The 57,084-nt window shown below is 74.0% G+C and carries 46 protein-coding genes and 1 pseudogene (1 of these 47 only partly in view); 25 read left to right on the forward strand and 22 right to left on the reverse strand.

What is annotated here, in order from left to right; genetic code table 11:
* Positions 1-73 precede the first annotated feature (73 nt).
* Entirely contained in the window at positions 74-766 is a 693-nt protein-coding gene (locus AC3EQ1_RS25540) for a maleylpyruvate isomerase family mycothiol-dependent enzyme (RefSeq protein WP_432096679.1), read from the reverse strand.
* Positions 757-1,410: a pyridoxine/pyridoxamine 5'-phosphate oxidase gene (locus tag AC3EQ1_RS25545; RefSeq protein WP_432096680.1), complete on the reverse strand. Its 654-nt coding sequence runs from the start codon at positions 1,408-1,410 to the stop codon at positions 757-759. Before AC3EQ1_RS25545 ends, AC3EQ1_RS25540 begins: the two co-directional genes overlap by 10 nt.
* A 53-nt stretch (positions 1,411-1,463) precedes the next feature.
* Between AC3EQ1_RS25545 and AC3EQ1_RS25550 the strand changes: the two genes are divergently transcribed.
* From AC3EQ1_RS25550 to AC3EQ1_RS25565, 4 genes are all read left to right on the forward strand, one after another.
* Positions 1,464-2,108, forward strand: coding sequence for a CGNR zinc finger domain-containing protein (locus tag AC3EQ1_RS25550; RefSeq protein ID WP_432096720.1), 645 nt, complete (start codon positions 1,464-1,466; stop codon positions 2,106-2,108).
* Between the two features lie 299 nt (positions 2,109-2,407).
* Positions 2,408-3,640 (forward strand): sensor histidine kinase, encoded by a 1,233-nt coding sequence (locus AC3EQ1_RS25555; RefSeq protein ID WP_432096721.1) that lies wholly within the window; start codon positions 2,408-2,410, stop codon positions 3,638-3,640.
* Entirely contained in the window at positions 3,637-4,374 is a 738-nt protein-coding gene (locus AC3EQ1_RS25560) for a response regulator (protein WP_432096681.1), read from the forward strand. Before AC3EQ1_RS25555 ends, AC3EQ1_RS25560 begins: the two co-directional genes overlap by 4 nt.
* Before the next feature lie 185 nt (positions 4,375-4,559).
* Positions 4,560-5,060 (forward strand): hypothetical protein, encoded by a 501-nt coding sequence (locus AC3EQ1_RS25565; protein WP_432096682.1) that lies wholly within the window; start codon positions 4,560-4,562, stop codon positions 5,058-5,060.
* A gap of 178 nt (positions 5,061-5,238) precedes the next feature.
* On the opposite strand, the gene AC3EQ1_RS25570 is transcribed toward AC3EQ1_RS25565, so the two are convergent.
* Together AC3EQ1_RS25570 and AC3EQ1_RS25575 are read right to left on the reverse strand one after the other, a co-directional pair.
* Entirely contained in the window at positions 5,239-7,242 is a 2,004-nt protein-coding gene (locus AC3EQ1_RS25570; protein WP_432096683.1) for an N-acetylmuramoyl-L-alanine amidase, read from the reverse strand.
* Between the two features lie 346 nt (positions 7,243-7,588).
* Positions 7,589-8,707, reverse strand: a complete 1,119-nt coding sequence (locus tag AC3EQ1_RS25575; RefSeq protein ID WP_432096684.1) for an aminoglycoside phosphotransferase family protein — start codon at positions 8,705-8,707, stop codon at positions 7,589-7,591.
* Positions 8,708-8,939: 232 nt separating this feature from the next.
* Between AC3EQ1_RS25575 and AC3EQ1_RS25580 the strand changes: the two genes are divergently transcribed.
* Positions 8,940-10,409: a DNA-binding protein NsdB gene (locus tag AC3EQ1_RS25580; protein WP_432096685.1), complete on the forward strand. Its 1,470-nt coding sequence runs from the start codon at positions 8,940-8,942 to the stop codon at positions 10,407-10,409.
* Between the two features lie 227 nt (positions 10,410-10,636).
* On the opposite strand, the gene AC3EQ1_RS25585 is transcribed toward AC3EQ1_RS25580, so the two are convergent.
* On the reverse strand, positions 10,637-12,103 hold the full coding sequence (locus tag AC3EQ1_RS25585) for a PP2C family protein-serine/threonine phosphatase (protein ID WP_432096686.1): 1,467 nt from the start codon (positions 12,101-12,103) through the stop codon (positions 10,637-10,639).
* A gap of 314 nt (positions 12,104-12,417) precedes the next feature.
* Here AC3EQ1_RS25585 and AC3EQ1_RS25590 point away from each other — a divergent pair, with 314 nt between their 5' ends.
* From AC3EQ1_RS25590 to AC3EQ1_RS25615, 6 genes are all read left to right on the forward strand, one after another.
* On the forward strand, positions 12,418-13,845 hold the full coding sequence (locus AC3EQ1_RS25590; RefSeq protein ID WP_432096687.1) for a HEAT repeat domain-containing protein: 1,428 nt from the start codon (positions 12,418-12,420) through the stop codon (positions 13,843-13,845).
* A 100-nt stretch (positions 13,846-13,945) separates the two neighbouring features.
* Entirely contained in the window at positions 13,946-15,082 is a 1,137-nt protein-coding gene (locus AC3EQ1_RS25595; protein ID WP_432096688.1) for a glycosyltransferase family 4 protein, read from the forward strand.
* Positions 15,083-15,090: 8 nt separating this feature from the next.
* The gene (locus AC3EQ1_RS25600) at positions 15,091-16,266 is read left to right on the forward strand and encodes a glycosyltransferase (RefSeq protein ID WP_432096689.1); all 1,176 of its coding nucleotides are present in this window, start codon (positions 15,091-15,093) and stop codon (positions 16,264-16,266) included.
* Positions 16,267-16,479: 213 nt separating this feature from the next.
* Complete coding sequence (locus AC3EQ1_RS25605) at positions 16,480-18,003, forward strand: hypothetical protein (RefSeq protein WP_432096690.1); 1,524 nt, start codon at positions 16,480-16,482, stop codon at positions 18,001-18,003.
* 46 nt (positions 18,004-18,049) lie between these two features.
* Positions 18,050-19,015, forward strand: a complete 966-nt coding sequence (locus tag AC3EQ1_RS25610) for a hypothetical protein (RefSeq protein ID WP_432096691.1) — start codon at positions 18,050-18,052, stop codon at positions 19,013-19,015.
* 49 nt (positions 19,016-19,064) lie between these two features.
* Complete coding sequence (locus AC3EQ1_RS25615) at positions 19,065-23,861, forward strand: coiled-coil domain-containing protein (RefSeq protein ID WP_432096692.1); 4,797 nt, start codon at positions 19,065-19,067, stop codon at positions 23,859-23,861.
* A 65-nt stretch (positions 23,862-23,926) separates the two neighbouring features.
* On the opposite strand, the gene AC3EQ1_RS25620 is transcribed toward AC3EQ1_RS25615, so the two are convergent.
* The 3 genes from AC3EQ1_RS25620 to AC3EQ1_RS25630 all read right to left on the reverse strand — a co-directional run bounded on the left by AC3EQ1_RS25620 (position 23,927) and on the right by AC3EQ1_RS25630 (position 26,346).
* On the reverse strand, positions 23,927-24,562 hold the full coding sequence (locus AC3EQ1_RS25620; protein WP_432096693.1) for a hypothetical protein: 636 nt from the start codon (positions 24,560-24,562) through the stop codon (positions 23,927-23,929).
* Positions 24,563-24,578: 16 nt separating this feature from the next.
* Positions 24,579-25,664, reverse strand: a complete 1,086-nt coding sequence (locus AC3EQ1_RS25625; protein ID WP_432096694.1) for an L-histidine N(alpha)-methyltransferase — start codon at positions 25,662-25,664, stop codon at positions 24,579-24,581.
* A 199-nt stretch (positions 25,665-25,863) separates the two neighbouring features.
* On the reverse strand, positions 25,864-26,346 hold the full coding sequence (locus AC3EQ1_RS25630) for a hypothetical protein (RefSeq protein ID WP_432096695.1): 483 nt from the start codon (positions 26,344-26,346) through the stop codon (positions 25,864-25,866).
* A gap of 400 nt (positions 26,347-26,746) precedes the next feature.
* Here AC3EQ1_RS25630 and AC3EQ1_RS25635 point away from each other — a divergent pair, with 400 nt between their 5' ends.
* Genes AC3EQ1_RS25635 through AC3EQ1_RS25645 form a run of 3 tightly spaced genes read left to right on the forward strand, consistent with a single transcriptional unit; the run spans position 26,747 to position 30,199 of the window.
* Entirely contained in the window at positions 26,747-29,317 is a 2,571-nt protein-coding gene (locus tag AC3EQ1_RS25635) for a nitrate- and nitrite sensing domain-containing protein (protein ID WP_432096696.1), read from the forward strand.
* Positions 29,314-29,754: a roadblock/LC7 domain-containing protein gene (locus tag AC3EQ1_RS25640; RefSeq protein WP_351506873.1), complete on the forward strand. Its 441-nt coding sequence runs from the start codon at positions 29,314-29,316 to the stop codon at positions 29,752-29,754. Before AC3EQ1_RS25635 ends, AC3EQ1_RS25640 begins: the two co-directional genes overlap by 4 nt.
* Before the next feature lie 31 nt (positions 29,755-29,785).
* Positions 29,786-30,199 carry a DUF742 domain-containing protein gene (locus AC3EQ1_RS25645; protein WP_432096697.1) on the forward strand — a complete coding sequence of 138 codons (414 nt, stop codon included), beginning with the start codon at positions 29,786-29,788 and terminating at the stop codon, positions 30,197-30,199.
* Between the two features lie 200 nt (positions 30,200-30,399).
* Here AC3EQ1_RS25645 and AC3EQ1_RS25650 read toward each other — a convergent pair whose 3' ends face one another.
* From AC3EQ1_RS25650 to AC3EQ1_RS25665, 4 genes are all read right to left on the reverse strand, one after another.
* Positions 30,400-32,343: a glycoside hydrolase family 5 protein gene (locus tag AC3EQ1_RS25650; RefSeq protein ID WP_432096698.1), complete on the reverse strand. Its 1,944-nt coding sequence runs from the start codon at positions 32,341-32,343 to the stop codon at positions 30,400-30,402.
* 104 nt (positions 32,344-32,447) lie between these two features.
* Positions 32,448-32,990 (reverse strand): GerMN domain-containing protein, encoded by a 543-nt coding sequence (locus AC3EQ1_RS25655; protein WP_432096699.1) that lies wholly within the window; start codon positions 32,988-32,990, stop codon positions 32,448-32,450.
* Positions 32,987-34,432 (reverse strand): ATP-binding protein, encoded by a 1,446-nt coding sequence (locus AC3EQ1_RS25660; RefSeq protein ID WP_432096700.1) that lies wholly within the window; start codon positions 34,430-34,432, stop codon positions 32,987-32,989. Before AC3EQ1_RS25660 ends, AC3EQ1_RS25655 begins: the two co-directional genes overlap by 4 nt.
* The gene (locus AC3EQ1_RS25665) at positions 34,429-35,118 is read right to left on the reverse strand and encodes a response regulator (RefSeq protein WP_432096701.1); all 690 of its coding nucleotides are present in this window, start codon (positions 35,116-35,118) and stop codon (positions 34,429-34,431) included. Before AC3EQ1_RS25665 ends, AC3EQ1_RS25660 begins: the two co-directional genes overlap by 4 nt.
* 134 nt (positions 35,119-35,252) lie before the next feature.
* Here AC3EQ1_RS25665 and AC3EQ1_RS25670 point away from each other — a divergent pair, with 134 nt between their 5' ends.
* The 4 genes and pseudogenes from AC3EQ1_RS25670 to AC3EQ1_RS25685 all read left to right on the forward strand — a co-directional run bounded on the left by AC3EQ1_RS25670 (position 35,253) and on the right by AC3EQ1_RS25685 (position 39,101).
* On the forward strand, positions 35,253-35,906 hold the full coding sequence (locus tag AC3EQ1_RS25670) for a hypothetical protein (RefSeq protein WP_432096702.1): 654 nt from the start codon (positions 35,253-35,255) through the stop codon (positions 35,904-35,906).
* Positions 35,903-36,979, forward strand: a complete 1,077-nt coding sequence (locus AC3EQ1_RS25675; protein ID WP_432096703.1) for a peptidoglycan-binding protein — start codon at positions 35,903-35,905, stop codon at positions 36,977-36,979. Before AC3EQ1_RS25670 ends, AC3EQ1_RS25675 begins: the two co-directional genes overlap by 4 nt.
* Positions 36,976-37,674 (forward strand): annotated as a pseudogene (locus AC3EQ1_RS25680) (ABC transporter ATP-binding protein); the annotation flags it as partial. The gene AC3EQ1_RS25675 and the pseudogene AC3EQ1_RS25680, both read left to right, overlap by 4 nt.
* 230 nt (positions 37,675-37,904) lie before the next feature.
* Positions 37,905-39,101: an ABC transporter permease gene (locus tag AC3EQ1_RS25685; RefSeq protein ID WP_432096704.1), complete on the forward strand. Its 1,197-nt coding sequence runs from the start codon at positions 37,905-37,907 to the stop codon at positions 39,099-39,101.
* A 186-nt stretch (positions 39,102-39,287) separates the two neighbouring features.
* Here the strand turns inward: AC3EQ1_RS25685 and AC3EQ1_RS25690 are convergent, their stop codons facing one another.
* The 3 genes from AC3EQ1_RS25690 to AC3EQ1_RS25700 form a co-directional block, all read right to left on the reverse strand.
* The gene (locus AC3EQ1_RS25690; RefSeq protein ID WP_432096705.1) at positions 39,288-40,256 is read right to left on the reverse strand and encodes a zinc-binding dehydrogenase; all 969 of its coding nucleotides are present in this window, start codon (positions 40,254-40,256) and stop codon (positions 39,288-39,290) included.
* Positions 40,257-40,612: 356 nt separating this feature from the next.
* Positions 40,613-41,146 carry a GNAT family N-acetyltransferase gene (locus AC3EQ1_RS25695; protein WP_432096706.1) on the reverse strand — a complete coding sequence of 178 codons (534 nt, stop codon included), beginning with the start codon at positions 41,144-41,146 and terminating at the stop codon, positions 40,613-40,615.
* Entirely contained in the window at positions 41,143-41,565 is a 423-nt protein-coding gene (locus AC3EQ1_RS25700; protein ID WP_488187175.1) for an NsdA family TPR-like regulatory protein, read from the reverse strand. The genes AC3EQ1_RS25695 and AC3EQ1_RS25700 overlap by 4 nt, the downstream gene beginning before the upstream one ends.
* 129 nt (positions 41,566-41,694) lie before the next feature.
* Here AC3EQ1_RS25700 and AC3EQ1_RS25705 point away from each other — a divergent pair, with 129 nt between their 5' ends.
* Both AC3EQ1_RS25705 and AC3EQ1_RS25710 read left to right on the forward strand, forming a co-directional pair.
* A complete protein-coding gene (locus AC3EQ1_RS25705) occupies positions 41,695-42,000 on the forward strand; it encodes a hypothetical protein (RefSeq protein WP_432096707.1) in 306 nt (101 codons plus the stop codon).
* 652 nt (positions 42,001-42,652) lie between these two features.
* Positions 42,653-43,261: a GTP-binding protein gene (locus AC3EQ1_RS25710; protein ID WP_432096708.1), complete on the forward strand. Its 609-nt coding sequence runs from the start codon at positions 42,653-42,655 to the stop codon at positions 43,259-43,261.
* Positions 43,262-43,546: 285 nt separating this feature from the next.
* On the opposite strand, the gene AC3EQ1_RS25715 is transcribed toward AC3EQ1_RS25710, so the two are convergent.
* From AC3EQ1_RS25715 to AC3EQ1_RS25725, 3 genes are all read right to left on the reverse strand, one after another.
* Entirely contained in the window at positions 43,547-44,737 is a 1,191-nt protein-coding gene (locus AC3EQ1_RS25715; protein WP_432096709.1) for a lipid-transfer protein, read from the reverse strand.
* Positions 44,734-45,255, reverse strand: coding sequence for a Zn-ribbon domain-containing OB-fold protein (locus tag AC3EQ1_RS25720; RefSeq protein WP_432096710.1), 522 nt, complete (start codon positions 45,253-45,255; stop codon positions 44,734-44,736). The genes AC3EQ1_RS25715 and AC3EQ1_RS25720 overlap by 4 nt, the downstream gene beginning before the upstream one ends.
* A 68-nt stretch (positions 45,256-45,323) precedes the next feature.
* The gene (locus AC3EQ1_RS25725; protein WP_432096711.1) at positions 45,324-45,671 is read right to left on the reverse strand and encodes an Mpo1-like protein; all 348 of its coding nucleotides are present in this window, start codon (positions 45,669-45,671) and stop codon (positions 45,324-45,326) included.
* A gap of 356 nt (positions 45,672-46,027) precedes the next feature.
* On the opposite strand from AC3EQ1_RS25725, the gene AC3EQ1_RS25730 reads away from it, so the two are divergent.
* Both AC3EQ1_RS25730 and AC3EQ1_RS25735 read left to right on the forward strand, forming a co-directional pair.
* Positions 46,028-46,945 (forward strand): serine hydrolase, encoded by a 918-nt coding sequence (locus AC3EQ1_RS25730; RefSeq protein ID WP_432096712.1) that lies wholly within the window; start codon positions 46,028-46,030, stop codon positions 46,943-46,945.
* A gap of 168 nt (positions 46,946-47,113) precedes the next feature.
* Positions 47,114-47,623: a DinB family protein gene (locus AC3EQ1_RS25735; RefSeq protein ID WP_432096713.1), complete on the forward strand. Its 510-nt coding sequence runs from the start codon at positions 47,114-47,116 to the stop codon at positions 47,621-47,623.
* Between the two features lie 104 nt (positions 47,624-47,727).
* Here AC3EQ1_RS25735 and AC3EQ1_RS25740 read toward each other — a convergent pair whose 3' ends face one another.
* The gene (locus AC3EQ1_RS25740) at positions 47,728-48,537 is read right to left on the reverse strand and encodes a M15 family metallopeptidase (protein WP_432096714.1); all 810 of its coding nucleotides are present in this window, start codon (positions 48,535-48,537) and stop codon (positions 47,728-47,730) included.
* Positions 48,538-48,612: 75 nt separating this feature from the next.
* Between AC3EQ1_RS25740 and AC3EQ1_RS25745 the strand changes: the two genes are divergently transcribed.
* Positions 48,613-49,140: an NUDIX domain-containing protein gene (locus tag AC3EQ1_RS25745; protein WP_432096715.1), complete on the forward strand. Its 528-nt coding sequence runs from the start codon at positions 48,613-48,615 to the stop codon at positions 49,138-49,140.
* Between the two features lie 177 nt (positions 49,141-49,317).
* On the opposite strand, the gene AC3EQ1_RS25750 is transcribed toward AC3EQ1_RS25745, so the two are convergent.
* Positions 49,318-51,663 (reverse strand): glycoside hydrolase family 31 protein, encoded by a 2,346-nt coding sequence (locus AC3EQ1_RS25750; protein ID WP_432096716.1) that lies wholly within the window; start codon positions 51,661-51,663, stop codon positions 49,318-49,320.
* A 330-nt stretch (positions 51,664-51,993) separates the two neighbouring features.
* Between AC3EQ1_RS25750 and AC3EQ1_RS25755 the strand changes: the two genes are divergently transcribed.
* Positions 51,994-54,012 carry an acetoacetate--CoA ligase gene (locus tag AC3EQ1_RS25755; protein ID WP_432096717.1) on the forward strand — a complete coding sequence of 673 codons (2,019 nt, stop codon included), beginning with the start codon at positions 51,994-51,996 and terminating at the stop codon, positions 54,010-54,012.
* 70 nt (positions 54,013-54,082) lie between these two features.
* Complete coding sequence (locus AC3EQ1_RS25760; RefSeq protein WP_432096718.1) at positions 54,083-54,988, forward strand: hypothetical protein; 906 nt, start codon at positions 54,083-54,085, stop codon at positions 54,986-54,988.
* Between the two features lie 102 nt (positions 54,989-55,090).
* Here AC3EQ1_RS25760 and ptsP read toward each other — a convergent pair whose 3' ends face one another.
* Together ptsP and AC3EQ1_RS25770 are read right to left on the reverse strand one after the other, a co-directional pair.
* On the reverse strand, positions 55,091-56,761 hold the full coding sequence (ptsP, locus tag AC3EQ1_RS25765) for a phosphoenolpyruvate--protein phosphotransferase (RefSeq protein ID WP_432096719.1): 1,671 nt from the start codon (positions 56,759-56,761) through the stop codon (positions 55,091-55,093).
* A gap of 78 nt (positions 56,762-56,839) precedes the next feature.
* Positions 56,840-57,084, reverse strand: partial view of a PTS sugar transporter subunit IIA gene (locus tag AC3EQ1_RS25770; protein WP_351506813.1) — the 3' portion only. The gene runs 205 nt beyond the window's last position; the window shows 245 of its 450 coding nt (coding positions 206-450); its start codon lies beyond the right edge, outside the window; its stop codon occupies positions 56,840-56,842.

The raw sequence follows: 57,084 nt of genomic DNA on the forward strand, positions 1-57,084 counted from the left end.
GCAGGGGAGGCCCCGCGGCGCGGCACGGCGCCGGTCCACCCGCCGGGGCGGGCGGACCGGCACATTCCGACGGTCAGGGCCACGGCCGGAGTTCGGGGAGCGGACCCGGCTCCGCGTCGACCCGGTCCTCCGGAACCCGGCCCGCCAGCCACGCCGTCAGATCGGTCAGCGCCCCGCGCACGGTGACCGGCCGCTCGCCCGTCCCCAGAGTGCGCACCTCGGGCCCGTCGGCCGCCACCAGCGTCAGACCGCCCTCGGGCGCCCGCGGCGCGAGGAAGTCCAGGGCGTGCGCACAGAATGCGCGGGACCAGCCGTTCGGCCCGTGCCCCAGCAGCAGGTCGGCGGTGTGCATCTCCACCTCACGCCACCAGGCCAGCAGTGCGGTCGTCACCTCGCCGTCGCGGTAGCGCACCGGGAGCCGCCACTGCTCGGGGCCGAGCCCCGACCAGACCTCCTCGGCCGAGCCAAGCATGCTCCGCACAGCCCACCGCAGATCCTCGGCGGACCGCTCCGCACCCGCCTCGATGGCGGCGTCCCGGGCCGGCCGCCCGCCGTCGTACACCTCGACCGTCTCGCCCCGGGTGGCGTACCGGGCCTGCCGCGCGAGCGCGGCGCCGACCCCTTCGAGATGCGCCAGCACATGCGCACGCGACCAGCCGGGCAGCGCGCTCGGCGCCCGTACCACCGCGTCGGTGAGCCCGTCCAGCAGCCCGTCCAGCCGCCGCTGGGCGGCGAGCACGGCATCCAGCGGGGGTGTCACGGCCACAGCAGCTCCTTGCGCCAGTCGGACCCGGTGCGGCGGTAGACGAGCCGGGTGTGCCGGCGGTCCCGGTCGCCCTGCCAGAACTCCACCTCGTCGGCCCGGAGGGTGTACAGCGTCCAGCCCGGAGCCACGAGTTCCGGGTCCCGCTCCAGTCGCGCCAGGGACTCCCGCACCGCCCGGTCCCGGACGGTGAGGTCCTCGAGCGGGCTGCTCTGCCTGCCCAGCAGGGACTCCGCCCGGGCCGCGGTACTCCGGGCGAGGAAGTCGGCGGCGCTGCGCTCCGGGCTCTCCGCGGTCACCGGACCCCGGACGCGGACCTGCCGGGCGAGCGGCTGCCAGTGGAAGGTCAGCGCGGCGTACGGCCGGGCGGCGAGGTCGCGGCCCTTGGCGGAGGCCGCGTCGGTGGCGAACTGCCAGCCGTCCGCGGTCACGTTCTTCAGGATCAGGACGCGGGCGGACGGCGCGCCGTCGGCGCCGGCCGTGGACAACGTCATGGCGTGGGGTGCCGGGACGCCGGCCTTCACCGCCCCCAGCAGCCACTCACCGAACAGCCCGTCCGGGCCGGCGGGCGCGCTCCCGGGATCGAACCGGGGCGGATCGCCCGCGAACACCTCCAGCCCCCGCAGCAGTTCCCGCAGATCGGACATGAAATCCCCCTCCGTGGCTAATGGTTGATCGTGAGGCTAGCATTAGCCCGATGATGATCAGCCCGATGACGGAACAGCTGGCACTCGAACTCGCGGTCACCATCCGGCACGACGGTGCGGGCGGCGTCACCGACGACCTGGAAACAGTCGACGGCCTGGCCCAGTGGCTGCGTGGCCGGGAGGAACGGCTGCGCTCCGCCCTGGACGCCGGCCCGGTCACCGCGGACGAGACCGTGCTGAGCGCCGTGCGGGAGGTGCGCACCGCGGTGCGCGCGCTGTTCGCGCGGGCCGTGGCGCCGCGCCCCGCGAGCCGGGCCGACGCAGGGCGGCTGCCCACCGCCGAGGACGCCCTGCAGACCCTGGCCCGGGCCGCCGGGCGGGTGCCCACCGCGCCGCGCCTGGACTGGCCGGAGGGCGGCGAACCGGTGGCCGTACCCACCGCCGCCGCGCCCGCGTCCCCCGCCGACCGGGTGGCCGCGGCTCTCGCCCTCGCCGCGGTCGCCCTGCTGACGGGGCCCGGCCGGGCGCGGCTGCGGGCCTGCCCGGCGCCGCGCTGCGTGCGCTACTTTCTCCAGGACCACCCCCGCCAGGAGTGGTGCAAGCCGTCCTGCGGCAACCGCGCCCGGGTGGCCCGCCACCACGCGCGGCACCGGGACCGCACCGGCGGCCCCGCGCCGGGGGCCGGGCGGGAGGGGTGAGCCACCCCGGGCGCCCGAACGGAAGACGCAGCGGAGAACCCCGGCGCGAAGGTCCGGAGCCACCGGACGAAGCGGCGTGGGAGGGAAGGCGCCGGGCGAAGCGGCGACGGTTGAAAGCGGTGCCGGATGAAGCCAGTGCCGGGTGAAGCAGTGCCCGACGAAGCCACGCCGTAAGAATGCTTGCCGGACGAAGGGCGTCGGGCGGAAGTGCCAGCTCCGCTCACCGGGGGGCCCCGGTCTGGCTCTTCAGGGGGAGGTGCCGCCTCCCGGCGCGGACATACTGTTCCGGCGTGCAGACGATGATGCGACCGCTGTTCGGCGGTGCCGTGTACCGCAGTTGGCTCCATGCGTGCCTCGGGGCGGCACTGAGCCTGCCGCCCCTGACCGCCGTCCTGGCGGCGTTCGGCCGCCCCACTCCGGCAGGAGTGGCGGCCGGCTGCCTCGCCACGGCCGCGGTGATCGTGGCCATGGGCGCGCCCGCCGCCGCCCGGCGGGGAAGCGTGCGGCTGGCCAACGGACTGCTGGGGACCGGACTCCCCGCCCCGGCCGCGGCACCGCGGTCCCGCTGGGCCGACCGGCTGCGGACCTCGGCCTGGCTGGTGCCGCACATGGCGCTCGGCGCCATGGTGACCGCGGTGACCGGGCTGCTGGTCTTCGCGGCGGTCGCCTTCGTCACGGTCTGGCTCGACGGCGGAGGTGTCATCGACATACACCGCACCGAAGTCCGGGTGCCGGCGGGCCCGCAGGGAGTGTGGACCCTGGGCGCCGCGGCCGGGTGCCTGGTGGCGGCCTGTGGTGTCACCGCCGGAGGAGCGGCGGTGCTGCGGCTGCTCGCCCCGGCCCTGTTGGATCTCCGGCCCGCCGAGCGGCTGGCCGCCGCCGAGGAGCGGATGCGTCAGGAGGCCCAACGCAACCGGCTGGCACAGGAGTTGCACGACTCGATCGGACACACCCTCACCGCGGCCACCATCCAGGCCGCCGTCGCCAGGGAACTCCTGGGCAGCGATCCACAGGCCGCCCTCAGCGCCCTGAGCAGCATCGAGGAGACCTCGCGCGCCGCGCTGGACGACCTCGACCACGTCCTCGGCGTCCTCCGCGCGGAACCGTCCCCCACGGCACCCCGGCGCACACTGACCGACCTCGGAGCACTCACCGGCACCGTCCGCCGGGCGGGCGCCGAGCTGACCGTCGAGACCACCGGTGACCTCGACCGCCTCCCCGCCACCGTGTCGCGGGAGGCGTACCGGATCATCCAGGAGGGCCTGACCAACGCGTTACGGCATGGCGGACAGACCGGCCTCACCCTGCGGGTCGCCGTCCGCGGCGGCCTGCTGGAGGTGGAGCTCACCAACCCCGTCGCCACGGCGGCGGGCCGGCCGTCGGGACGCCACGGGCACGGCCTCACCGGCATCACCGAACGGGTCCGGCTGCTGCGCGGCGAGGTGACCGCAGGACCGGTGGACGACCCGGACCCGTCCGGCGGAGGCCGCTGGCGGCTCGTCGCACGGCTGCCGCTGCGGCCCGCGCCGTGACCGGCACCCCGGTCGCGCAGGCCGCCGCCGAGGAACGGCCGGTGACCGTCCTGATCGTCGACGACGAGGAACTCACCCGCACCGGACTGCGCACCCTGCTGTCGGCCAAGCCCGACCTGGACGTCGTGGGCGAGGCGGCCGACGGCGACGAGGTGCTCCCGCTCGTCACCGAGCTGCGCCCCGACGTGGTGCTGATGGACCTCCGGATGCCCCGGGTCGGCGGCATCGAGGCCATCCGCCGGCTGCACGCGGAACTGGCCCGTCCGCCGAAGGTCGTCGTGATCACCACCTTCGAGAACGACGAGCACGTCCACGACGCCCTGCGGGCCGGCGCCAGCGGGTTCATCCGCAAGCGCGCCCCGTCGCAGCAGATCGCGCACGCCGTCCGGCTGGTCGCCACCGGTGACTCCGTGCTGTTCCCCGGTGCCGTCCGGCCACCGGCCCCCGCACGGCTCGTCCGCCGGGACCCGGCCACCGGAGGTGCCGCGACGCTCACCGGCCGTGAGACCGAGATCGTCCGCCTGATGGCCCAGGGGCTGTCCAACCAGCAGATCTCCACCCGGCTGACCGTGGCCCTGGAGACGGTCAAGACCCACGTGGGGAACCTGCTGGCCAAGCTCAATGCGAACAACCGTACGCATGCGGTGATCCTCGCCTACGAAGCCGGACTCGTGGGGCCCGTGACGGAGGAACACCGGTCACCGGCCGCGCCACCGCCACGGCGGTCCGGCTGACGGGCCGCCGGGCTGTTCGGGCGGTCCGTTCGGACGGTCCCGGCCCCGGCGCCGCCGCTCTCCGGCGTGCGGCCCCGCACCGGGCCGGCCGACCGCCGGTGTGCGCTCCCCGGAGCACCGCGGCACGCTCCCGGCGGCGCCCCGGTGCGGATCGCGCGCGGTCGGCGGGCACGTACCATGTCGGCATGTCCTTCCTCCGCCGCCGCAGCGCAGCCACGCCCACCGGGCCGGACTTCGATGTCCTCGCGATGGATCCCAGTGACTGGCCGGGCAATCTCGGCGCGGGCCTGCTGCCTGCCCCGGACGGCAGCTGCCAGGGCGTCTTCCTCCGCTACGACCTGTTCGGCGGCCGCGGCCCGGCGATGATCATCGGCAATCTGCCCGCGGGCTCCCCGGCCCGTGAACTCGGTGAGGACCAGGCCCCCTTCGAGGTGGCCCAGCTCCTCGCCGCGCTGGGCAACGAGGAGCCGGTGCACGTCGTGGAGACCGAGGACACCCCGGTGATGCACGAGGACAACCTGCTGATCGTGCGGCGGATCAAGCTCTCGGAGAGCCGGATCTCCTGCGCCCAGTTCGACCGCAGCGACGGCGTGCTCGTCACCATCGCCAGCTGGGACCGCCCGATCACCGACGACCTGTACCAGCTGCTCAAGCCGCTGCCCGCGGAGATGTTCCAGCAGAGCTGACCGCTCGGCCGTCCGCGCGGAGCGGGCCACGGCTGTCCACGCGGAGCCGCCCACAGGCAGCCGCGCCGAGCCGAGCCCACAGTGGTGCCGCCGCCCCACACAGGTGGCGGAGCGGCGGCACAGACCGTACGGGCCGTCCCCCGGGGCGGGCGGCACCCGAGCCCGGCGGGAGCCGGGGCTACTGGTCCGACTGGCGCACGGTCACGTCCTCGGCCTTCACGAACGCCACCCGGTGGCCGGCCTGGATCTGGTAGTACTTCTGCTTCCCCCGGACCACCCGGTGGCCCTTGGTGTCGAAGGTCGGGGCGTAGTAGTACTCACCGCTGATCTTCGGGCCCACGGCGTACTTCTCGCCGGCCCCCAGCTTGTACGGCAGCGCGGACAGCGGCTGGACGGGAATGTCCTTCGGGTAGGCAGCCGCCTCCGGGTACGCGCGCCCGAACACCTCGACGGTCTTCCGGCCCGCCTTCGGGGTGGCGACCCGTCCCTTGGCGTTCACTGCCGTCGGCTGCTTGGCCGGGTTGTGGAACCAGGCCTTCTGGCCCAGGTACCAGACCGCCGTCCAGTCGCCCTTCCGCTCGGCGACCGCGAACTGCTGGCCGGTGGAGGCCCGCGCACCGAGATCGTTGACCCCGGTCGTCGAGTCGTCACCGTTCGGCGGATGCAGCCCGATGTCCTTGACCAGCGGCGCGTCCGCACGCGGCGCGGTGTGCAGCCGGACGGCGCCGGAGCCGTGCGACGGGCACTTCTCCTTGCTGTCCTTCTTGCAGCCGGTGTAGACGGGCTTGTTCCGGGCGTAGTCGGGCCGGATCGTCACCAGCCCGCCCTTCGCGTCCGCGGTCGACCGCAGCGGGGCGCCCAGCAGCTCGAAGTAGTGCGCCCAGTCCCAGTACGGACCGGGGTCGGTGTGCATCCCGGGAATCGTCATCGCCGTCGGGCCCGGGACGTTGTCGTGGCCCAGGATGTGCTGCCGGTCCAGCGGGATGTCGAATCGTTTCGCCAGATGCTGCACCAGCCGGGCCGAGGCGCGGTACATCGCCTCCGTGTACCAGGCGTCGGGCGCGGTGAGGAAGCCCTCGTGCTCCAGACCGATGGACTTGGCGTTCACGAACCAGTTCCCCGAGTGCCAGGCGACGTCCTTGAGCGGAACGTGCTGGGCGACATGGCCGTCCGAGGAACGCAGGCTGTACTGCCAGGAGACGTACGTCGGATCCTTGATCAGGTCGATCGTCACGTCCCACGGACCCTCGGTGTCGTGCACGATGATGTACTCGATCTTCTGGCTGCGGGGCCGGTCGGCCTTGTCGTGGTTGCCGTAGTCCCGCTCGCTCCCCTCGCCGAACTCCTTGTACGGGGCCGGAATCCACTCGCACGCCACCGCGGTCGGGCACTCCGCCTTGCCCGCGGCCGTGGCGCGCAGGCCCAGCCGCGGCGCCTGCTCGGTGGCCGGCTCCAGCCCGGGCGCACCGGGCAGTGCGACCTCCTGCCCGCTGTCGGTGGTGCGCCGCTCGCCGTGCCGGATCACCTGGAACACATCGTCGGCGTAGCCGGCCGCCGTGGCACGGTCGTCGGCACCGGAGTACCGGGCCACGGCCGCGTACCACTGCGCCGGATCCCCGCTGAGCGGCAGACCGAGCGACTCCTGGGCGGCGGCGAGCAGCGCCGCGCCACCGCTGATGTTGGCCGCGTCGTCCTCCCGGAGCCGGCGCGGGGCGAGATCCGTCAGCTCGGCGGCCCGCTGGAGCGTCCGCAGCCGGGCCGGCACCTCCGACGGCTCCGGAACCTCGGCCGGCTGCTCGGGAACGGCCCGGCGCGACCGGGAACCGTCGCCACGCGGATCCTCCTCGCCGGCGTGCGCCAGGGGCGGGGCCTCCGCCAGCGCGGTCCGGGCGTCCGTCAGATGCATGGGGCCGTAGCCGCCGGAGACGGACGGCTCCCCGTGGTGGCTGTCCCACCGGGACTGCAGGTAGGAGACCCCGAGCAGCACGCTCCGGGGCACCTGGTACCGCTGCGCCGCGTCGGTGAACGCCTGCTCGAGGGAGTAGGCGTCGGGCCGGGCGGCGGTGGCGGACGGCGCGGCGGCGACCAGGGGGATCAGCAGAGCGGCGCCGGCTGTCGCGACGACCGCCCGCCCCCCGAGCCGCCGGGTGCCTCTCGCGCCTTCGTGAGCGGATCCTCGCATGCAGCAGCCTCCTCGGGCTGGACCGTGCCAGGTGATGCGCAGACGGGATGGGGATGGCGTGGAACCCGACTACAGCTATCGCTAGTCAGACGATCCGTCAATCACGCTGCGGCGGAGGAGTTTGCATGTCCTGGAAGGAGCGCCAGAGGTACGGAATACAAGGCCGAGAGGCTGTTGCGGGGCTGCGGAGCGGACCGGAGCCGGGCCGCGGAGCACCAGGGAATTTCGACCGATCGGCCCAGAGGGTTCACCCCGCGCCGGTCCGTCGCGTCCCGGGAGCGTGCCGGCCCCGGAGTGGGGACGGTGGCCGACCCGGATACCCGGGTCGGCCACCGTCCCCACTCGGTCAGCGCGTGCCGACTGCCGCCCGTACGGCCCGGCGCGCCATGGCGCAGTCGTCGTGCAGCCGACGGAGCAGCAGCCGCTGCTCCTCACCCGTCGAGCCGGGAGCCTGCACGGCCGGCGCCGGGTCGTGCATGGTCCGCTGCACGGCGGTCTCGTAGGTGCGGATCTCCCGCGTCAGCACCAGCATCAGATTCACCAGGAAGGCGTCCCGAGCGGCCGGGCCGGCCGCCTGGGCCAGCTGGCTGATCTGCCGACGGGCGACCGGTGCGTCACCGAGCACCGACCAGAGCGTCGCCAGGTCGTAGCCCGGGAGATACCAGCCGGCGTGCTCCCAGTCGACGAGGACGGCGCCCGCGGGGGACAGCAGCACATTGGAGAGCTGCGCGTCGCCGTGGCAGAACTGTGTCGGGACGTGCTTCCCGGCGCCGTGCGCCAGCCCGTGCAGCAGCTTCTGCAGATCCCCCATGTCGCGGTCGGTGAGCAGCCCCAGCTCGTGGTAGCGCGTCATCCGGCTGGCGTAGTCGACCGGGGCGTCGAACAGGCCGGCCGGCGGCCGCCACTGGTTGACACGGCAGATCGCGCCCAGCGCCGCCCGTACGTCGGCGCGCGGCGGTGTCTCGGCCGGGTGCCGCTGCAGGGACGCCACGCGCCCCGGCATGCGCTCGATCACCAGCGTGCAGTTGTCCGGGTCCGCCGCGATCAGCCGGGGCACCCGCACGGGCGGGCGGTGCCGGACGAACGCGCGGTATGCCGCTATTTCCTGCCGGAACCGCTCCGCCCAGGCGGGGGAGTGGTCGAGTAAGCACTTGGCGACGGCGCTGCTGCGGCCCGTCGTCCCGACCAGTAGTACGGACCGCCCGCTGCGCCGGAGCACCTGTACCGGATTGAACTCCGGACAGATGCGGTGCACCGCAGCGATCACCGTGCGCAGCTGAGCGCCCTGGGGGCCGGACAAGTCGATTCTCCCGCTGAGCGGTTGGGCGCCCGGTCCAGGCGCCCGCCGTGGCCGACCGCCGCCGACCGTCGCGGCGTGGGCCGGGTCGAGATACGGCCCGCTGCCGGTCGGCTGCGGGCGGTACGGGCGGGGCGGGGCGGACACGGAGGACGATGCTGCGTACATGGGCGTGACAGATCCCTTCGCGTGCCGACGAGTTGTTGCGCTCCCGGCCCCGAGGGCGGCCGGCACCCTGGGGAATGCGGGCCGCCCGCCAGGCCGGGGAGGCGCGTTCCTACAGGACACCCGGCCGCGGGTGGCACACCATCTGGCGCACCCTGGCGAACCCTGGCGAATAGTCGCCCGGCCCATGACGGCCGGTTACTGTCAACTCAGCCGAGGAACCTGGGGGCTTGACGTGACCAAGGAACCCAACACCCGACTCGCGGACCTGTTCGGCCTGGCCGGCTGGTCCAAGGGCGAGCTCGCGAGGCTGGTGAACCGGCATGCGGCGGCCATGGGCCATCCGCAGCTGGCCACCGACACCTCGCGGGTGCGGCGTTGGATCGATACCGGCGAAGTGCCGCGCGATCCCGTGCCGCAGGTTTTGGCATCCCTGTTCACCGAGCGACTCGGTCGTGTCGTGACCATCGAGGATCTCGGGCTCGACCGACAGGGACGCGCAGGGAAACGGCAGTCCGCCGAGGGACTGCCGTGGGCGCCCGAACGGACCGCCGCGGTCCTCACCGAATTCACGGGAATGGACCTCATGCTCAACCGACGCGGCTTGGTGGGCGCGGGCGCCGCGCTCGCCGCAGGCTCAGCACTCACCGGCGCCATGCACGACTGGCTCCACACCGACCCGTCCCTCGCCGCCGACGGCGTCGGGGGCGGCACGTCCACCGTCGATCCGGCGGCCTTCGACCGGTACGAGGCGGCCCCCGTGGGGTCGCAGGAGATCGAGGCGCTGGAGCACTCGGTCGAAGTCTTCCGGGCCTGGGACGCCGCCCGCGGCGGCGGACTGCAGCGCAAGGCGGTGGTCGGCCAGCTCAACGAGGTGGGCGGCATGCTCGCCTACCGGCACCCCGACCATCTCCAGCGCCGGCTGTGGGGGGTGGCGGCCAACCTCGCCGTCCTCGCCGGCTGGATGTCCCACGACGTGGGTCTGGAGCCCACGGCGCAGAAGTACTTCGTGATCGCGGCCCACGCCGCCCGCGAGGGCGGCGACCGGCCGCGGGCGGGCGAGGCGCTCTCCCGCGCCGCCCGGCAGATGGTGCACCTGGGCCGCCCGGACGACGCCCTGGACCTGATGAAGCTGGCCAAGTCCGGCTCCGGGGAGGAGACCCTCCCGCGCACCCGCGCGATGCTGTACACCATCGAGGCGTGGGCCCAGGCGTCGATGGGGCGCGGCCAGGCGATGCGGCGCACGCTGGGCGAGGCCGAGGAGCTCTTCGTCTCGGACAAGGGCGATGTCCCGCCGCCGAGTTGGATGCAGATGTTCGACGAGGCGGATCTCCACGGCATGCAGGCCCTCGCCTTCCGCACCTTCGCCGAGCACGACCCCTCCGCCGCCGTCATTGCCCAGCGGCACGCCAAGGAGGCGCTGCGGCTGCGGGAGAACGGCCGTCAGCGGTCGAAGATCTTCGACTACATCTCCCTCGCCTCGGCCTGCTTCATCGCCGACGACCCGGAACAGGCCGACCGGTACGCCCGGCTCGCGCTGGTGTCGATGGGGGAGACCTCCTCGCACCGCACCTGGGACCGGCTCCGCGAGATGTACCGGCTGACCGGGCAGTACGCCGGATACGGCAGGATCGAGGACCTGCGCGAGGAGATCCAGCAGGCCATGCCGAAGAGCCCCGCCAAGGGCAGGAGCTCAACGGTGTGACGGGGCCCGTTCGGGACGGCGGGTGCTCCTGCCCCTGACGCGACGACAGTTCCGCAGCAGACCCTTGCGCTTCAGAGATCTGCGCTTCGGAGATCTGCGCTTCAGAGTCAGAGATCGAGGCTCCGCGCCCGGCTGCTCCGGGGCGTGGGTGCGGGAATCCGCGGTGCAGGTCAAATCTGCGGAGGCCGTCGGGAAGGACGCCGGCGCTGTGGTCGCCGGTGCCGGTGCTACGCGTCGATCCGCGCGATCATCACGCATGCGTCGTCCTCGCGATCCGTCTCACCGAATTCCTCGGCCACGATCCGCACGCACTCCTGCGCGCTGCGGGCGGCCGACAGTCGAGGGCCGAGGGCCAGCAGCCGCTGCACTGCCACGTCGCCGTCGGGGCTGGTGGGGTCGGTGAAGGAGGGGGCGAGGCCGCCGGTGTGCAGGACCAGCAGGTCACCGGGGGCAAGCTGCTCCTCGGCCTGCCCGTACGAGGCTCCGGAGGTGGCGCCGAGGAGGACTCCGCCCGGCTGCGGCAGGGTGCGCCCCACCCCGTCGCGGAACAGCAGCGGTGCGGAGTGTCCCGCCTGTGACCAGGACAGGGCGCCGTTGCGGGAGTCGTAGCGGCAGCAGAGGGCGCTGCCCAGAGCGGGCTGGGCCGAGGCGTCGAGCAGCTGGTTGAGCCAGCCCATCAGCGCCCCGGGCGCCACGCCCGCGACCGCCATACCGCGCAGCGCGCCGAGCAGCATGGCCATCCCGGAGGTGGCGGCCACGCCGTGCCCGGTGAGGTCGCCGACGCTGAGCAGGGTCTGCCCGTCGGGCAGGTGCAGGGCGTCGTACCAGTTGCCGCCGATGAGGGCGCCGGTGCCGGAGGGGAGGTAGTGGGCGGCCAGGTCGAGCGAGGCCTGACCGCCCTGCGGGAACCGCAGGGAGCCGCGCCAGGGAGGCAGCACGGCTTCCTGCAGCTCGACCGCAAGCCGGCGCTCTGTCTGCGCGATGTGCCGCTGGCGCTGCAGCGAGTCACGGGTCTCGCGCACCGCCCGCTGGCTGCGTCGCAGCTCGCTGACGTCACGCAGCACGGCCCACATGGAGGCCGTGCAGCCGTCGGCGTCGAGCACCGGCTCGCCCATCATGTGGAGCGTGCGGACGGAGCCGTCGGCACGCACGATGCGGAACTCGCCGTCGATGGGCTTCCCGTCCACCAGGCAGTCCGTGACCATGGCGGTCAACAGCCCCTGGTCCTCCGCGAACAGCCAGGACGGCAGCTCGTCGAGAGAGAGCGGACCGTCCTCGGGGGTGCGCCCGAAGATCCGGAACAGCTCGTCCGACCAGTCCACTTCGTCGGTGAGCAGATTCCACTCGGCGCTGCCCACCCGGCTGAGCAGAGAGCCCCGCCCGGCGGGGGACGGCGTCCCGGCGGGCGGCGCGGAAACGACGGTGTCCGGCGCGGCATCGGCGGGGACGAGGTCGGGCGGCAGCCCCTCGCGCAGCTGTCCGAGCTGCTGGCCCAGGTCGTCGAGGTGATGCACCGCGAGGTCGCAGAGCGCCCGCTGCCAGCGGAGCCGGGGATCGTCCTCGGCCGATGAGGCGTCCCGCCGTACGGCGTCGACGCCTCCGCGTAAGCGGCGGGTCTGGGAGATGAGGGCGTCCACCGCGCCGCGCTCCGGCGGCTGAGCGGCTGGACGGTCCGCGAACGAGTGGGGCGGCATCACGTACTCCGATATAAGCGCGGCCGAGTCTGAGGGAAGGGCCGGTAACGACTGTTGCACAGGGAGCGACGACCCGTAAGGGATTTGGCAACACCCGATTCGGTGGTGCTTCCGGCATATGCCAGGGGCCTTGAAGGGCGGTTTCTCCGGTTCGTCGCCCCGGCTCGGCGGAATCATACGGTCCGGGTAGGCTGCGGCGCTCGGGTACGGAAATCCGCGCTGCTCATCAGGCGTAGATCCCGTGGTCACCGGCAAGAATGCCGGTCGGCGGAAATCCCGTTGCCAGCGAACCCACCGCACCGGATGCTGACCTCATGTTCGATCCAGACATAGCGCCCAGTGGCACCCTCCTCGGCCTCCTGCAGCGAGGCCGCGGCGACGGGACCCTGCATGCTCTCGCGGCGCCGCGGGCCGAGGCGCTCGCCGCGCTGCACCACTGTGTGCTGCACGACCCCCGGCACGACTGGCAGATCGAGAACCGCTCCCTGTACTACGCGCGGCTCCACCTCGAGCTCGACGGCGGGCTCGACCCGATCGAACAGCACCTGTTCCACCCCGACGACCTGGTGGACAGCTCCGAACAGCGCACCGGGCTCGCCCTCGCCGTCCTCGGCCACCTCGCCAGCTACGGGCGCACCGATGCCCTGCTGCTCCTCCGCCGCTACGCCGTCGCCGGCAGCAACTGGGCCTGGGCGCTGGACGAGCTGGCCCTCCGTGACGAGGACGACGCGCTGAAGGCCCTCGGCCGCGCGGTGGTCGCCCGGTTCCCCCGCACCCCGCAGGGCGAGGCCGACCTCGCCGCGGCCGTCCGGGACGCCTTCGAACCCCGGCCGTGGCGGCTGTGGGCCGACGACCGGGACGACCCGGACACCGCGGCCCGGGTGCGCGCCGCCCGGGAACAGGGCAGCTTCGACCGCTGGCAGCGGCAGCTCAGGCCGAGCGGGCCGCGCCCCGGGTGGAGCGTCCGGGAGGTCCTCGACTGGGCGCAGCAGGGCCTCGACCAGCACCCCTCGCAGCCGCGCCACGCGGCTGCCGCCCGCTGCATGACCGCCGTGGCCGGCCCCGAGGACCGTCCGGAGATCGTCGAAGCCGCCCGCTCGGGCCCGGACGGCGCCCGCTGCACCGCCCTGCGCCACCTCGCGGAGCAGCAGGACCCCGAGGCCCTGGACCTGCTGGACGCCGCCGCGGCGAGCCCGTCGGCCGTCGTGGCGGAGGTCGCCATCGCCTCCTTCGAACGCATGCGCAGCGTGGCCGCGCTGGAACGGGCCCGCGGCTGGGCCCGCCGGCCGGACGCGGTGGGCCGGGCGGCGGCGGGCGTGCTCGCCTGCCGGGGCGGCCGTCAGGACTCCGAGCTGGTGCTCGCCGCCCTGCGTACGACCGTCCGCACCGAGGGCGCGGACGCCGCCGAGCTGTGGACGCTGGTCGACGGCGCGGGCCGGCTGTCGATCGCCTGCGCCGCCCCGGTGCTGCGCCACATCTACCGCGAGACCTCCTCCTCACAGCTGCGCGGGCGGGCCGCCCGCGCGCTGGCCGCCACCGACCCGTCGTTCGCCGCGGGCTTCGCCGTGGAGTGCCTGTGGGACTGCGAGGAGACCACCCGCGAGCTGGCGGCCCGGCACGCCGCGATCGGCGACATCCGCGTCGTCGACCAGCTCCGCCGGCTCGCCGCGGACCCGGCGGAGGAGGCGGAGGTCCAGACGGCCGTCCGCAGCCGGATCGGGCCCGACATGCCCGCCGTGTGACGCCTGCGCGCGGCATCGCCGCGCAAACGCTCATGGGACGTTCCCCCGGCGGACAGATCCCCGTGGCCGGGGGCACGTCCCGGCGGCCGACAACACCCGTATGCGTGTCGTCATCGTCACCGAGTCCTTTCCCCCCGACGTCAACGGCGTGGCCCACTGCGCCCTGCAGACCGCCCGGCACCTCGTCCGGCGCGGTCACGACCCCCTGGTGATCGCACCGGCCGGGCCGCACGACGGCCCGGCCGTCCCCGACATCTCCGCCGCCGATCCCTGCCCGGTGGTCCGGGTGCCCTCGCTGCCGCTCCCCGGCTACCCCCAGGTGCGGGTGGCGCTGCCCAGCCGGCGGGTCGCCGCCTCGCTGGCCGCGCACCGCGCCGATCTCGTGCACCTGGCCGGCCCCTTCGTCCTCGGGGTCCGCGGCATGACCGCCGCCGCACGTCTCGGCATCCCTGCCGTCGCCGTCTACCAGACGGACCTCGGCGGCTACGCCCGCACCTACGTCGGCGCCGGTGAGAACGCCGCATGGCGGCGGATACGCTCCGTGCACGCCGCCGCCGACCGTACCCTCGCCCCCTCCTCGGCCGCCGTCCGCGACCTCGTGGAACACGGCGTTCCGCGGGTGCGGCTCTGGCCCCGGGGCGTGGACGCCGAGCGGTTCCGCCCCGCGCTGCGCGACCCCGCACTGCGCCGTTCCCTCGCCCCGGGCGGCGAACTGCTCGTCGGCTACGTCGGCCGCCTCGCGCCCGAGAAGCAGGTGGACCTGCTGGCGGGGACGGCCATGCTCCCGGGGGCGCGGCTGGTCGTCGTCGGGGACGGCCCCAGCGCCCCGGGACTCCGTGCGGCGATGCCCGGGGCCCGCTTCCTCGGCCGTCGCACCGGCGGCGACCTCGCCCGCATCTTCGCCTCGCTGGACCTGTTCGTGCACACCGGGCCGTACGAGACGTTCTGCCAGACGGCGCAGGAGGCCATGGCCAGCGGGGTGCCGGTGGTGGCGCCGGCGGCCGGCGGGCCCCTCGACCTGGTCGATCACGGCCGCACGGGCCTGCTCGTACCGCCGCGGGACCCCGCCGCCCTGACCCGTGCCGTCCGCTCCCTGCTGGCCGATCCGGAGCGGCGGGCCCGGTTCGGGCGGGCCGGGCGCGCGGCCGTGGCGGAGCGCACCTGGGAATCGGTCGGCGACCGGCTCCTCGGCCACTACGCCGAGATCCTCACGGCCCGGACGGCGGTGGCGGCATGACCGGCGCCATGACGCGCGAGGGACCGCTGCGGATCGTCCGGCTGGCCAACTTCGTCACCCCCTCCTCCGGCGGACTGCGCACCGCGCTGGCCGCACTGGGCGCGGGCTACCGGGCGGCGGGCCATGAGCCCGTTCTGGTCGTCCCCGGCGAGTCGTACCGCGACGAACGGACCGCCCAGGGGCGGGTGATCACGCTTCCGGGCACTGGGCTCCCGGCCACCGGGGGCTACCGGGTGCTGGCCGACCGCCGCCGGACCGCCCGGCTGCTGGAGAGCCTCGCCCCCGACCGGCTGGAGGTGTCCGACCGCACCACCCTGCGCTGGACGGGGGAGTGGGCCCGGCGCGCCCGCGTCCCCGCCGTGATGGTCTCCCACGAGTCGGTGGACGGCGTTCTGGGCACCTGGGGCGTTCCGGACGGCGTGGCCCGGAAGGCGGCGGACCGGCTCAACCGGCGCACCGCGCTGTCCTATTCGCGGGTCGTCTGCACCACTGCGTGGGCGGAGCGCGAGTTCACCAGGATCGGCGCCCGCAATGTCGTACGCGCCCCCTTGGGTGTCGATCTCGACCGGCGCCGGCCCGGCCTCGGCGGCGCCGCGCTGCGTGCCCGCTGGGCAGCCCCCGGCGAGACGCTGCTCGCTCTCTGCTCCCGGCTGTCCGTCGAGAAGGGGGCGGGGACGGCGCTGGACGCGCTCGCCGCCCTCCGCCGCCGCGGGGAACCGGCCGTGCTGGTGGTCGCCGGGGACGGCCCGCTGCGCTCCCGGCTGGCCGAACGGGCGCGCGCGGAACGGCTCCCCGTCACCTTCCTCGGCCACCTTGCCGACCCCGACGAGGTGGCCGCGCTCCAGGCCACCGCCGACCTCTGCCTCGCTCCCGGCCCCGTGGAGACCTTCGGCCTCGCCGCGCTGGAAGCGCTGGCCTGCGGTACGCCGGTGGTGGCGCACGCCGGTTCCGCGCTCCCCGCGATCGTCGGTGCGGGCGGGGCGGTCGCGGCCGGTGACGGCGTGGCGTTCGCCGACGCGGCGCGGGCGCTGCTCGCCCGGCCGGAGGCGGCGCGGCGGGCGGCGGCCCGGGCCCGCGCCGAACGGTTCGGCTGGGCACCGGCCGTCGAGGCGTTCCTCGCCGCGCACGGTGCCGAGGTCCTGACGGCGGCCGCCCGGCCGCGGCCCCGGGGCGCCGCCGCGTGAGCGGTTCCGTGCGTCGTGTCACGGCCATGCCGCCTGCACCGGAAGGTGTCCCGCTTCGCCCGTGAACTGACCGACTCTGCGTGAGATGTGCTGTTTCATAGTGGCGTGGGGCGGGATGGGAGCAGACCGACGGGCCGCACCGGCAGCGCGAACAGGCCCGCCCCATCCGCGCCGTTTCGGTCGTTGTCGGTCCGAGGATCTACTCTGTCCGTCGTGACTTCGCACGCCTCGGAACTCGCTCCGCCCCAGCTCAGCGCGGGGACCCGTGCTGCCCCGGGGCCCGCCGCCGACGAGGGGCTGGCCCGGCGGCTGCGCGCGCTCGCCTGCACGGCGCCGCTGCACGACCTCGACGTGCGCAAGGCCAACCTCGCCGGGGAGTACACGGTCTACGCGATGGCCGAGGTCGCGCTCGCCGCCATCGATCTCGTCACGCTCAACATGGACTTCGACACCGGAGCCGACCACGAGCAGATAGTGGCCAGGCTGCTGCCGCGGGTCGCGGCCCAGGCCCCGGAGCGCCCCGCGGGCGAGCACGAGCGGGTCGCCCGCTGGGTGCTGGAGAACCTCATCAACGTCGGCAGCGTGGACCGCGGATTCCGCGCCGTCTACGGCACGTTCGGCCCGGACGGCGCCTACGTCCGGCGTGACTACGACTTCAAGCTGGTGGAGGAGGTGCCCGGGCCCGGCGGCAGCGTGTACCTGCGCACCACCGACGAAGCGGTCAACGTCCTGGTCGGCGCCCTCGACACCGATGTGACCAGCGCCCAGATCGCCGCCGAGGTGAAGCTGGAGGTGCTGATCAGCCGCGGCCGGCTCGCCGACGCGCAACTCGCCGCCGAACAGGCCCGCTACCGCACGGTCCAGTACGCCGAGACGCTCCGCCGGACCCTCGACGCCACCCGGCGCAACGTCCGCGCCGTCGACTGGCTGCGCACCGTCCCCGACATGATCGCCGAGGCGCTCGACCACGTCGCCGACCGCTACCGCCACGAGAACGCCATCCTCACCAACATCCGCCGCGCCCGCGACGAAGCGGAGGAGCCGGAGCACAAGCGCCGCGCCGCCGAGCTGGTGGACATCGTCAAGGACTGCATCCGCCGCCACACCCAGCTCCAGTCCCGGCTGCTGGAGGCCGGACCGCTGTTCCGCGCCGAGCAGGACCGGCAGGCGTTCGCCGCCCCCGCGGCCCGTGCCGGCCTCGACCTCTACGGGCAGCTGGTGGCCCCCGTGCTGCCCCTGGCGGTCGAGCGGGCGACCCGGGTCACCGACGCCTTCTTCGCCCGGGGCACCGGGCTGCGCACCCCCTCGGCCGTACGCCTCGGCGACCTGGTGGACCTGCTGTTCACCCCGCCGGTCGAACGCGACCACCTGGGCGCCGAGATGCCGGAGCCCGACCTGGTCGCGACGCCCGACGACAGCCGGTTCAGCGAGGAGCAGCTCGCCCGGGCCATGGAGCTCCTCGACCTCCCGCCGGACGCTCCGCGGCGCCTGTCCGGACTGCTCGCCGACGCCCGCCGCCGGGACCCCGAACTCCCGTACCTCGTGGCCCTGCTCGCGGTGCACGCCGCCAGCCCCCCGGTCGGCACCGCCTACCGGCAGGGCGAGCAGCGGCTGCTGTTCGCCGTCGACGACGGCACCGAACTCGACGACCCGGAGTTCGGCGGCGCCGACCTCATCGTCGGCACCGCCCTCCTCGACGCGGCCGGGATGGCCGCGGACCGCACGGAGGCGGCGTGACCGTCCCGTCCACCGACCCCGCCGCCCACCGCAAGGAGCAGCAGCCGTGACCACGTACCGCCCCGACGGCGGCCCGCCCGGCGAGCCCGCCGAGGCCGGAGCCGACTTCACCCGTGGCACGGAGACCGCGGCCGAGGGGTACCCGCACGCCGGGACGCAGGCCCCTACCGCGGCCCACGCACCCGCGTCCGGCGTCACCCCGGCCGACGCCGCCGACGCGGCGCGGCTCGTCGCCTTCGGGCTCCAGCCCAAGCTGCAGCCCGCCCGCGACGCCGACTACACCGAGCTGCTGCGCCGGCACCGCGACGACCCGGCCTTCGCACGGCTGGCCGACGCCGTCGCCACCGGGCTGGGCCTGGTGGTCCTGGAGGTGTCCACCCGCGCCGGCATGGCCGTGGCCGCCGCCGAGGACTCCGTCTTCGCGGTCCGCATGGGCGACTACGCCCGCCGCGCCTCCTCGGACTCCGCCGACCGGTTCCTGCACGGGCTCGCGCACCTCGCGGTCGCCGCCATGGCCTTCCCCCGTCCCGAGGACCTCGCCGACGACGGCTACATCGGCCGGATCACCGTCAACGGCGTCGAGGCCTTCGTCCGCCAGGCCTGCCGCCGCCTGGAGGAGCGCGCCGACGAGCAGGGCGAGAACACCGACCCCACCAGCGGCGCCCCCGGCCTGGAGGCCGCCTGGCGCGTCTACGCCCGGCGCAGTGCCACCGGGGCCACCAAGGACGCGCGCCGGCTCGCCGGTTCGACCACCGGCATCGTCGGCAAGGCCGTCGCCTTCCTCACCGACTCGGGCTTCCTGCAGCGCACCGGGGACGACGCCGGCGGCGCCTACCGCACCACCGCCCGCTACCAGTTGCAGGTCCGCGACCTCGCGGGCGGCGCCGCCATGGCCGAGCTCCTGGAGCTCGGCGTGGTCCCGCTGAGCGACGGCACCGCCACCCTGCTCCCGCCGGACGACACCGACGACCTCGACCTGGCGGCCGACGCGGGCCTGCCGTTCCACTCCTGACCGCTCCACGCCACCCCACCACCCACCAGCACACCAACGAGAGTCCGCCATGTACGAGCTGTCCCGGGTCCGCCTCTACTCCATCGGGCCTGCCGGTGCGCGCTACGCCGACACCGTGCTCGACCTGCGCGGTGTCGGCGAGCCGGTGAGCCGGCCGGCACCCACCCAGGCGGACTTCTTCGAGGACGAGCCCACCGGCCCGCCGCGCCGTCCGGCCCCCGCGGGCGTGCTCTTCCTGGAGAACGGCGGCGGCAAGTCCGTCCTCCTCAAGCTCATCTTCTCTGTCATGCTGCCCGGCCACCGCAACACCCTCGGCGGCGCCAGCTCCGGTGTGCTGCGGAAGTTCCTGCTGGCGGACGACTGCGGGCACGTGGCCCTGGAGTGGCAGCACACGGTCACCGGTGAGTCCGTGGTCGTCGGCAAGGTCAGCGAGTGGCGTGGCCGCCAGGTCTCGAACGACCCGCGGAAGTTCGCCGAGGCCTGGTACTCCTTCCGGCCCGGCCCCGGGATGAGCCTGGACTCGCTGCCGGTCGCCGAGTCCGCCACGGTGCGGGCCCCGGCCGAGGGCGCCTCCGGGGCCCGCGGCCGGCGGCGCACGATGAAGGGCTTCCGGGACGCCGTCACCGAGGCCGGCAAGGCGTACCCCAACCTGGACGTCGTCTGGGAGGAGATCCACGAACGCTGGAACGAGCACCTCGGTGACCTCGGCCTCGACCCCGAACTCTTCCGCTACCAGCGGGAGATGAACGCCGACGAGGGCGAGGCGGCGGGCCTCTTCGCCGTCAAGAACGACTCGGACTTCACCGATCTGCTGCTGCGGGCCGTCACCGACACCCGGGACACCGACGGGCTCGCCGACCTCGTCCACGGCTTCGCGCACAAGCTCGGCCGGCGCGCCGAGCTGATGGCCGAACGGGACTTCACCGCCGGTTCCGTCGACCTGCTCGGCCGCATCGTCGACGCCACCGCCGAACGCGAGCGGGCCCGCGAGGTGCACAGCGGAGCCGAGCGCCGCACCCGGACGCTCGCCCGCCGGCTGTCCGTCCGGGCCCGCCTGGAGCGGGGCCGCGCCGCGGACCTCACCCGGCAGGTCACCGCCGCGGCGCAGACCGTCGCGGACACCGAGGAGGCCCGCGCCCACAGTTCGCTCATCGGGGCCGAACTCGCCTACCGGCACGCCTCGCTGGCCCTGGCCGCCGCGGAGAAGGCCGCCGCGGCCCAGCGCCGCGAGCTCGGCGACGCCCGTACCCTGCTCTCCGCCTGGCAGGCCGCAGAGGCGGTGCTCCGCCACCGGGCCGCGGCTGACCGCTCCGCCCGGGTCGCCGTCGCGATCCGGGAGGCCGAGCGGGACGCCGCGCCCGCGCTCGCCGCCCGCGCGACGGCCGCCGCCGACCTGGTACGCGCCCTGCAGGCCGCCGCGGAGGACGGCGAACGGCTCGCCCAGGAGGAGGAAGAGCGCTCCGCCGCCCTCCAGGAGGCGGGGGAGGCGGCACACCGCGACGCCACGGCCGCCGCCACCGGGGCCCAGCGCGCCCGCAGTGAGACCGAGCACCTGCGCCAGCGGCTCGCCGAGGTCGAACAGGAGACCGCGGAGGCCGTCCGCGCGGGCTGGCTCGACGACACCACGCCGGACGCCGACCCGGCCCGGGCCGCGCTGGCCGCCAGTGACGCCGAGAAGACCGCGGTCGCCGCCTGGGAGACGGCCCGCGCGACCGCCGGGAGCACCGCCGAGCGGGCCAGGGACACCGCGGCCGCGGAGTCCCGCGCCGAACTCGCCGCCGCCCGCGCTGTGGACGCCGCCCAGGCAGCCGAGTCCCGCTACGACGCCGAGCGCCGCCAGGCGGAGTCCATCGGTGCCGACCCGCGGCTGGCCGAACTGCTCAGCCTGCCGCACGTCTCGGTCCCCGGCATCCCCCGGCCGCGCCGGGGCACGCCCGCCCCCGGAGCGGGGCAGCCGGGAGCCGCGCCGGACCCGTCGTCCGGCGCCGCGGAGCCCGGCGACGACGGAGCCCCGGCCGGTCCGCTCACCGCCGAGGACGTGGACCGCGGCGCCGACGGCCTCCGCGCGATGCTGGAGGAGAACATCGCCTCCGCCGAGCGGCAGCTCTTCGACCTGCGCACCGCCGCCGCGGACGACGCGCGGATCCTCGGGGCGCTCGGCGACGGCGGGCTGCTCCCGCCGGGACCCGACGTCCTGGCCGCGGTGGAGTTCCTCGGCGAACACGGCATTCCGGCGCTCCCCGGCTGGCGATACCTCGCCCAGGCCGTCGACCCCGCCGACCACGCCACCGTGCTCGCGGCCCGCCCCGAACTCGTCGACGGCGTCGTCATCACCGACCCCGCCACCCACGCCCGAGCCCGTGACGTGCTCGCCGGGGCCGCGCTGCTGCCCCGGTCCACCGTCGCCGTCGGCACCGCGGCGGCCCTGCTGGCGCCCGCTCCCGCGCCCGGCGCGGACAACGGCTCCGAGGTGTTCCTCGTCCCGCCCAACCCGGCCATGCACGACGAGCGGGCCGCCGACGACGAACGGCAGGCGCTGCGGGGCCGCGCGACGGCCCGCGAGGAGGAGATCCGCCAGCTCGCCGCCCGGCTCTCCGGCGACCGCGCCCTGGCCGCCCGGATCGCCTCCTGGCGCACCGGCTGCCCGGCCGGCCGGCTCGCCGAACTCGCCGACGACGCCCGCACCGCACAGGAGGCCGCGGACACCGCCCGCCACGGGCTGGCCACGGCCCGGGCGGCCCGTACCGAGGCGGACGAGGCCGCCGCAGAGGCGGCCCGGATCCGGGACGAACGGCAGGAGGCCGCCCAGCGCGCCCGCCGCGCCGCCGACATCCTCGCCGGGCTGGCGCACCGGCTCCGGGAGCGGGCCGGCTGGCAGAGCCGGGTCCGTGAACTCACCGAGGAGGCGGCCGAGTCCGAGGCCCGGGCCACCGCCTGTCTGGACCGGGCCCGCGCGGCGGACGAGGACCGCCGCGCCGCCCAGCGCGCCGCCGACGACGCCCGGCGCACCGCCCGGGCCCTGCGCGCCGAGCGGGCCGAGATCGCCGGTGCCCCCGACGACATCGGTGAGGACGACGCGCAGCCGCGCGCCGCGCTGCCCGCGCTGCGCGAGGCCTACCGCGCGGCCTCCCAGCTCTACGAGAAGGTCGGCGTCGGCGCCGACCTCCGCGCCGAACAGGCCCGGGCCGAGAGCGACGAGAGCGCCGCCCGCGCCGAACTCGACCGGCTCACCAACAAGGTGCGCACCCGCGCCGCCCAGCTCCTGGAGGGCACCGACGGGGCCGACGGCCCCTCCCGCCAGGCCGCAGCGGCCCGCGCCGAGTCGCTCGTCCAGAAGCTGGAGTCGCGCGCCTCGTCCGCCAGTGAGCAGCTGGGCCGGCTGCGCGGCGAGGCCGAACGCCTCGCGCCCGAGGACGGGGAGGCCCACACCGAACTGCCCGAGGAACTGGTGCCGGCCGACGCCGAGCAGGCCCAGGCCCTGCTGCGCACCGCCACCGGCGAACTCGCCGCCCGCACCGACGCCTGGGAGACGGCCCGGGCCCGGCACACCGAACTGCTGCACGCCCACCGGACGGCCGAGGACGCCACCGGCGGCTTCGAGGAGACCGCGGCGCTGCTGCGGGACCTGCTCCGCGACCCGGTGCCCACCGCCGACCAGGGGGACGGCGCCGAGCAGGAGCCCGAGCCGTACCCCGGCGGGCTCGACGAGGCCCGGCAGGCCGCCGCCGAGGCCCGTCGCTCCCTGCGCGGCTGCGCCACCGATCTCTCGGCCGCCGACTCGACCGTGCGGGAGGCCTCGGACGTCCTCGTCCGGCACGCCAACTCCAGCCGCTACGAACACGTCCGCACCCCGGCCCGGCAGCAGATCCGGGAGCTGCCGGCCTCGGCGTTGCCCGAGCACGCGGCGGCCTGGGCCGACGCCTTCGCGCCCCGGCTGCGGGTCCTCACCGACGAGCTGGAGCAGCTGGAGCGCAACCGCGACAGCATCGTCGACCGGCTCCGCGGACTCGTCGACTCCTCGCTGGCCACGCTCCGTTCGGCGCAGCGGCTCTCCCGGCTCCCGGAGGGCCTGGGGGAGTGGTCGGGCCAGGAGTTCCTGCGCATCCGCTTCGACGACCCGGACCACGCCACGCTCACCGAGCGGCTCGGCGAGGTCATCGACGAGGCGACCCGGGCCGCCGTGCGGAAGAACTCCGACCTGCGCCGGGACGGCATGTCGCTGCTGCTGCGCGGGGTCGCCGCGGCGCTGCAGCCCCGCGGCATCGCCGTCGAGATCCTCAAGCCCGACGCGGTGCTGCGCGCCGAGCGGGTACCGGTGGGGCAGATGGGCGACGTGTTCTCCGGCGGACAGCTGCTCACCGCGGCCATCGCCCTGTACTGCACCATGGCGGCGCTGCGCAGCAACGACCGCGGGCGGGACCGGCACCGGCACGCGGGCACGCTGTTCCTGGACAACCCGATCGGCCGGGCCAACGCCACCTATCTGCTCGAGCTCCAGCGGGCCGTGGCCGACGCGCTCGGGGTCCAGCTGCTCTACACCACGGGTCTGTTCGACACCACGGCCCTCGCCGAGTTCCCGCTCGTCATCCGGCTGCGGAACGACGCGGACCTGCGGGCCGGGCTGAAGTACATCAGCGTGGAGGAGCATCTGCGCCCCGGTCTGCCGCAGCAGAACGCGGGGGAGGAGACGGTGCACGGGGAGATCACCGCGACCCGGATGTACAAGCGCCCGGCGGCCCAGGCGACTGCGCCGGTTCAGGAGGCACCCCTGGCCCAGGAGACCCCCGCTGCCCAGGAGAGCGCTGCTCAGAAGGCCTCCGCGGCCCAGGAGGCGCCGGCGGAGTGAGGCCGGCCGGCCGGCACCTCGCGGCCGCCCCGCGGTCGGTCCGGGCGACCGCGTCCGGCGCCGGTTCAGTCCTCGGCGCCGGACGCCGCGGGCAGCTCCCGCAGGCGCTCGGCCACGCCGTCCTCCTGCCCGTACCGCCGCCGCAGCAGTTCCTCGATCCGGTCGCGGATGGCCCGGGCCCGGTGCAGATGGCCGTTCTCCCGGCGCAGGTCGCGGTCCACGCGCAGCAGTTCGGCGCTGTTGGCCTCCACGACGAAGCTCCGCAGCTCGGCGAGGTCCAGCCGGCGGTTGAGCTCGTGGACGGTGTCGCGCCACTCGTGCAGCAGGCCCACCAGCTCGCTGTGGCCGGGGTCGGCCAGGACGCCGGAGACCAGCGCGGCGTCCGTCGCCGAGAGCACCGGGCGCGGGAAGACCCGGTGCACCGGGCGCGCGGGGTCGAGCGGCCCGAACCGCGGGTCGGCCAGGATCCCGGTGTTCTTCACCAGTTCGTCGGTGACGGCGTCCAGGGCCTGCCGCTCCCGCTCGTGGGCCGCCGCCCGGCGCTCGGCGAACACCCCGCTGATGGCGGCCACCAGCGCCAGCGTCTGGATCAGCGGCTCCCACTTCTGCCGGAACGGCGCGGCGGCCAGCCAGCTCACGCAGACCCCCAGGGCGAGCGCGAGCGCGCCGAAGGTCAGTACCGACCAGCCGGACCGCCGCATCGGACGGAGCGCCACCTCAGCCGAACGGGTTCGGGGCGGGCGGCCGGTGCGATCCGTTCGGGGCGGGAGGAGGACCGGCCTGGAGCAGCACCAGGTCCATCCCGAAACTCGGCTCCCCGATCGCCGCGTTGAACCCGGAGCGGGTGCGCCCCACCTCCACGGCCCCGGCGTCCGCGAGCATCTTCTCCAGCCCGGCCGGTGAGTACTTCCGGGTGATCAGCAGCCGGATGGTGTCCTCGTCCGGGAACTCGATGCTGCTGCGGTCCGGGAGGGTGAGCCGCAGCTGGCCGCCCGTACGGTTCCGGTAGACCACCTTCACCAGCAGCGAGCGGTCCTCCTCCACGACCGCGCCGAAGGACACGCTGTCCATGTCGATCCGCAGGTCGGTGTACTGCATGACGGCGCTGGTCACGAACTCGCCGAAGCGCGGGCTCGCCCGGTACTCGCGCGCCGCCGCCCGGGCGCCGGCCTCGTCCAGCTGCTCGGTGCTGGCCACTTCCAGCATGAAGCGGTCCTGCGGGCGCAGCAGCTGCCCCATCAGCAGGGCCAGCAGCGCGGTGTCGTCCTCGAAGTTGGCGAGGGTGTTGCCGAGCAGTGAGTAGATCACCGGCTCTTCGCCCACGAGCCGCTCCACCAACCGGCGCAGGCCCAGGACGTTCCGGGCGGAGGAGAAGTCGAGCTGGACGGGGACCACGCTGCCCGCCGGGATGTCCAGGTTGCGCAGCGCCTCCCGCTGGCCGAGCCGCAGCATCTCCGGGCTGACGTCCACGGGTATGTAGCGGAGTTCGGGGTGGCCGCGGCGCAGCCGCTCCAGCACGGCGTGGTCCTTGTGGCCGGTGCCGGTGCCCAGGCTCACGTAGTGGTGGCGCTGTCCCTCCAGCGCGGTGCCGATCCGCTGCCAGCGGCGGGTGAAGGACTCGATGCTCTCCCGCATCACCGGATAGAAGAGGTCGGAGCAGGCGTGCACCCACGCCACGGTCGACTCCACGCCCCAGTACGAGAAGCCGGAGGAGATGCGCTTGCCGTCGCCCGTGCGCGAGAACGGTGCCCGCAGCTCACCCGTCAACTGGGAGAACTTCTGGGACTGGTCCTCGCCTACCATGCACAGGGTCCAGGAGAATCCCGGATCGGTGAGCGCTCCTTCGAGCCGATGGACTGCCGGTTCCCGCAAGGCCATGGACGGCGCACCCCCCGCTGTGTGGTCCGACCTCTGTCATCGATACGGACGGTGCGGTCACGGCCGTTGCCGCGCGCACCGTCCGTTTCCGAACCTACACGGTCGTGCCCGGTGAGGGGATGGATCAGGCCTGCGAGAGCCGCCGCCGGTCGGCGGGCCGGGACCGGGACTTGGCGGCCGTGCGGGCCGCGCGCCGGGCGCGGCGCCGCTCGCGCCGCAGGGCCCGTGCCGTACTGCTGGGCGCGGAGACCACGCCGTACCGCTGGTTCCACACCTGCCGGGTCACCCAGACATCGACGACGCTCCAGGTGGCGACGACGGTGCCGCCCACCGTGGCGAGCACGGCGGGGAAGGCGAACCACGACGCGGCCAGGGTGCACAGAAACGCGATCATGGCCAGAATCAGGGTGACCGAGCCGATGATGACCGCCCGCACCGCGGACGTCCGGACCGGATCGGGGAGCCGGGGCCGGGGCGCGGATTCCACCGTCCACAGCGGACGGTGGCCGCCGTCCTGCCGGGACTCGGCGGCAGTGGTGCGATGCGGCGCTTCACCGGAGGGCTCGGCGGTGTGCGCGGACGCTGGGCGACGTCGTTCGGTGTCCATCTGACCTTCACTCCCCCCACGTGGCGGACTGCTCGACGGCCGGGTGCGAGGTTCCCCGGCTCCGGGGCGGGTGCCCGGCAGACGCCGTTCGAAAAGCGGGGTGATCGGGAAATCCCGTCCCATCCCCACTCAGGATCACGAATGCCGGAGGCGGGAGGTTCCACCGAGGCGGAACTTTTCAGCCAAATACCCGGTCGAACTGTGGCGATCCCCCTGGGTGGCGTGAGCCACAGGGAGGCGGTGATGTCCGGGAATCGCCCGGACAACTGCGGACGCAATGCCTGCGCGTACAGCCATGAGCGTACGGACTGGTCTTCGAGTTGTCCCCGTCCAGTAGTAGGCTCGCGCCGTTTATTGACGGAACACCACCCCCGCGAAGCGGGGTTGACAAGGGGAGGCCATGCGCTTTCGCGGGAAGTCCATCCGCAGGAAGATCGTGGGGCTGCTTCTGGTACCGCTGGTGTCCCTCACCTCCATCTGGGCCTTCGCCGTGGGCATCACCGGCCGGGAGGCGCAGCGGCTGCTGGATTTCGCCGCACTCGTGGAGTCGGTCGGCTATCCGGCCGAGAACACCGTCCACATGCTCCAGGAGGAGCGCCGTCAGGCCCTGGTCCACCTCGCCGACCCCCGCAGCTCGGACGGGCTGGCCCGGCTGCATCGCCGGGAACGTGCCACCGACGCCGTGGTGGAGCGGCTGCGCGACAGCGCCGCCGACGAGGAGATGCACGACGACGGACAGGCGGACGAGCAGCTCATCACCCTCCTGGACGGCCTGGACGGCCTCGACTCCCTGCGCGGCAAGGTCGAGGAGGGCACGGTCTCCCGCAGCTACGCGTTCGCCGCGTACAACGCGCTGATCGACCCCACCTACGACTTCCTCGCCGCCGTGCACGCGCTCGAGGACGTCCAGATGGACAAGCAGGCCCGCGCGCTGATCGGTGTCACCCGCGCCCGCGAGGCCCTCTCCCGCGAGGACGCGCTGTTCGCCTCCGCGCTGGCCGCCGGCCACCTCAGCCGCCACGACCTGCGGCTCTTCTCCGACCGGGTCGCCGACCGCAAGCTGCTGTACTCCACCAGCCTGCCGGTGCTCCCCGCCGAGGAGAGCGCCGTCTACGCGAAGTACTGGAACAGCCCCGACACCGTCGATCTGCGCTCCGCCGAGGAGCGGATCCTCTCCACGGGGCCCGGCCGGGCGGCCCTGGACACCACCGACGCCGCACGCTGGCAGGCCGCCGTCGGCACGGTCCTCGGCGACCTCGACCGGATGAACACCGCCGCCGGACACCGCTATCAGGACCGGGTCGAACCCGTCGCCATCGGCGTGCTCGTCAAGGCCGGTGTCGCGGGCGTCCTGGGATTCGCCGCCGTCCTGGTCTCCCTCGTCGTCTCCGTCCGCATCGGCCGCAGCCTGGTCCGCGACCTGACCCGGCTGCGCAAGGAGGCCCACGAGGCCTCCGGTGTACGGCTGCCGAGCGTGATGCGCCGGCTGGCCGCCGGGGAGCAGATCGACGTGGAGACCGAGGCGCCCCGCCTGGAGTACGGCCCCGACGAGACGGGCCAGGTCGGCCAGGCCCTCAACACCCTCCAGCGGGCCGCCGTGGAGGCCGCCGTCAAACAGGCGGAGCTGCGCCGCGGCGTCTCCGAGGTCTTCGTCAACCTGGCCCGCCGCAGCCAGGTCCTGCTGCACCGGCAGCTCAGCCTCCTCGACACCATGGAACGCCGCACCGAGGACACCGACGAGCTGGCCGACCTCTTCCGGCTCGACCACCTGACCACCCGGATGCGGCGGCACGCCGAGGGCCTGGTGATCCTCTCCGGGGCGGCGCCGTCCCGGCAGTGGCGCAAGCCCGTCCAGCTGATGGACGTCGTCCGCGCGGCCGTCGCCGAGGTGGAGGACTACGAACGCGTCGAGGTCCGGCGGCTGCCGCGGCTCGCCGTCACCGGGCCCGCCGTCGCCGACCTCACCCATCTGGTGGCCGAACTCCTGGAGAACGCCACGGTGTTCTCGCCGCCGCACACCGCGGTCCAGGTGCACGGGGAGCGGGTGGCGAACGGCTTCACCCTGGAGATCCACGACCGTGGCCTCGGGATGACCGCCGAAGCGCTGCTCGACGCCAATCTGCGGCTCGCCGAGACCCCCGAGTTCGAGCTCTCCGACACCGACCGGCTCGGCCTGTTCGTGGTCAGCCGGCTCGCCCGCCGCCAGGGGGTCCGGGTGTCGCTGCAGACCTCTCCGTACGGCGGCACCACCGCCGTCGTGTTCATCCCCGCCCCGCTGCTCACCGACCCGGCCACCGAGGGCGGCGCCCCGGACGCCGCCGGCCGGACCGGCGACCGGGAGACGGCGGGCAGCCGGGTGGTGGCGCTGGCCACGGCCCCGGTGTCGCTGCCGCCGGCCCGGCGGGGGCAGACGCCGGTCCTCGACGGACCGGTCGAGCTCGAGGCGCCGCTGGGGTCCCTGGAGGAGGACGAGGAAGGAGTGCTCTTCCGCCCGGCCGCCGAGGAGGAGCACCAGCAGGCCCACGACAGCGGCTCCGAGGACCACCGGGCCGCCCCCGGCCGGTCCGTGGAGCCGCAGCACGGCCGGGCCCCCCTGCCCCGCCGCCGCTCACCCGTCCTGGTCTCCGACCGCGGCCGGCGGGTGGAGGGGCGGGGCGAGCGCGGGGCCGCCCGGCCGGAGGAGAGGAAGCGCCCCGAAGCGGCGGACGGTACCGGGCAGGCCGGGGGAGGACTGCCCCGCAGGGTGCGGCAGGCCAGCCTCGCCCCGCAGCTTCGGACCGTCCCCCCGCCGCGGGGCGGCAAGGACGACGCGCCCGCCGGTACCGAACCCGAGCGGGACGCCGAGGAAGTGAGGGCCAGGATGGCCTCGCTTCAGCGGGGGTGGCAGCGGGGCCGTGCGCAGAACGGCGAGCACACGGCCCCCGCCGAGGACGCAGCACCAGGAACGAGAACTGAGGGAGACGGTCGATGACCGCACCGAACGCCACGGCACACAACGGTTCGAGCGGCGGGGCAGGTGAGCTCAACTGGCTTCTCGACGAACTCGTCGGACGTGTGCGCAGCATCCGCAAGGCGCTGGTGCTGTCCAGCGACGGCCTGGCCACGGGCTCGTCGCAGGACCTCACCCGCGAGGACGGCGAGCACCTGGCCGCGGTCGCGTCCGGCTTCCACAGCCTGGCCAAGGGCGTGGGCCGCCACTTCGACGCGGGCCGGGTGCGGCAGACCGTGGTGGAACTGGACGACGCGTTCCTGTTCGTGACCGCCGCCGGGGACGGCAGCTGCCTGGCGGTGCTGGCCGACGCCGACTCCGACGTCGGCCAGGTGGCGTACGAGATGACACTGATGGTGAAGCGTGTGGGCGTGCACCTGGGCAGCGCCCCGAGGTCCGGTCCCGGCGCCGGAGGGTGACGGGACGTCATGAGCGGAGACGGGGGGTCTCATGAACGGAGAGAGTCAGGACGCGGCACGGTGGTACGACGACGCGGCGGGACCGGTCGTCCGGCCCTACGCCATGACCCGCGGCCGTACCCGCGGCGGGACCGATGACCTGGACCTGATCGCCGTGGTGGTCCTGCAGAGCAGCGCGCAGGACCCGGACGGCAGCGCGTCGGCCGAGGCCGCGGACCGGACGCTGTCGCCCGAACACCTCGACATCGTCGACCGGTGCCGGGAGGAGCCGCAGTCCGTCGCGGAGCTGGCGACCGGACTCGACCTCCCGGTCGGGGTGGTCCGGGTGTTCATCGGCGACCTGATCGACGCCGATCTGGTCCGGATCTCCCGTCCGGTGCCTCCCGCGGACCTCCCCGACGAGGAGATCCTGCGTGAGGTGATCACCGGGCTCCGGGCGCTCTGAGCACTGCCCGTCGGTCCGCGGCGGCCGGTCCCGGCCGCCACGGACCGGGGGACGACGCCGGCGTGGCCTCCTCCGGTGACGAGGGCGCGCCGCGGCTCGGTGCGCGGACGCCGGTCCCGCGCCCGCGCACGCGCCGGTCGGTGAGACCTCCTCCGGGGGCCGGCCGATCAGCGCACAGCCCTTCAGCGCAGCAGAGGTCTTCAGCGCACCGGCCGGCACAGCAGGGCGTCCGGCGTCCCCCGGGACCCCACGCGAGTGGTGAACGCGATCCCGGCCGCGTACTCACCGGATCCGCACTGGCCCTTGTACCGGCCGTGCGCGAACTCCCCGCCCCCGGCGTCCTCCGGACGGTTGTCGCCGCGGTCGAACCACACCGTGCGGCCGTTCCCCGGCCGGGCGCCCGCCGCCGTGCACAGCGCCGCGGAGACCGTCGCGCCGCGCACGCTGTAACCGGTCAGCCACTGCCCCGCCGGACACTGGAGTTTGGTGTACCCGGTGGCCCAGTCCCCGCCCGGCTCGACATGGCGTTCGTCGCGGACCACCTCGTACCCGCTGCCCGCGGGAGCACGGTCGCGCGTGGCCGTGTCCGTGCACAGGCCCCGGGCTCCGGTGTGGCTCAGCCCGATGAGGCGCTGGCCGTCCGGGCACGCCGCCTTGCGCGCCCCGCGGTCCCAGTCGCCCGCCGCGCGCATCCGCAGCGACTGGTCGAAGTCGCCGTGGTCCGGGCTGAGCATCGACCAGCGGTCCACCGGCGCGACCCGGCCGGTCCGGCCCTCCGCGCCGATCAGCTGCCTCCACGGCCCGGCGCGCCAGTCGTCACCGTCGAACAGGCCCATCCGGCGGCCCGCCGCATCCCAGTGCAGCAGGGCCCAGCCGTTGCCCCGGCGGTTGTCGTGATGGCCCACCAGCGGCCAGTAGGCGAAGTCGGCGTCGGCCTCGACGAGGAGGTCCACGAAGGCCCGGAACCAGGCCCGTGGCTTCTCACCGGCCTCCTCCCGGCCCCCGACGCCGAACTCGCTGATCCAGACGGGGGCGGTGAAGTGCCGGTCCCGTCCGGCGCTGACGTAGAACGCCTGCCGGTGCAGCACGTCGGCCAGCTCCGCCCGGCTCAGATCCTGGTAGCGGGGGTCGGAGGTCTCGCCGAGGCCGGTGGCGCCGCTGTGCCGAGGGCCCGTGTAGCCGTAGAAGTGGGCCGAGTAGACGAGCTTCCCGGACCGCACCAGGGTGTGCGACAGCCGCTCGACCGGCTCCAGAGCGGGCCGTCCGTGGGCGAATCCGTCCACCGGGATCCCCGTCCAGTTGATGCCCTCGACGATCACCAGCAGGTCCGGGTTGCCCTCCTCGAGGATGCGGTCGCCCAGCCGCTGAGAGGCGCGGAACCAGTCGTGGCGGTCGCCGAGCCCCCAGTTGGGGTCGTCGAAAACGTCCCGGCGCACCTCGTTGTACAGATCGGCCCCCACCACCCGCGGGTTGTCCCGGTAGCGGCGGACCATGAACAGCCAGTCGTCCTCCCAGGCCTCGGTGGAACGGCTGGAGTTCCACCGCTCGTTGCCGTCCACCCCGCAGCACCAGCGCGTCGTGCCGGTGTGGTTGTTCAGGATCACCGCGAGGCCGGCGTCGGTCAGGGCGCTCACCACCGCGTCGTAGACCTGGAGCGGGGTCCGGCCGCGCAGCCCCGGCTCGGCCGCCACGGCGGCGTCCGGGACGGGCTGCCGGTCGTGCACCATGGCGTTGGAGAAGGGCAGCCGCACGCTGTTCAGGCCGAGTTCGCGGAACCCTCCGACGATCTCCCGCAGGGAGGCACGGTCCAGGCCGAGGGGGATGCCGTCGGACTTCTCCCCGGCGTGGTGGTTGCCGGGGTCGGCGGGGTCGCCGGAGCCGTTCCAGGTGCCGCTCGCCCCGTGCCAGTTGCCCGACTTCAGCTTGAACCGGTCGCCGTCGGCGTCCACGATCCAGCGGCCCCGGGTGCTCAGCGGCGGGGTCCAGTCCGGTGCGGGTGGGGCGGGCGCCGGGTCCGCGCGCGCCGTCGTCGCCGTCGCCGGCGCCGTGGGCGAGTCGGCCGCCGCGCCCGGTGCCGCCGTGGCGGCCACCAGGACGAGTAACAGCGAGCCGATCAGCGCCGGTCCGATGTGGATCCTGTGCAACGGGTACCCCGATTCGAAGTTTGGCAGGTATGTGTCAGGCAGGCGCCATGATGACGGGCCGCCGAGGGGCGTGACCAGAAGGCCGCTGCCGTGGCACCGCCCCCTCACTCACGGAGGAACTGGGAGCAGCGGTACGGCCCGACCGGCGCGCCGTTGGCCGGCCGGAGCGTGACCTGCACATCGTCGGGGCGTACCCGCTTGTCGAGGAGCGACTGTGCACGGGCGAGCGAACAGACGAGCTGCCCGGTCCCCATGCTCTTCGGGTCGATCTCGTCGGTCTCCGCCAGCGAGAGCACCACCCGGCTGCCGTCCGCCGTCGCGGAGTACGCGAGGTCCCGCGGCACCAGATTGGTCAGCCCGGTCCGCTGCTCCTCCTCCGTCGGGCCGGCGGCGAGGAGTTTCAGCGGATCCCCGACACTGCGCAGTTCGGTGTCCGGGCGGGGGACCCCGCGCAGGCCCTGATCGGAGGCGAAGTACACCCGCATGCCCCGGGTGAGTCCGGTGGCGGGCTCGCCCGCGTCGATGACACCGGTCGGCTGGATACCGCAGCCCGCGAGCACCAGCAGCAGGGGAGCGAGGGAACCGATCCGGCCCCGCATGACGGAGGCGGTCCGGCGCGGGGCGAAGGCGGCGGCCGGGCGGCTCATCCCGCGTCCTCCACGGGGTGGATGGGCAGCCGCAGGGTGAACAGCGCGCCGCCGCCCGGCCGGTCCCCGACCTCGAGGGTGCCGCCGTGCAGCCGGGCGTTCTCCAGGGCGATGGCCATGCCGAGTCCGCTGCCTTCCGATCGGGTACGGGCCGTGTCGGCCTTGTAGAAGCGGTCGAAGACCTGCCGGCGCACCTCCGGGGGGAGGCCGGGGCCGTGGTCGGAGACCTCGACGGTCAGCCCGTCCGCCGTCGCCGCCAGCACGACGGTGACGGGCGGCGCGCCGTGCCGCAGCGCGTTGCCGACCAGGTTGGCGACGACGACGTCGATCCGGCGCCGGTCTATGCGGGCCCGCAGCCCCGGCGGCAGCTCGGCCCGCACCGTGTCCGTCCAGCCGCGCACCGCCAGCGTGGCCCGGATCGTCTCGCCGACATCGGTGTCCTCCAGGTTGAGGGCGGCGGCACCGGCGTCGAAGCGGGAGATCTCGATGAGATCGTCCACCAGCCGGGCCAGTTTGGCGGTCTCCGCGCTGACCGCACGGGCGGCCTGCGTGGTGTCCGGGGGCAGCCGCTCGGCGTCCTCGTCGAGGACGCTGGAGACGATGGTCATCGCGGCGAGCGGGGTGCGCAGCTCATGGGAGACATCGGCGACGAAGCGCTTGGCCTTCGCTTCCTGGTCACGCAGCTCGGCGACGGACGACTGCAGGGCGGCGGCCGTCTCGTTGAACGTCCGTGCCAGGCGGGAGAGCTCGTCCCGCCCCTTCACCGCCACCCGGGCCCCCAGCTCGCCGTGCGCCAGGTCGCGGGTCGCGAGGCCCAGCTTCCGTACCGGCCGCAGCACGGTGCCGGCGGCGGCCAGGGCCAGCAGGACCGCGAGGCCCACCACCGGGACGACACCGGCCCGCACGGTGCTCAGCAGCGCCTCGGTGTCCGCCTGCTCGTCCGCGAGCGACATGATCGTGAACACCTCGACACCGGAGGAGAGGCCGTTCTCGGCGAAGGTGACCGGAGTGCCGATGACCAGCCAGGGCTCCCCCTGCGCTGCCACACGCTGGAAGGCGAGCCGGTTCGTGGACCGGACGGTGGAGCGCAGCCCGCTGGATATCCGGGTGCGGTCGGCGAGCCGGTCGGACGTGACCTCCACGTTGCGGTAGCGGGCGACCACGATCGCGGACTGGAGCCTGGTGGAGACCTCCCCGGCGAAGCGGGTCAGCGAGTCGCGGTCGGGCGGTACGTCGGTCTCGGCGGCCACGTCGCCGACGCGGGAGCGGAAGTCCTGCAAGGCGGACGTCTGCGCCCGGTCGAGGACGGAGGTGCGGGCCTCCCGGTAGGCGAGCGCGGTCGAGGTGACAGCGCTGATCAGGGCGACGAGGACAAAGGCGATCACGAGCCGGCCGCGCAGTCCGCCGACCCCGTTCACCAGCCGTCGCAGCAGCGGCCTCACAGCGGACCGAACCGGTAGCCGAAGCCCCGCACCGTCTGGATGTACCGCGGTCTGGCGGCGACGGTCTCTATCTTGGCGCGCAGGCGGCCGACCGCCGCGTCCACCAGCCGGGAATCCCCCAGGAAGTCGTGCTCCCAGACGAGTTCGAGCAGCTGCTCCCGGCTGAAGACCCGGCCGGGAGCGGCCGAGAGCTCCAGGAGCAGCCGCAGTTCGGTGGGCGGCAGCCGCAGGGGGGTGCCGTTCCTGGTGACGGTCAGCCCGGACCGGTCGATGACCAGCCCCTCGTACGTCTCCACGGGGTCGGTCCGCGGCGCGGGTTCCGCCCGGCGCAGCGCGGCCCGGATCCGGGCCTCCAGCACCCGTGCCGTGACGGGCTTGACCACGTAGTCGTCCGCCCCCGCCTCCAGACCGCTCACCACGTCGAGGTCGTCGCCGCGCGCCGTCAGCATGATGATCGGCATCGTGCTCCGCGCGCGGATGCGCCGGCACACCTCGAAACCGTCCAGGCCGGGCAGCATCAGGTCCAGCACCACGATCTCGATCCGGCCGCCGTCCCGGTGCGCGAGAAGGCCGAGGCCCTCCTCGCCGGTGCCTGCCGCGTCGACCCGGTGGCCGTGGCGGCGCAGCACCAGCTCCATCCCGTCGCGTACGGAACGGTCGTCCTCGATGAGCAGCACATGGGGCATGCGAACGATTATGCGTGAGGGTTTGCCCAGTTCAACGGGGGTTCCGAAGGCCGGCAGGGGAGCGACGGGCATTGTTACGTTCCCATCATGTAGCCATCGAGTGCTCACCATGTGCCGCTTGGAGAGTTCTGGCCATGAGCACACAGACGACTTCCCGTACCTCCCGTTCCCTCCGCCTCGCGGCCGTGATCGCCGTCCCCGTCATGCTCTTCTCGTCGGCCTGCGGGGGCGGTGGGGAGAAGGAGATCCGCGACGAGGGTGTCGCCTCAGCCGGTGACGCTCCGGCCGGCTCCGGCTCCGGCTCCGGCTCCGGGACGGCAGGGAGCGGCGGCAAGGCAGGCAAGTCGGCGTTCTACGACGCGCAGCTGAAGTACACCCAGTGCATGCGCAAGGAGGGCATGAGCGACTGGCCCGACCCCAAGCTGAGCGGCTACGCGGACTGGCCGAGGATCGAGAAGATCCAGGAAGACGCCTCGAAGCAGGACGGCCAGAAGAAGTACCAGGCGGCGGCGAAGAACTGCGCCGAACCCATGCGGAAGACCATGGAGCTCGAACCGAAGGTGGACAAGCAGAAGGTCTACGAATCGATGCTCGCGCACGCCCAGTGCATGCGCAGCCACGGTGTCTCGAAGTTCGCCAACCCGAAGATGAACTCCGCGGGCAACGTCGAGGGCGGCGGTGACCCCAACCCGGTCTCCCCGGAGATCGACCAGGACTCGCCCTCGTACAAGCGGGCCCGTACCGCATGTGAGGGCAAGCTCATCGACGCCGCCGCGGGGCAGCAGTGAAGCGCAGCACCGTGTGGATCCTGCTCGCTGCCGCGACCGTCGCGGCGGCGGGCGGGTCCGGCTGGGCGCTGCTGGGGGACGGCGGCGAGGCCTCCGCGAGTTCCGCGAACCCGCGCAGGCCACCCGCCACCACCGAGATCACCCGTGAGGACCTGGTCAAGAGCAAGACCCTCGACGGCCGGCTCGACTACGCCGGGCGCCGCCCCCTCAAGGCCGCGGTGCAGGGCACGGTCACCAAGGCCGCCGACAAGGGCGCAACCGTCCGGATGGGACAGCGGCTGTACGAGATCGACGCGCGGCCGGTCGTCCTGTTGTACGGCTCGACGCCCATGTTCCGCGGCCTGAAGGTGGGCACCCTCGGTCCGGACGTCCTCCAACTGGAGCGCAACCTCCGTGATCTGGGCTTCGGAGCCGGCATCGTCATCGACAACAAGTACGACAACGCCACCAAGGCGGCCGTCAAGTCCTGGCAGCGCTCGCTCGGCAACAGCGCCCCCGACGGCAAGGTCGGCCAGGGCGACGTCGTCTTCCAGCCGCGGCAGGTGCGGGTGGTCTCCGCGGACGCCGCCGTCGCCGACCAGGTCGGCCCCGAGAAGACGGCGCTGACCATCGCCTCGAGCACGCCGGTCGTCCGCGTCGGCCTCGACGACACCGATCGGGAACTGGCGAAGAAGGGCACCAAGGCGGAGATCGAGCTGCCCGACGGGAAGCGGATCACGGGCCGGGTCTCCGGCACGGTCCGGCCGGAGGACGCCGGATCCGGAGGGGACTCCGGCGAGGAGAGCACCGACGGTCTGCAGGTGGAAATCGGACTCGACAAGAAGGAGGCGGTCTCCGGAGGCCGGTCGGGCCCCCTCAGCGTCACCTTCGTCCAGGAGAGCGCCGAGGACGTCCTCACCGTGCCCGTCGAGGCCGTCGTGGCCCTGCGCGAGGGCGGCTACGGCCTGGAGGTCGTCCGCGGCCGGACCACGAGAACGGTGCGCGTGGAGACCGGCATGACCGCCGAAGGCCGGATCGAGGTCTCCGGCGACGGCCTGGCGGAGGGCCTGACCGTGGGGACGGCGAAGCCATGACCGCGAGCGGCACCCCGGTGATCGAACTGCGCGGGGCCGGAAAGTCCTACCCCGGAGGCGTCCACGCCCTGCGCGGTGTGGACCTCCGGGTGGACCGGGGCGAACTGGTCGCCATCGTCGGCCCGTCCGGCTCCGGCAAGTCGACCCTGCTGAACCTCATCGGCACCCTCGACCGGGTGAGCGAGGGCGAGGTGCGGGTCGCCGGATACGACGTGGGAGCCCTCTCCGACACCAGGCTCTCCGCGCTGCGCGCCCGCCACATCGGCTTCGTCTTCCAGCACTTCCACCTGGCACCGGGCCGGGATGCGGTCGACAACGTCGCGGACGGGCTGCTCTACGCGGGGGTGCCGGTGAAGGAGCGCCGCGCCCGCGCCCGCAGCGCCCTGGAACGGGTCCGGCTCGGCCACCGGTTGGGCCACCGGCCCAACGAGCTCTCCGGCGGCGAGAAACAGCGGGTCGCCATCGCCCGCGCCCTGGTCGGCGACCCCGACCTGCTGCTGGCGGACGAGCCGACCGGCGCGCTCGACTCCGCTTCCGGCGAGGTCGTCATGGAGCTGCTGCACGAGCTGAACGCCGCCGGGACCACGATCTGTGTCATCACCCATGACAACGAGATCGCCGACTCGTTGCCCCGGCGCGTCCGGTTCCGCGACGGCGAGATCGTCGCCGACTCCCGAACGGCGTCCGCCGCTGCCGCCCCGGATACGGATCCCGGGGCGGGGTCCGGCACCGACTCCGGTACGGGCACCGGCACCGCTCCCCGCCCCGCTTGCCGTACCAGCCCGGAGCACGGCACCGATCCTGAATCCGGTACCGATCCTGAATCCCGTACCAATCCCGGACCCCGTACCGACGCCGACCCTCGTACCGACCCCGACCCCGACCCCGACCCCGACCCCGACCCCACCCCGGAGGTGCCCGCGCCATGAGCTCCCGCAGTCTCAGGCCCTCCCGGCTCTCCGCCGCCGACATCCTGCGGACCGGAGCCGTCGGCCTGCGCGCCCGGCGAGCCCGGGTGGTGCTCTCCGCACTCGGTATCGCGATCGGGATCGCCACCATGGTCGCCGTCGTCGGCCTCTCCACCTCCAGCCGTGCCCATCTGATGGCCCAGCTCGACCGGCTCGGCACCAACCTCCTCACCGCCGAGGCGAACGAGGCACCCGACGGCGGTCCGGCGAAGCTGCCCAGGAACGCCGTGGCGATGGTCGAGCGGATCGGCCCGGTGCAACAGGCCACCGCCACCGGGCAGATCAGCGCCCAGGTCCGGCGCAGTGACGCCGTCCCCCTGGACTACGCCGCCGGTGTCGGCACCCAGGCCGCCCGCCCCGATCTGCTGCGCACCCTCGGCGCCCGGGTGGGGGAGGGCCGGTGGCTGGACCGGGCGGGCGAGCGGCTGCCCGTGGTCGTCCTCGGCCCGGTCGCCGCGGACCGGCTCGGCGTCACCGGTCCCGGCGAGAAGATCATGATCAAGGACACCTGGTTCGTGGTCACCGGCATCCTCGAACCGGTCGAGCTGGTGCCGGCGCTGGACCGGGTCGCGCTGGTCGGATACCCGGCGGCGGAGAAGTACCTCGGCTTCGACGGGCACCCCACGACCATCTTCGAGCGGTCCTCGGACGACTCGGTGGAGGACGTGCAGGGCGTCCTCGGGCGCTCGGTCGACCCCGGCCACCCGGGCGCGGTCAGTGTCTCCCGGCCCTCCGACGCACTCGCCGCCAAGGCCACCACGGACGAGGGACTCACCGCGCTGATGCTCGGCCTGGGGGCGGTCGCCCTGCTGGTCGGTGGTGTGGGCGTGGCCAACACCATGGTGATCTCGGTGCTGGAGCGCCGTCAGGAGATCGGTCTGCGGCGGGCGATCGGCGCGACCCGGGGTGCCATCCGTACCCAGTTCCTCACCGAGTCCCTGCTGCTCTCGGCCCTCGGCGGGGTGGCCGGAGCGGCGCTCGGCGCGGCCGCCACCTGGGGCTTCGCCCGCGCCCAGGGCTGGCTCGTGGTGATACCGCCGTGGGCCCTGGCCGGCGGCCTGGGTGCCACCCTCGTCATCGGGGTGATCGCGGGCCTCTACCCGGCCGTACGGGCCTCCCGGCTGCACCCCACGGTGGCGCTCAACGCCACCTGACCTACGGGACGAACAGCCGGCTCACCTCTCGGCCTTCCGGAACCGCCTCCCCGACTTCCCCTCGGGAGCGGATTCCGGCCCGTCGGCACCGCTCCCGCCCCCGTGGGAGCCGAGTGCCCCGCTCGCCCCTGCCGGACACCCGCACCGGCAGGGGCGAGCCCGTTTGCCCCGTTCATCAGCGGCGCCTCAGGGGATCAGCAGCACCTTGCCCACGGTGTCGCGGCCCGCCAGCGCGGTGTGGGCGGCCGATGCCATCTCCAGCGGGAACCGGTGGCCGATCACCGGGGTGACCCGTCCGATCGCCGCCTCGGCCAGCACGCCGGCCTGCAACGCGTGGAACCGCTTCGGATCCACCCCCGGATTGGCCCCGCCGAAGCCGATGACGGTCAGCCCCCGGCCGTAGGCGAGCCCGCCCGGGATCTCCGTACCCGTGCCGGACGCGACCCCGTAGATGACGAACCGTCCGCCGGGCGCGAGGGTGTCGACCGCCTGTCTGCCGATCTCCCCGCCGACCGAGTCCAGCACGACGTTCACCCCGCGCCCGCCCGCGGCGCTGCGCACCTCCTCCACCCACCCGGGCCTGCCGTAGTCCACGGCGTGATCCGCGCCCAGCTTCCGGACCAGCTCCAGCTTGTGCTCGCCCCGGGCGGCGCCGATCACCGTCGCCCGAGCGACCTTGGCCAACTGCACCAGCAGACTGCCCACACCGCCCGCAGCCGCCTCCACCAGCACCGTCTCGTCCTCCCGGAGCCGGGAGATCTCGATGAGCGCGGCCGCGGTGAGCCCCTGGCCGAGCAGCCCGGCCGCGTCCTCGGTGGACACGCTGTCCGGCAGCACGTGGAGGGCCCGGCGGGACAGCACCGCCCGTTCCGCGTACCCGCCGGCGTTCCCGGTCTGTCCGGAGACCCGCTTGCCGATCAGCCCGGGGTCCACCCCGTCGCCGACCATGCACACCACCCCGGCGACGTCCCGCCCCGGCGTGTAGGGCCGTGGCACGGCGGCCGACTTGCCGGCACGCACCAGTGTCTCCACGAACTGGACCCCGGCCGCGGCGACATCGACGAGCACCTCGCCGTATCCCGGCTCCGGGTCCGCCACGTGTTCCACTCGCATGACCTCCGGCGGACCGAACTCGGCGACACGGACAGCGCGCATGCTGGCTCCCTCGTATGTCCTGTTACCCGTTGGCTCGGACGGCCGCCTCCTCGCTGGGCTCCGTCCCCATCGCGGATTACGCGACTGACGTGCGTTTTCCTCAAGTGGCCGAGAACGGGGTGTGCAGACCGGCCAATCTGCGGGGCGGCCGGAGCGGGGTGCGACGGGCGGGCCGACGGGGAGACACGCGGTATCCGGAGCGGACGGAAGGGCGGGGTGCGGGCCGCGGCCAGTCCGGGACGATGGAGTACCGGCTGCGGACCTCGGACGGCTGCCCGGCCGGCCTGGACTATCGGTGGATCAACCTGTACGGCCCGCACCCCGGGCAGGTGTGGGCCGTTGGAGGCAATCGTGGGTCAGATTTCGACTGTCAGGTCCAGCACCATCACGGCATAGACCGGAGAGTCAGGGAAGGGCTGACGCACGCCTACCTTCCTGTACCCCCAGGATTCGTAGAGAGCCTGAAGTCTGGGGCGCTTGGTATCAACGGTGAGCGCGGCCAACGCCTCATTCCGAGGCCCGAGGAGAGCCTGGTGCAGATGCTGACCCAGCCCACGCCCCCGCCACGCCACACGGAGCATCAGTTCCGAGATCGCGAAGGTGGAAGTCTCCGCAGGCGGAGTAGTCACGTACTCACGCCACCACTCTTGTCCGGCCTCGGATGGTGCCCCGTAGGTGAAGCCGATCGGCTGTCCGCCTCCGTCGTGAGCGATGACGCAGGAGAAGCCCGCCTTATTGCCCCAGTGATTCACGAACCAGGGAAAGCGCTGCACGAACTCCTCTTCGGCCCTGGCGGCATAGGCATCAGCGTGGACGTCCAGGAGCGTCTGCCGGATCTGCGCAAGGTCGTTGTGCGTGTAGTGCCTCAGTGCGACGTCTGCCGTGGTCACACAGTGCTCCATTCGGATCGGTAACGGTCGGTCCACTCCCGCGCCACAGTGGCACTCGGAGCGATGGTGAACAGATGACGGTGGAAGTCACCCAAGACCACACGCAATCGACCCGGAAGAGGATGCCTGGCCATCAGTACAAACACGTCCCCGGTGGTGTCGCATGCCTGCTCGATCTCCCCTTGACAGGCCTGGGCAAGGGCTAGGCGAGCTGTGGCCATGGCCCTGTTGCGGCGGTACTGCGCAGGCAGCATGGCCAGCGCCCGGTGGGACGCCATCTCGGCCTCCGCGGGGGCGTCAAGCTGTGCGTGGACGATAGCGGCGAGCGCTTCGAGTTCCGCGGGTCCGTAGAAGGCGATCCACGCTGGGCGGGGCAACTGCTCGGCATTGGCCAGGGCTTCCCGGGCGTGGCCGAGCAGTAACTGGCGAAGTCCCCTAACTCCACTTCACCCGAACGGAAGTTAGGTGTCGTGTACGGCCTTGGTCGCGCCTTTCCCCGGAGGGGCGACCAGCGCATAGGGCATACCGACTCGACAGTGAGGGCGACGATGACGACGCGCACTCCCGGCACCAGCACCCAGCCCCTGGGCTTGGGGCACTTTGAACATCCCCTCCTCGGCCGCCTAGTGGTTGATCATGCCCATGGCGACCGGATTGGTGTCCTCCGCGCCATCGCCCCGGACGTGGACAACCGCGATGCGGAACCGGAGCTGAAGGTCCCGGACACTCCGCCGGTGGCGTGGCTGGCGCCCGCGGGCGGCGGCTTGGAGTGGATCACGGATCCCGATGAAATCGAGGCTGCCCCGGAACCGGGCGGACCGACCTCGGCGGCCGGCGAAGGTGAAGCCAGGTGAGCGATGCCCACAGCGGCGAGCCGATGCCGGTGCCCCGCGCGCCGGCCACTCAACACGGGAGCGTCGTTGAACGATGTCGCCGAGGGGCTGGACGCCGTGCCTCTTGGGCTGGCCGACCGTCCGGCCCGGTCGGGGCTGACGCACTCGCCGGCGTGGAGCTGCTGGGCACAACCAATGTGCCCGCCGGGCAGATCGCCCCCGGACGGCCGCCCTCCGGGCGGAAGACGGGAGTTTGACGACAGGACCTGGATGTACTGGCCCGCCCGTCACACGCGGGCGGGCCCAGTAACGGCCAGACGGAAGGCGCTCGGCAAGGAAGCGGGTTCGTTCACGTCGCGCACCCTACTGTCCGACCGGTGCCTGGCGGGCGATTCGAGCCGCGCGCTTCAAGTGCCCTACGCCTCGGGGCCGCGACCCTGCCATTCGATCAGCCGCCCGCCTTGTCCGGGGCACGGACGCCTCCGCAACCGGTCAGGGACTCCGCACCCTGCACAGCCCCCGCAATCCTTCAAGGGGCAATGACCCGAGACCGCCGGGCAGGTACACGACGACTCCGTTGTACTGTTCCTTGCCGAGGCCGACCATTTGCTGACTGCCTGTGATCGGGGAGGCCTCAATCCCTCATCAGCCGCACACCGGGAGAAGAGATCCCATGGTCTTCGGGCGCTCTCAGCGACGCCGCAAGCCCGCCGTCGATCCGGTCACCCTCAAGATCCTTGTGGCGGGCGGCTTCGGGGTCGGGAAGACGACACTCGTCGGCGCGGTGAGTGAGATCAGACCCCTGCGCACCGAGGAACTGCTGACCGAGGCGGGACGGCCGGTGGACTCCACCGAGGGCGTCGAAGCCAAGCGGACCACCACCGTGGCCATGGACTTCGGCCGGATCTCGGTCCGCGAGGACCTCATCCTGTACCTCTTCGGCACGCCGGGACAGGACCGGTTCTGGTTCCTCTGGGACGAACTCGCGCAGGGCGCCCTCGGTGCGGTCGTCCTCGCCGACACCCGTCGGCTCAGCGACTGCTTCGCCGCGGTGGACTACTTCGAGCGGCGTGGCATCCCCTTCACGCTCGCGGTCAACTGCTTCGACGGGGCCGAGCGGTTCGCCGCCGAGACGGTGCGCGAGGCGCTCGACCTCGACCCGGAGGTGCCGGTGATCCTCTGCGACGCACGGGACCGGGACTCCACCAAGGAGGTCCTGATCTCGGTCGTCGAACACGCCATGGAGACCGGCGCGGACCGTCCCCGGCACGCCACCACCTGACGGAGCCGCAGGTCACACTCTGACGGGAGCCGCAGCCCACCACCGGTTGCGGCCCAGGAGGCCGCAGCGGCTCTCCCGGACGGTCCGGCCACCGGCCGAAGCCCGGCCACCGGCCGACGCCGCCCCGCCGCACCACGGAACGGAGCGGAACTGGGGCAGGGGACGGCCGAAACCGCCCCGCCGCGAACCGGCTGCCCCGCCGCGAACCGGCCGGCCCGGCGCGCACCGCGACGCTCAGCGAACCGGGCCTCTCAGCGGACCGCGACGCTCAGCGCACCGCGCCTCTCAGCGGACCACGACCACCGAGGACGCGTGCCCGAACAGCCCCTGGTTCGCCGTGATCCCGGCCCGCGCCCCCGGGATCTGCCGGTCGCCCGCCCGCCCGCGCACCTGCTGCACCAGCTCGTACACCTGGGCGATGGCCTGCGCGGGTACGGCCTCCCCGAACGAGGCGAGACCGCCGCTCGGATTGACCGGAATCCGGCCGCCGAGCGCGGTGGCCCCCTCCCGCAGCAGCTTCGCGCCCTCCCCGGCCGGGCAGAGCGCCAAGTCCTCGTACCAGTCCAGTTCCAGGGCGGTCGACAGGTCGTACACCTCCGCCAGCGACAGGTCCTCCGGCCCGAGCGCGGCCTCCTCGTACGCGGCCCGGACGACCGAGGCCCGGAAACCGAGTGCGGGCGGTTCCACCGCGGCCGCCGAGTCGGTCGCGATGTCCGGCAGATCCGGCACGGTCCGGGGGTACTGCGGCGTCACCGTGGACACCGCCCGGATCCGGACCGGGTCCCGCACCCCCTGCCGCCGGGCGAACGCGGTGCTCGTCAGGACCAGCGCGGCGGCTCCGTCGGAGGTGGCGCAGATGTCCAGGAGCCGCAGCGGGTCGGCGACGACCGGGGAGGCGGCCACCTGCCCGGCGGAGACCGCGGTGCGGTACCGGGCGTGCGGATTGGCCGCCCCGGCAGCCGCATTCTTCACCTTGACCTGGGCGAAGTCCTCGACGGTGTCACCGTGCAGATGCATCCGGCGGCGTGCCGCGAGGGCGAAGTACGCCGGGTTGGTGGCACCGAGTACCCGGAACCGCAGCCAGTCCGGGTCCTCCGGACGCTCACCGCCCGCGGGTGCGAAGAAGCCCTTGGGCGCCGCGTCCGCGCCGACCACCAGCACCACCTCGGCCAGACCCGCCAGGATCTGCGCCCGGGCGGTGTCCACCGCCTGCGCCCCCGAGGCGCAGGCCGCGTACACGCTGGTCACCCGCGCTCCCTGCCAGCCCAGCGCCTGCGCGAAGGTCGCGCCCGCGACATGGCCGGGGTAGCCGCACCGCACCGTGTCGGCACCGACCACCGACTCGACGTCCGTCCAGTCCAGGCCCGCGTCGGCGAGCGCGGCACGGGCCGCCACGGTGCCGTACTCCACGAAGCTGCGCCCCCACTTCCCCCAGGGGTGCAGGCCCGCGCCGAGGACCGCCACCTCCCGGGTCACGGCCGCTCACCTCCGGTCTCCCGCCCGTCGGCCCCGCCGCTCACCGGTCGGAAGTGCCAGGTGGTCCAGATGCGTTCGGCGTCCTCGTTCAGCACCCCGGGAACGACCTCGACCTCCATCCCCACGGCGAGATCCGCCACGGACACCCCGGGAGCGGCCTGACCGAGCACGATCATGCGCTCCGCCGCCAGCTCCACCGCGACCAGGGTGTACGGCACCCACTCCCGATCGGGGTCGGAGAGATACGGGGCCGGCGGCCGGTAGCGGCCGTCGGTGTAGGACCACACCCGTCCCCTCGGGGAGAGGGGGACCTCGGTCAACTCCGTTCCGGCGCAACGGGGGTTGCGGCAGTAGTGGTCCTCGCGGGGGAAGAAGACCGAGCCGCAGGCGGCGCAGCGGGTGCCCAGCAGCCGGAAACCCCGCTCGCCGGTCTCCCCGCGCGGACCCTCGCCCGGGCCCTCGTCCGTGCAGTCACCGCGGAACCAGCCGGCCACCACAGGTGTACGGATGCGCGACACGGCCCCTCCCACCTATCTGACGTTGTGTCAGAATCGTGCCACGTCCGGGCCTTCCTCGCGAGACCGCGTCAGGAGTGCTCCGCAAGCCATGCCGCGGCGGTCTCCGCCAGCTCCCGGTCGCGGCCCGCCAGCATCATCCGGATCATCCGCGCGTCCCCCCGCAGGGACCAGGCCGGGTGCCCGAAGGTGGCGGGGTTGTTCCCCTCGATGAGGAAGTGCGCGGGCCACGCGGTCCCGTAGCCGATCACCGGCAGCGCCGCGAGGAACCGCCGACGGCCGCTCATCAGCCCGTAGGTGCTCAGCGCGAGCCCGGTCAGGGTGCCGGTCAGATGGATCCAGCGCGTGGCCGCCCGGGAGTGCATGGCCACGTAGTACGGCCAGAACTCCTCGTACGAGGTGAATTTCCGCTGCGTCATTACCGCACCGTAGTGCGCGCCGCGCCGCACCGGGAGCCCCGGTGAGCCACGGCCCGGTCCCTCGTCCCGGAGGCCCCGGCGCCCTCCCTCCTCGTCGCCTCGGAGGCTCCCCTTCCACCGCCTTCCGGCGCTTCCGCTTCCGCACGGCTGATGCCTCGCGCCCGGCCCCGGGCACACGACACCAAAACCGACAGCACTCGTCAGGCCGGGGAGGCAACCTGCGCGGCCGAACGCCGGTCCTGCTGACGGGCCGGAATCGGCGAACTCCGGTTCCACGGGCTCCGGTACGCGTCCCCGACCGTGAGCGGGGGCGGTGCGGCGGAGCCGAACGCACGACGAGAACGGAAGGAATCCGTATGGAGGATCCACAGATACCCGGCCGCACCCCGTACCGGGTGCCGGCCGCGGCGGCGGGCCCGAGTGCGCCGCAGGCCGACAAGGCGCCGAAGGTCTCCTGCACCTCGCAGCAGCAGGGCCTGGCGACCAAGCTGTCCCAGCACATCAGGAAGGCGGTCGACGGCCGCAAGGGCACGATCGCGCTCGCCGTGCACGACCGCCGCACCGGCACCCGGTGCACTCTCGGCGCCGACCGGAAGTTCGACTCCGCGAGCGTCGTCAAGGTCACCGTCCTCGGCGCCCTGCTGCGCCAGGCGATGGAGGAGAACCGGGAACTCACCCGGAAGGAGGTGAAACTGACCACTTCCATGATCACCAAGTCGGACAACGAGGCCACCAGCACACTCTGGCGGCAGCTCGGCACCCGCGGCATCCAGCACTTCCTGAGCCTGGCCGGCATGACCCGCACGGTGCCGGGCGCGGACGGCTACTGGGGCCTCACCCAGGTCACCGCCGGTGACCAGATGAAGCTGCTCGACCTGCTGACGTCCGACAACGACGTGCTCGACCGGGACGCGCGGAGTTACGCCCGCGACCTGATGCAGCGGGTCGTGGACGGCCAGCGCTGGGGCACCCCCGCCGGTGCGCCGGACACGTCGACCATCGGGGTCAAGAACGGCTGGCTGAGCCGCTCCACCCACGGCTGGCGGGTGCACAGCGTCGGCACGTTCACCGGCGGTGGGCACGACTACGGCATCGTGGTCCTCTCCCACGGCAACCGCGCCATGGACTACGGCATCGCGAGCATCCAGGGCGTCGCCCGCCGGATCCACCAGGACTTGGCCCCCGCCGCCTCGTCCGCCGAGCGGTTCGTCCCCGCGACACCGCGCAAGGGAACCCCCGACCGGGCCGTCCCGCAGGTGCCGGGCGCCGAATAGCCCCACCGGGCCGGACCGTGTCGCCGCACGGTCCGGCCCTCTCGGACGCTCTCCACGGCGCCGGTGTCGCCCGAACCGGGGCCCGCGCACAGGCCGGTCGCGACGGCCGTGATCGTATGACGTCGTACCGCAATGCCCCGGGCCGGCCATCGACGAGGAGTTCGCCCCATGACCACTGACGACCGGACGGCGCCGCCGCACGCCGGCAGCGAGCGCGAGACGCTGCGCGCCTTCCTCGACTACCACCGCGCGACGCTCGCCATGAAGTGCGCGGGGCTCACCGACGAGGAATTGCGGCAGCAGTCCATGCCCCCGTCGACGCTCTCCCTGCTCGGCCTGGTCCGGCACCTGGCCGAGGTGGAACGGGCCTGGTTCCGCCGGGTGTTCGAGGACAACGAGGCGCCCCTGGTCTGGTCCCGCACCATCGACTTCCAAGCGGCGTACGACGCGAGCCGGTCGACCCGGAGCGAGGCCTTCGCGGCGTGGGAGGCCGAGGTCGAGAACTCCCGCCGCATCGAGCGGGAGGCCGCGTCGCTGGACCTGACCGGCCACCAGCCCCGCTGGGGGACGGCGGTGTCACTGCGGATGGCGCTGGTCCACGTCCTCCTGGAGTACGGCCGCCACAACGGACACGCGGACTTGCTGCGCGAGGGCGTCGACGGCGTCACCGGAGCCTGAGCGGCCGGCCGCGCCACCGGGCGAACGGCATCCCGTTGGAGCGGTCGGCACATGCGCCCAGGGGGCGCCGGAGGAGCATTCCATGGCCCCGACCGTCACCCGCTTCACGGACGGGAGGCCAGCGAACGCCGGTGGACCGGGAAGTCGAAGTAGGTGTCCGGGAACGTCTCCGGCTTGAAGGTGAAGTGCCACCACTCCTCGGGGAGGTTCACGAACCCCTGACCCTCCAGCGTCCGCTTCAGCAGCGTCCGGTGGGCCCGCTGCACCCCACCGACCCGTGGATCCTCGGTGTGCGACAGCGTGTCGAAACAGTCGAAGCCCGTCCCCATGTCCACGGAGTTGTCCGGGAACCGGTCCTCCCGCGGCGCATGGCAGGCGACCAGCGGCTCACCCGGCACATACGGGCGGGTCGGCCGGCCGGGCAGCCTCACCAGCGTCACATCGACCGTGCTGCCCCGGCTGTGCCCGGACTTCTCGGCGATGTAACCGTCCTCGAACAGCCGGGTCTTGTCGACCCTCGGATAGAACTCCCCCTTCATGGCCTGATCGTCGAGCCGCTTCGCCCAGTCGACGAAGTGGTTCACCGCGCGCTGGGGCCGGTAGCAGTCGTACACCTTGAGCGTGTAGCCCTTGCGCAGCAGCGTCCGCTGCGCCCGGTGCAGGGCCCGGGCCGCGGGGGCGGTGAGGATGCACAACGGCTGTCGGTAGCCGTCGATCCGTTCGCCCACGAAGTTGTGCCGGGTGACGTACCGCATCTCCTGCCGGACCGTCGGGTCGACGTCCCGCAGCGCCACGAACTCCTCGGGAGCCTTCGGCTCGGGCTGCGCCCGCGCCACCGGGGGAGCGGCGGTCGTGACGGCCAGAGCGGCGACGGACAGGGCCAGTACGCGCAGTGCGGCGGCAAATCGTGGCATGTCCACGGGATTTACCAGGTGACCGGTGCCTCGGGGAAGGGGGCGGGCGGACCCGCCGGGGGATACAGTGCGCGAATGGCCGATCGGGAACCCTTCTCCCACTGCTCCTCCTGCGGTGCCGCCCATGCGCCCGGCGCGGGCTGGCCCCGGCAGTGCCCGGCGTGCGGCACCATGGCCTACCGCAATCCGCTGCCGGTGGCCGTCGCCCTGCTGCCCGTCCGCGGAGCCGACGGCACCGCCCTCACCGTCATCCGCCGCACGATCGACCCCGGCCGCGGCCGGATCGCCCTCCCCGGCGGCTTCATCGACCACGGCGAGGACTGGCGGGACGCCGTCGTCCGCGAACTGTACGAGGAGACCGGCGTCGCCGCCGAGGCGGACCGGGTGGACCTCGCCGATGTGCTCAGCTCGCCCGGCGGACACCTGCTGGTCTTCGGCCTGCTCCCCGAGCGCCCCGTCGAGAGCCTGCCGCCCTCGGCCGGCACGGACGAGACCGAGGGCTGGGAACTCCTGGCGCAGCCGCGGGAACTGGCCTTCCCGCTCCACACCGAGGCGGTCGCGGCCTGGTTCGCCGGCCGGTACGCCCACCGGCCCACGCGCTGACCACCGACGAGGTCCGTCCCTCTGCCGCGTGAACTCCGCGCCGCACGACACCAGGTGGCCCACTGTGCAGCCCGTTCCCGGTGCGCCCCGCCGCGGACCGATCGTCCGCCCGGCCCCGCAGCCCGTCCCTCCGCCATCACCGACGCTCCCCGTCGTAGGTCCGCTGCGCTCGCCCCCTCAGCCCCGCACCCGCACCCGGTACCCCGGCTCCCCGCCGTCCGCGTGTTCCACCACGACCCGGCCCCCCTCGGTCCGTGACACGAAGCGTTCGACCGTCGTCCGCGCCCAGCCGTCCCCGCCGTCGGCGACGACATGCCCGCCGCCCCGGCTCCCCGGAGCCGGCGCCCACACCTCCAGCTCCACCCCGCCGTCCTCCGCGGCGACCGGCAGCACCGAACCCGCCCGCGCCAGCACCGGGATCCGCGACAGCGGGGCGTCCACCCGCACCCGTCCCGGACCGTCGAACACCTCCCCGGTGGCGGTGTCGTACCACCGGCCCCGGGGCAGCCGCACCGTCCGCCGGACCGCGCCCGGTTCGAGCACCGGCGCCACGAGCAGCGCGTCCCCCAGCAGAAACGCGTCCTCGCAGTCCCGCAGCGCCCGGTCGCGCGGCGTCGCCCACCACACCGGCCGCACGTACGGCGCGCCGGAGCGCCGGGCCAGTTGCGCCAGGGTGCCGAAGTACGGCAGCAGCCGCTCCCGTTCGCGCAGCGCCGCCCGCGCGTGCTCCAGCACCCGCGGCCCGAACTCCCAGGGCTCCCGGCGCCCGGCCGGCCCGGCCGCACACGTACGGAACAGCGGCAGCCACGCCCCCAGCTGGAACCACCGGGTGCAGAGCTCCGGCGACGGCGAACCCGTGAAGGCGCCGATGTCCGGCCCCGAGTACGGCACTCCGCACAGCCCGAGCCCCAGCACCAGCGCCAGCGACGCCCGCAGCCCGGGCCAGCCGGTGGCGGCGTGCCCCGACGAGGTTCCGCCGTAGCGCTGCAGCCCTGCCCAGCCGGAGCGGGAGAACACGAACGGGCGCTCCTCCGGCCGCAGCCGGGACAGCCCCTCGTAGCCCGCCCGGGCCATCTGCAGCCCGTAGACGTTGTGCCCTTCCCGGTGGTCGCCGCCCCGGCCCTCCATGGCGTGCCGTGCCGAACGCGGCAGCGTCGGCTCGCCGAAGGCCGCGAAGGCCACCGGCTCGTTCCTGTCGTGCCACCCCCCGGAGAAGCCCTCGGCCAGCCGCTCCGCGTACAGACCGCCCCACCAGGAACGCACCGCCGGGTCGGTGAAGTCCGGGAAGACCGACTCGCCCGCCCGCGCCTCGCCGCGCACCTCCCGGCCGCGCGCGTCCCGGACGAACGCCTCCGCCGCCGCGCCGCCGTCGTACACCGCGTACCCCGGCTCCGCCTTCACCGCAGGGTCGACGACCGACACCAGCCGCACCCCGTCGGCGCGCAGTTCGTCCGCCAGCTCCGGCAGCCCGGCGAAGCGCTCCCGGTCCACCGTGAAGACGCGGTGCCCCCGGTGGTGGCCGGTGTCCAGGTGCAGGGCGGACAGCGGCAGCCCCCGCTCCCGGTGGCCGGCCGCGATCCGCCGCACCTCCCGCGCACCGCCGAAGCCCCCCAGGGCGTGCTGGTGGCCGAGGGCCCAGCGCGGCGGCACCGCGGGGGCGCCCGTCAGCGAGATCCAGCCGTGCAGCACCCGCGCCGGGGTGCCGACCACGGTCCAGGAGCGCACCGGCCCGCCGTCCATCCGCACCTCGCTGGAGCCCGGCCGGTCGTGCCCGGACCCGGCGCCCTCCTCGCCCTCCCGCAGCCGCACCCGGCCGTCCCAGGAGTTGTCGTGGAAGACCAGATGCGTACCGGCGTCGGCCACCACCAGCTGCACCGGCATGGTCAGGTGGAGCGGGTCGCCACCGGCCCCGGAGCCCCCGCCCGGGCCGGAGTTCCACAGCCGGTACACGCCGTCCCGCAGCCGCGGTCCGGCCGCCCGCCCGCCGAGACCGAAGAACCGCGCGTCGGCCGGCACCTCGGACCGCTGCACCCAGCGCGCCCCGCCCGGCGCCGGCCCGGACACCGGGTCCCACCAGCGCGGCGGCAGATCCCGCCGCAGCACCTTCCCGCCCGGCGTACGGATCTCCACCGCCCCGTACCGGGACACCGCCACCGTCACCCGCTCGGAGACCACCCGCCAGCCGCCGTCCTTGTCCGGCTCCAGCTCCGCCCGGGCGTCCGCCTCCGGGCAGCCGTCCGCCAGCGCGTACGACGGTTCCGGTGCGCTGTCGTCCCAGCCGCAGAACACCGCACCGCCCGCCGCGACCCGCACCCGGAGCGAGGACCGCGCGAACCGCACCACCCCGCCGCCCGGCTGCGGTTCGGCGTCCCGGGCGAGCCCCGGCACCCGAGCCCGCTCGGCACCCCGTCTCGGCAGCCCCACCGCGTCGGCCCGCTGCCGCCGCCACGCCGACCGCACCGACCGCCGCCCCTGTGTCGTACCGACCACCTTCACCGACCGCACCAGGTCCCGCCCGTCCATGCCGCTCACCCTGCCATCGACCAGGCACCGCGAGCCGCACGTTCAACAGCCGTTCACCCACGGCGGACGCCCTGTGCCGTCCGCGGATTCCGGGTGGGCCGCCCTGGTGCCCGGGCCGATCACGTGGCATCGTCCTGCTCAACCGTTTTCGCACCGGCGCTCCGCCCCAGCGGAGGAGCGCGGCCGGGGCCGTGGGGCACCGCAGGAACCCCAGGGAACCGGGCGGACGCCGACCGGACCGTACGGGACGGACCGGTCGCGGCCCACCGGAGCGGACCGGACCGCAACCCAGACCAACCGACCCACAGGTGTACAGCCGGGAGCCGTGCCATGACCTCAGCGCCGATCGAACCGACCCCCGCCGCGCAGCCGGAGGCGCTGTGGCGGCCGGGCGCCGATCGCGTCGCCGGCGCGCAGATCACCGCGTTCCAGGAGTGGGCCGCCGGCCGCCACGGTGCCCCGCGCGCCGTGCCCGGCGACCCGGCAGCCTCCTACACCGCGCTGCACCGCTGGTCGGTCGACGAGCTCGAACGCTTCTGGCAGGCCGTGGCCGAGTGGTTCGACGTGCGCTTCGGCACCCCGTACGAGCGCGTCCTCGCCGACCCGGCCATGCCCGGCGCCCGCTGGTTCCCCGGCGCCACCGTCAACTACGCCGAGCACGCGCTGCGCGCCGCCACCGACCCCGCCCGCGCCGACGAACCGGCCCTGCTCCACGTGGACGAGACCCACGATCCCCGGCCGGTGAGCTGGGCCGAACTCCGCCGTCAGGTCGGCTCCCTGGCCGCCGAGCTGCGCCGCCTCGGCGTGCGCCCCGGCGACCGGGTCAGCGGCTACGTGCCCAACGTCCCCCAGGCCGTCGTCGCCCTCCTCGCCACCGCCGCCGTGGGCGCCGTATGGACCTCCTGCGCCCCCGACTTCGGCGCCCGCAGCGTCCTCGACCGCTTCCAGCAGGTCGAGCCGGTCGTCCTGTTCGCCGTCGACGGCTACCGCTATGGCGGCAAGGAACACACGCGCACCGAGACCGTCGCCGAACTCCGCCGTGAACTGCCCACCCTGCGCGCCGTCGTGCACATCCCGCTGCTCGGCAGCCCCGCACCCGCGGGCGCCCTCGCCTGGGACGATCTGGTCGCCGGGGACACCGAGCCGGTCTTCGAGCAGGTCCCCTTCGACCACCCGCTCTGGGTGCTCTACTCCTCGGGGACCACCGGCCTGCCCAAGGCCATCGTCCAGTCCCAGGGCGGCATCCTCCTCGAACACCTCAAACAGCTCGGCCTCCACACCGACCTCGGCCCCGGGGACCGCTTCTTCTGGTACACCTCCACCGGCTGGATGATGTGGAACTTCCTCGTCTCCGGCCTGCTCGCCGGCACCACCGTCGTCCTCTACGACGGCAGCCCCGGGTACCCCGGGACCGGCGCCCAGTGGGGGATCGCCGAGCGCACCGGGGCCACCGTCTTCGGCACCTCCGCTGCCTACGTCATGGCCTGCCGCAAGGCCGACGTCCACCCGGGCCGCGACCACGACCTCTCCCGCGTCAAGTGCGTCGCCACCACCGGATCCCCGCTGCCGCCCGACGGCTTCCGGTGGATCCACGACGAGGTCGCCGAGGACATGTGGATCGCCTCGGTCAGCGGCGGCACCGATGTCTGCAGCTGCTTCGCCGGGGCCGTCCCCACCCTCCCCGTCTTCATCGGCGAACTCCAGGCCCCCTGCCTCGGCACCGACCTCCAGGCCTGGGACCCGCACGGCAAGCCGGTCGTCGACGAGGTCGGCGAGCTCGTCGTCGCGAACCCCATGCCGTCGATGCCCATCCGCTTCTGGAACGACCCCGAGGGCCACCGCTACCGCGAGAGCTACTTCGAGATGTTCCCCGGCGTCTGGCGGCACGGGGACTGGATCACCCTCACCTCCCGAGGCACCGTCGTCATCCACGGCCGCTCCGACTCCACGCTCAACCGGCAGGGCGTCCGCATGGGCTCCGCCGACATCTACGAAGCGGTGGAACGCCTCCCCGAGATCCGCGAGTCCCTGGTCATCGGCGTCGAGGAGCGGGACGGCGGCTACTGGATGCCGCTCTTCGTCCACCTCGCCGAGGGCGCCGTCCTCGACGACGCCCTCCGCGACCGCATCAAGCGGACCATCCGCGAACAGCTCTCGCCCCGCCACGTCCCCGACGAGATCATCCAGGTGCCGGGCGTCCCGCACACCCTCACCGGCAAGCGGATCGAGGTCCCCGTCAAGCGGCTCCTCCAGGGCACCCCGCTCGACAAGGCCGTCAACCCCGGCTCGGTCGACGACATCGAACTCCTCCGGCACTACGAGACCATCGCCCGCGATCACTCCGCGTAGCACCCGAACCCCATTGTCCGACCCCTCGGTTACGTTGAGTGAGTACTGATCGACGTACCGAGGGGGAGTCATGGCACGGAAGACCACCAGCACGAACCGCCGGACCGCACGGCACACCCTCCGCCGGGAGGTCCCGGGCACGGTCGCCCTGCTCGCCGACCCCGGCGACTTCGCGGCCATGCGGCGCTACCCCGGCTTCGCCTTCGCCGACCACCCCACCTATCTCCGGGAGATGGAGGCGCTGCTGCGGGAGCTGGCGGCCGAAGGGCTGCACACCAGCGTGGCCCTCTTCGACCCCGAGGAGTACGAAGGGTTCTGCGCGGAGGCCGGCCTCGACCCGGCGCGGCCGGACAGCCGCGTCCGCTACACCGCCATGGCCTCCGGCGGCGCCACCGTCCCCTACCGGGGCCAGCCGGTCGACCGGCTCGTCCCCGAAGTGGTGGCCGAAGCGGAGCGGCACGCCACGTTCACCTGGGCCACCGCCCTGCTGGCAGCGGCGGACGGCTGCGCCCACTGCGACCGCGGCGCCGGCCGCGCCGCCTACGCCCGCGCCTCACGAGCGGTGACCGGGCTCCTCGAAGCCGTCGGCCCCGGCGACCACCACCTGGTGTGCAGCGTGCCGGCCGACGGGGCCTCGCTCATCGCGGTCTGCCAGGCGGAATGCGAGGAGGAGGGCCGGGTCCGGGTGCTGGAGTCGGAAGCCCTGATCCTGTGCACCGTCCTGGCCGCGGGCATCGCCACCGGCAGCCGCGGCGGCATCGTCGTCCGCAGCAGCGCTCCCGCCCCGCGCGACGCGCCCGGCCGGGACGTCGTCCGGGGCTGGGCGCTGCGCGACGGCTGGCCCCGGCCCCTCACCGAGGCCGAGGTGTTCGCGGCCTACTGCACCGACGCCGACACCGGCGAACCGGTCCCCCCGGAGCACGGAGTGGAGTACCGCCCCGGAATCCCCCTCCCGCCCCCGGAGGACGACCGCTGAACACACCGGTGGCCGCCCCGCACCCCGCGGAGCGGCCACCGGCCGCGCACCTGGAACCGTCCCGCGCTCGCCATGGGCGGCGGTGTGCGGACGGGCTCGGGCTCACTCCCCGGAGAGCACCGCCTGGGCGGCCAGCCGCGCTTCCTCCGCAGTGTCGGACGCCCGGGCGGCGGCCGCCGCACGCTCGCACTGGGCGAACGTGTGCTTGGCCAGCGTGGCCCGCACATAGGGAATGGACGCGGCGCCCATGGACAGGCTGGTCACGCCGAGACCGGTGAGCACACAGGCCAGGGTCGGATCGGCCGCCGCCTCCCCGCACACTCCGCAGCTCTTGCCCTCGGCCTTGGCCGCCTCCGCGGAGAACGCCACCAGGTCGAGCAGCGCCGGCTGCCACGGATCCTGCAACCGGGACACCGCACCCACCTGACGGTCCGCGGCGAAGGTGTACTGCGCGAGGTCATTGGTGCCCAGCGACAGGAACTCCACTTCCTGGAGCACCGAGCGGGCCCGCAGCGCGGCGGACGGAATCTCCACCATCGCGCCGAACTTCGCCTGCAGACCGGCCTCCCGGCAGGCGTCGGCGAACGCCTTGGCGTCGGTGCGGTCGGCCACCATCGGCGCCATGACCTCCAGATACACCGGAAGCCCCTCGGCCGCCCGGGCGAGCGCCGTCAGCTGCGTCCGCAGCACCTCCGGGTGGTCCAGCAGGCTCCGCAGACCGCGCACACCCAGCGCCGGGTTCGGCTCGTCGGACGGCGTGAGGAAGTCCAGCGGCTTGTCGGCCCCCGCGTCCAGCACCCGCACGACCACCCGGCCCTGCGGGAACGCCTCCAGCACCTGCCGGTACGCCTCGACCTGCTGGTCCTCCGACGGAGCGCGCGTGCTGTCGTCGAGGAACAGGAACTCGGTGCGGAACAGGCCCACACCTTCCGCACCCGCCTCCACCGCGGCCGGAACGTCCGCCGGCCCGCCCACATTGGCCAGCAGCGGCACCTTGTGCCCGTCGGACGTCGCCCCCGGTCCCGTGGCGGCGGCCAGCGCGGCGCGCCGCTCGGCAGCGGCGGCCTCCATCGCGGCCCGCTTCTCCGCCCCCGGCTCGACGAAGATCTCGCCGGTGCTCCCGTCCACCCCGATCACCGTGCCCTCGGCCAGCTCGCCCGCGCCCGGCAGCGCCACCACGGCCGGCACACCCAGAGCACGCGCCAGGATGGCGCTGTGGCTGGTCGGCCCGCCCTCCTCGGTGACGAAGCCGAGCACCAGGGCCGGGTCGAGCAGCGCGGTGTCCGCCGGAGCGAGATCACGGGCGATCAGCACATACGGCTCGTCGCTGTCCGGCACCCCCGGCATCGGCACGCCGAGCAGCCGCGCCACGATCCGGTTGCGCACATCGTCCAGGTCGGCCACCCGGCCCGCCAGGTACTCCCCGGCACCGGCGAGCAGTGCCCGGTAGGAGGCGAAGGCGTCGTACACGGCCCGCTCGGCCGTGCTGCCCACCGCGATCCGGCGCTCGACATCGGCCATCAGCTCCGGGTCCTGGGCCATCATGGCCTGGGCCTCCAGCACCGCCTGCGCCTCACCGCCGGCCAGATTGCCGCGGGCGATCAGATCGGCGGAGACGGCCTCCACGGCCTGCCGGGCCCGCCCCTGTTCACGCGGCGCCTCGTCGGTGGGAATCTGCTTCGCCGGCGGCTCCAGCACCGCCGTCCCCATGTGCCTGACCTCGCCGATCGCCACCCCGTGGCTCACACCGACGCCTCGCAGCGTTGTCTCCATTGCACCCGTCTCCGGTTGATGCGGCGAGTCCCTCGCCCCTGCTGTGGATGTCGTATGCGCCGGCCCCCGGCGCGGGGCTCACTTCCAGTGGAAGAGAGTGTCGCCCGGCTTGAGATCGGTGCCGTCGGCGAGGTCGGAGAGTGCCTCGGCCGAAGCCTCGAGCGCCACCACCGGGCACACCGGGGACTTCCCGGTGGCCTCGACCGCGGCAGGGTTCCACCGCACGACGGGGTCGCCGCGGCGTACGGTGTCGCCCTTGCTGACGAGCAGTTCGAAGCCTTCCCCATTGAGCTGCACGGTGTCGATGCCCAGATGGGTCAGCA

Source organism: Streptomyces sp. bgisy100, assembly GCF_057709105.1.

Excerpts from the sequence above, each read along its gene's own strand:
- AC3EQ1_RS25585 (WP_432096686.1), bottom strand. The coding sequence starts at position 12,103 with ATGCCGCCCCACTCGTTCGCGGACCGTCCAGCCGCTCAGCCGCCGGAG.
- AC3EQ1_RS25575 (WP_432096684.1), bottom strand. The coding sequence starts at position 8,707 with ATGTACGCAGCATCGTCCTCCGTGTCCGCCCCGCCCCGCCCGTACCGC.
- AC3EQ1_RS25625 (WP_432096694.1), bottom strand. The coding sequence starts at position 25,664 with ATGGTAGGCGAGGACCAGTCCCAGAAGTTCTCCCAGTTGACGGGTGAG.
- AC3EQ1_RS25570 (WP_432096683.1), bottom strand. The coding sequence starts at position 7,242 with ATGCGAGGATCCGCTCACGAAGGCGCGAGAGGCACCCGGCGGCTCGGG.
- AC3EQ1_RS25690 (WP_432096705.1), bottom strand. The coding sequence starts at position 40,256 with ATGCGCGCTGTCCGTGTCGCCGAGTTCGGTCCGCCGGAGGTCATGCGA.
- AC3EQ1_RS25665 (WP_432096701.1), bottom strand. The coding sequence starts at position 35,118 with ATGCCCCATGTGCTGCTCATCGAGGACGACCGTTCCGTACGCGACGGG.
- AC3EQ1_RS25615 (WP_432096692.1), top strand. The coding sequence starts at position 19,065 with ATGTACGAGCTGTCCCGGGTCCGCCTCTACTCCATCGGGCCTGCCGGT.
- AC3EQ1_RS25620 (WP_432096693.1), bottom strand. The coding sequence starts at position 24,562 with ATGCGGCGGTCCGGCTGGTCGGTACTGACCTTCGGCGCGCTCGCGCTC.
- AC3EQ1_RS25630 (WP_432096695.1), bottom strand. The coding sequence starts at position 26,346 with ATGGACACCGAACGACGTCGCCCAGCGTCCGCGCACACCGCCGAGCCC.
- AC3EQ1_RS25635 (WP_432096696.1), top strand. The coding sequence starts at position 26,747 with ATGCGCTTTCGCGGGAAGTCCATCCGCAGGAAGATCGTGGGGCTGCTT.
- AC3EQ1_RS25725 (WP_432096711.1), bottom strand. The coding sequence starts at position 45,671 with ATGACGCAGCGGAAATTCACCTCGTACGAGGAGTTCTGGCCGTACTAC.
- AC3EQ1_RS25545 (WP_432096680.1), bottom strand. The coding sequence starts at position 1,410 with ATGTCCGATCTGCGGGAACTGCTGCGGGGGCTGGAGGTGTTCGCGGGC.
- AC3EQ1_RS25710 (WP_432096708.1), top strand. The coding sequence starts at position 42,653 with ATGGTCTTCGGGCGCTCTCAGCGACGCCGCAAGCCCGCCGTCGATCCG.
- AC3EQ1_RS25655 (WP_432096699.1), bottom strand. The coding sequence starts at position 32,990 with ATGAGCCGCCCGGCCGCCGCCTTCGCCCCGCGCCGGACCGCCTCCGTC.
- AC3EQ1_RS25755 (WP_432096717.1), top strand. The coding sequence starts at position 51,994 with ATGACCTCAGCGCCGATCGAACCGACCCCCGCCGCGCAGCCGGAGGCG.
- AC3EQ1_RS25640 (WP_351506873.1), top strand. The coding sequence starts at position 29,314 with ATGACCGCACCGAACGCCACGGCACACAACGGTTCGAGCGGCGGGGCA.
- AC3EQ1_RS25670 (WP_432096702.1), top strand. The coding sequence starts at position 35,253 with ATGAGCACACAGACGACTTCCCGTACCTCCCGTTCCCTCCGCCTCGCG.
- AC3EQ1_RS25735 (WP_432096713.1), top strand. The coding sequence starts at position 47,114 with ATGACCACTGACGACCGGACGGCGCCGCCGCACGCCGGCAGCGAGCGC.
- AC3EQ1_RS25595 (WP_432096688.1), top strand. The coding sequence starts at position 13,946 with ATGCGTGTCGTCATCGTCACCGAGTCCTTTCCCCCCGACGTCAACGGC.
- ptsP (WP_432096719.1), bottom strand. The coding sequence starts at position 56,761 with ATGGAGACAACGCTGCGAGGCGTCGGTGTGAGCCACGGGGTGGCGATC.
- AC3EQ1_RS25590 (WP_432096687.1), top strand. The coding sequence starts at position 12,418 with ATGTTCGATCCAGACATAGCGCCCAGTGGCACCCTCCTCGGCCTCCTG.
- AC3EQ1_RS25550 (WP_432096720.1), top strand. The coding sequence starts at position 1,464 with ATGATCAGCCCGATGACGGAACAGCTGGCACTCGAACTCGCGGTCACC.
- AC3EQ1_RS25600 (WP_432096689.1), top strand. The coding sequence starts at position 15,091 with ATGACGCGCGAGGGACCGCTGCGGATCGTCCGGCTGGCCAACTTCGTC.
- AC3EQ1_RS25705 (WP_432096707.1), top strand. The coding sequence starts at position 41,695 with ATGACGACGCGCACTCCCGGCACCAGCACCCAGCCCCTGGGCTTGGGG.
- AC3EQ1_RS25740 (WP_432096714.1), bottom strand. The coding sequence starts at position 48,537 with ATGCCACGATTTGCCGCCGCACTGCGCGTACTGGCCCTGTCCGTCGCC.
- AC3EQ1_RS25730 (WP_432096712.1), top strand. The coding sequence starts at position 46,028 with ATGGAGGATCCACAGATACCCGGCCGCACCCCGTACCGGGTGCCGGCC.
- AC3EQ1_RS25685 (WP_432096704.1), top strand. The coding sequence starts at position 37,905 with ATGAGCTCCCGCAGTCTCAGGCCCTCCCGGCTCTCCGCCGCCGACATC.
- AC3EQ1_RS25745 (WP_432096715.1), top strand. The coding sequence starts at position 48,613 with ATGGCCGATCGGGAACCCTTCTCCCACTGCTCCTCCTGCGGTGCCGCC.
- AC3EQ1_RS25565 (WP_432096682.1), top strand. The coding sequence starts at position 4,560 with ATGTCCTTCCTCCGCCGCCGCAGCGCAGCCACGCCCACCGGGCCGGAC.
- AC3EQ1_RS25555 (WP_432096721.1), top strand. The coding sequence starts at position 2,408 with ATGATGCGACCGCTGTTCGGCGGTGCCGTGTACCGCAGTTGGCTCCAT.
- AC3EQ1_RS25645 (WP_432096697.1), top strand. The coding sequence starts at position 29,786 with ATGAACGGAGAGAGTCAGGACGCGGCACGGTGGTACGACGACGCGGCG.
- AC3EQ1_RS25750 (WP_432096716.1), bottom strand. The coding sequence starts at position 51,663 with ATGGACGGGCGGGACCTGGTGCGGTCGGTGAAGGTGGTCGGTACGACA.
- AC3EQ1_RS25760 (WP_432096718.1), top strand. The coding sequence starts at position 54,083 with ATGGCACGGAAGACCACCAGCACGAACCGCCGGACCGCACGGCACACC.